This is a genomic window from Blautia sp. DFI.6.71, assembly GCF_020593585.1.
In the GTDB taxonomy this organism is placed as follows: domain Bacteria; phylum Bacillota; class Clostridia; order Lachnospirales; family Lachnospiraceae; genus Blautia_A; species Blautia_A wexlerae.
In genome coordinates, this window is record NZ_JAJDMJ010000030.1 from 1 (window position 1) to 45,972 (window position 45,972).

The 45,972-nt window shown below is 39.0% G+C and carries 49 protein-coding genes, 1 tRNA gene and 5 pseudogenes; 16 read left to right on the forward strand and 39 right to left on the reverse strand.

Features of this window, described 5'->3' with window-relative positions; translation table 11 throughout:
• On the forward strand, positions 1 to 243 hold a 243-nt coding region (locus LJE12_RS12555), incomplete at its 5' end, for a hypothetical protein (RefSeq protein WP_227292208.1).
• 306 nt (positions 244 to 549) lie between these two features.
• Here the strand turns inward: LJE12_RS12555 and LJE12_RS12560 are convergent.
• The 3 genes and pseudogenes from LJE12_RS12560 to LJE12_RS12570 form a co-directional block, all read right to left on the reverse strand.
• Positions 550 to 840 (reverse strand): annotated as a pseudogene (locus LJE12_RS12560) (BRO-N domain-containing protein); the annotation flags it as partial.
• A 1,552-nt stretch (positions 841 to 2,392) separates the two neighbouring features.
• On the reverse strand, positions 2,393 to 3,895 hold the full coding sequence (locus LJE12_RS12565; RefSeq protein WP_227292211.1) for a hypothetical protein: 1,503 nt from the start codon (positions 3,893 to 3,895) through the stop codon (positions 2,393 to 2,395).
• Between the two features lie 5 nt (positions 3,896 to 3,900).
• Positions 3,901 to 4,284, reverse strand: a complete 384-nt coding sequence (locus LJE12_RS12570) for a hypothetical protein (protein ID WP_118338751.1) — start codon at positions 4,282 to 4,284, stop codon at positions 3,901 to 3,903.
• A 137-nt stretch (positions 4,285 to 4,421) separates the two neighbouring features.
• Here LJE12_RS12570 and LJE12_RS20700 point away from each other — a divergent pair, with 137 nt between their 5' ends.
• Entirely contained in the window at positions 4,422 to 4,640 is a 219-nt protein-coding gene (locus LJE12_RS20700; protein WP_081678825.1) for a helix-turn-helix domain-containing protein, read from the forward strand.
• 137 nt (positions 4,641 to 4,777) lie between these two features.
• A complete protein-coding gene (locus LJE12_RS12580; protein WP_118338750.1) occupies positions 4,778 to 5,347 on the forward strand; it encodes a recombinase family protein in 570 nt (189 codons plus the stop codon).
• Here LJE12_RS12580 and LJE12_RS12585 read toward each other — a convergent pair.
• The 6 genes from LJE12_RS12585 to LJE12_RS12610 all read right to left on the reverse strand — a co-directional run bounded on the left by LJE12_RS12585 (position 5,340) and on the right by LJE12_RS12610 (position 6,928).
• Positions 5,340 to 5,501 (reverse strand): hypothetical protein, encoded by a 162-nt coding sequence (locus LJE12_RS12585; RefSeq protein ID WP_186292061.1) that lies wholly within the window; start codon positions 5,499 to 5,501, stop codon positions 5,340 to 5,342. The two genes, LJE12_RS12580 and LJE12_RS12585, sit on opposite strands and share 8 nt — an antisense overlap.
• Positions 5,498 to 5,752: a hypothetical protein gene (locus LJE12_RS12590; RefSeq protein ID WP_227292213.1), complete on the reverse strand. Its 255-nt coding sequence runs from the start codon at positions 5,750 to 5,752 to the stop codon at positions 5,498 to 5,500. The genes LJE12_RS12585 and LJE12_RS12590 overlap by 4 nt, the downstream gene beginning before the upstream one ends.
• Positions 5,753 to 5,761: 9 nt before the next feature.
• Entirely contained in the window at positions 5,762 to 5,968 is a 207-nt protein-coding gene (locus LJE12_RS12595) for a hypothetical protein (protein WP_118574873.1), read from the reverse strand.
• Positions 5,965 to 6,174, reverse strand: a complete 210-nt coding sequence (locus LJE12_RS12600) for a hypothetical protein (protein ID WP_227292214.1) — start codon at positions 6,172 to 6,174, stop codon at positions 5,965 to 5,967. The genes LJE12_RS12595 and LJE12_RS12600 overlap by 4 nt, the downstream gene beginning before the upstream one ends.
• A gap of 179 nt (positions 6,175 to 6,353) precedes the next feature.
• On the reverse strand, positions 6,354 to 6,605 hold the full coding sequence (locus tag LJE12_RS12605) for a hypothetical protein (protein WP_173721048.1): 252 nt from the start codon (positions 6,603 to 6,605) through the stop codon (positions 6,354 to 6,356).
• A gap of 44 nt (positions 6,606 to 6,649) precedes the next feature.
• Positions 6,650 to 6,928, reverse strand: a complete 279-nt coding sequence (locus LJE12_RS12610) for a hypothetical protein (RefSeq protein ID WP_118338745.1) — start codon at positions 6,926 to 6,928, stop codon at positions 6,650 to 6,652.
• 293 nt (positions 6,929 to 7,221) lie between these two features.
• Between LJE12_RS12610 and LJE12_RS12615 the strand changes: the two genes are divergently transcribed.
• The 8 genes from LJE12_RS12615 to LJE12_RS12650 all read left to right on the forward strand — a co-directional run bounded on the left by LJE12_RS12615 (position 7,222) and on the right by LJE12_RS12650 (position 13,258).
• Entirely contained in the window at positions 7,222 to 7,461 is a 240-nt protein-coding gene (locus LJE12_RS12615) for a helix-turn-helix domain-containing protein (RefSeq protein WP_118338744.1), read from the forward strand.
• 126 nt (positions 7,462 to 7,587) lie between these two features.
• A complete protein-coding gene (locus LJE12_RS12620) occupies positions 7,588 to 8,235 on the forward strand; it encodes a SprT-like domain-containing protein (protein ID WP_118338743.1) in 648 nt (215 codons plus the stop codon).
• 1 nt (position 8,236) lies between these two features.
• The gene (locus LJE12_RS12625; RefSeq protein WP_227292216.1) at positions 8,237 to 8,404 is read left to right on the forward strand and encodes a hypothetical protein; all 168 of its coding nucleotides are present in this window, start codon (positions 8,237 to 8,239) and stop codon (positions 8,402 to 8,404) included.
• Between the two features lie 559 nt (positions 8,405 to 8,963).
• Positions 8,964 to 9,863 carry a hypothetical protein gene (locus LJE12_RS12630; RefSeq protein WP_147417473.1) on the forward strand — a complete coding sequence of 300 codons (900 nt, stop codon included), beginning with the start codon at positions 8,964 to 8,966 and terminating at the stop codon, positions 9,861 to 9,863.
• A gap of 118 nt (positions 9,864 to 9,981) precedes the next feature.
• Complete coding sequence (locus LJE12_RS12635; protein ID WP_118338741.1) at positions 9,982 to 10,161, forward strand: hypothetical protein; 180 nt, start codon at positions 9,982 to 9,984, stop codon at positions 10,159 to 10,161.
• Positions 10,158 to 10,784, forward strand: a complete 627-nt coding sequence (locus LJE12_RS12640) for a hypothetical protein (RefSeq protein WP_227292219.1) — start codon at positions 10,158 to 10,160, stop codon at positions 10,782 to 10,784. The genes LJE12_RS12635 and LJE12_RS12640 overlap by 4 nt, the downstream gene beginning before the upstream one ends.
• Positions 10,785 to 10,889: 105 nt before the next feature.
• The gene (locus LJE12_RS12645) at positions 10,890 to 11,972 is read left to right on the forward strand and encodes a radical SAM protein (protein ID WP_227292221.1); all 1,083 of its coding nucleotides are present in this window, start codon (positions 10,890 to 10,892) and stop codon (positions 11,970 to 11,972) included.
• A gap of 143 nt (positions 11,973 to 12,115) precedes the next feature.
• Complete coding sequence (locus LJE12_RS12650) at positions 12,116 to 13,258, forward strand: site-specific integrase (RefSeq protein WP_227292222.1); 1,143 nt, start codon at positions 12,116 to 12,118, stop codon at positions 13,256 to 13,258.
• Positions 13,259 to 13,351: 93 nt separating this feature from the next.
• Here LJE12_RS12650 and LJE12_RS12655 read toward each other — a convergent pair.
• The 9 genes from LJE12_RS12655 to LJE12_RS12695 form a co-directional block, all read right to left on the reverse strand.
• Positions 13,352 to 13,423, reverse strand: a tRNA-Thr gene (locus LJE12_RS12655).
• A gap of 113 nt (positions 13,424 to 13,536) precedes the next feature.
• Positions 13,537 to 14,139: an RNA polymerase sporulation sigma factor SigH gene (sigH, locus tag LJE12_RS12660; protein WP_049947391.1), complete on the reverse strand. Its 603-nt coding sequence runs from the start codon at positions 14,137 to 14,139 to the stop codon at positions 13,537 to 13,539.
• 115 nt (positions 14,140 to 14,254) lie between these two features.
• The gene (gene rlmB, locus LJE12_RS12665; RefSeq protein ID WP_008705522.1) at positions 14,255 to 14,992 is read right to left on the reverse strand and encodes a 23S rRNA (guanosine(2251)-2'-O)-methyltransferase RlmB; all 738 of its coding nucleotides are present in this window, start codon (positions 14,990 to 14,992) and stop codon (positions 14,255 to 14,257) included.
• Positions 14,989 to 15,468, reverse strand: a complete 480-nt coding sequence (locus LJE12_RS12670; protein WP_022380425.1) for a Mini-ribonuclease 3 — start codon at positions 15,466 to 15,468, stop codon at positions 14,989 to 14,991. The genes rlmB and LJE12_RS12670 overlap by 4 nt, the downstream gene beginning before the upstream one ends.
• Positions 15,453 to 16,862 (reverse strand): cysteine--tRNA ligase, encoded by a 1,410-nt coding sequence (cysS, locus tag LJE12_RS12675; RefSeq protein WP_118633840.1) that lies wholly within the window; start codon positions 16,860 to 16,862, stop codon positions 15,453 to 15,455. The genes LJE12_RS12670 and cysS overlap by 16 nt, the downstream gene beginning before the upstream one ends.
• Before the next feature lie 27 nt (positions 16,863 to 16,889).
• Entirely contained in the window at positions 16,890 to 17,372 is a 483-nt protein-coding gene (ispF, locus tag LJE12_RS12680) for a 2-C-methyl-D-erythritol 2,4-cyclodiphosphate synthase (RefSeq protein WP_025581017.1), read from the reverse strand.
• A gap of 2 nt (positions 17,373 to 17,374) precedes the next feature.
• A complete protein-coding gene (locus LJE12_RS12685; RefSeq protein ID WP_118338737.1) occupies positions 17,375 to 18,649 on the reverse strand; it encodes a sn-glycerol-1-phosphate dehydrogenase in 1,275 nt (424 codons plus the stop codon).
• 181 nt (positions 18,650 to 18,830) lie between these two features.
• Positions 18,831 to 20,324, reverse strand: coding sequence for a serine hydrolase (locus tag LJE12_RS12690; RefSeq protein WP_226852708.1), 1,494 nt, complete (start codon positions 20,322 to 20,324; stop codon positions 18,831 to 18,833).
• Between the two features lie 125 nt (positions 20,325 to 20,449).
• A complete protein-coding gene (locus LJE12_RS12695; protein WP_118633841.1) occupies positions 20,450 to 22,807 on the reverse strand; it encodes an ATP-dependent DNA helicase in 2,358 nt (785 codons plus the stop codon).
• Positions 22,808 to 23,176: 369 nt separating this feature from the next.
• On the opposite strand from LJE12_RS12695, the gene LJE12_RS20705 reads away from it, so the two are divergent.
• Entirely contained in the window at positions 23,177 to 23,476 is a 300-nt protein-coding gene (locus LJE12_RS20705) for a phage integrase N-terminal SAM-like domain-containing protein (RefSeq protein ID WP_243102759.1), read from the forward strand.
• 55 nt (positions 23,477 to 23,531) lie between these two features.
• Positions 23,532 to 24,014, forward strand: coding sequence for a tyrosine-type recombinase/integrase (locus LJE12_RS20710; RefSeq protein WP_330599758.1), 483 nt, complete (start codon positions 23,532 to 23,534; stop codon positions 24,012 to 24,014).
• 25 nt (positions 24,015 to 24,039) lie between these two features.
• On the opposite strand, the pseudogene LJE12_RS12710 reads toward LJE12_RS20710, so the two are convergent.
• A pseudogene (locus LJE12_RS12710) lies at positions 24,040 to 24,498 on the reverse strand (IS110 family transposase); the annotation flags it as partial.
• Between the two features lie 395 nt (positions 24,499 to 24,893).
• Between LJE12_RS12710 and LJE12_RS12715 the strand changes: the two are divergent.
• Positions 24,894 to 25,394, forward strand: a pseudogene (locus LJE12_RS12715) (transposase); the annotation flags it as partial.
• An 83-nt stretch (positions 25,395 to 25,477) separates the two neighbouring features.
• Here LJE12_RS12715 and LJE12_RS12720 read toward each other — a convergent pair.
• The 18 genes from LJE12_RS12720 to LJE12_RS12805 form a co-directional block, all read right to left on the reverse strand.
• A complete protein-coding gene (locus LJE12_RS12720; RefSeq protein WP_118633842.1) occupies positions 25,478 to 28,423 on the reverse strand; it encodes a DUF4135 domain-containing protein in 2,946 nt (981 codons plus the stop codon).
• A 357-nt stretch (positions 28,424 to 28,780) separates the two neighbouring features.
• A complete protein-coding gene (locus LJE12_RS12725; RefSeq protein WP_118633843.1) occupies positions 28,781 to 29,263 on the reverse strand; it encodes a hypothetical protein in 483 nt (160 codons plus the stop codon).
• Between the two features lie 51 nt (positions 29,264 to 29,314).
• Complete coding sequence (locus LJE12_RS12730; RefSeq protein WP_173703528.1) at positions 29,315 to 30,166, reverse strand: tetratricopeptide repeat protein; 852 nt, start codon at positions 30,164 to 30,166, stop codon at positions 29,315 to 29,317.
• Between the two features lie 29 nt (positions 30,167 to 30,195).
• On the reverse strand, positions 30,196 to 31,683 hold the full coding sequence (locus tag LJE12_RS12735) for a tetratricopeptide repeat protein (RefSeq protein ID WP_118633845.1): 1,488 nt from the start codon (positions 31,681 to 31,683) through the stop codon (positions 30,196 to 30,198).
• A gap of 11 nt (positions 31,684 to 31,694) precedes the next feature.
• Positions 31,695 to 32,204 carry a hypothetical protein gene (locus tag LJE12_RS12740; protein WP_118633846.1) on the reverse strand — a complete coding sequence of 170 codons (510 nt, stop codon included), beginning with the start codon at positions 32,202 to 32,204 and terminating at the stop codon, positions 31,695 to 31,697.
• 15 nt (positions 32,205 to 32,219) lie between these two features.
• Positions 32,220 to 32,414: a hypothetical protein gene (locus LJE12_RS12745; protein WP_147413777.1), complete on the reverse strand. Its 195-nt coding sequence runs from the start codon at positions 32,412 to 32,414 to the stop codon at positions 32,220 to 32,222.
• On the reverse strand, positions 32,411 to 33,181 hold the full coding sequence (locus LJE12_RS12750; protein ID WP_147413778.1) for a hypothetical protein: 771 nt from the start codon (positions 33,179 to 33,181) through the stop codon (positions 32,411 to 32,413). The genes LJE12_RS12745 and LJE12_RS12750 overlap by 4 nt, the downstream gene beginning before the upstream one ends.
• A gap of 20 nt (positions 33,182 to 33,201) precedes the next feature.
• Complete coding sequence (locus tag LJE12_RS12755) at positions 33,202 to 33,774, reverse strand: hypothetical protein (RefSeq protein ID WP_118633849.1); 573 nt, start codon at positions 33,772 to 33,774, stop codon at positions 33,202 to 33,204.
• A 16-nt stretch (positions 33,775 to 33,790) separates the two neighbouring features.
• Positions 33,791 to 34,063 (reverse strand): hypothetical protein, encoded by a 273-nt coding sequence (locus LJE12_RS12760; RefSeq protein WP_118633850.1) that lies wholly within the window; start codon positions 34,061 to 34,063, stop codon positions 33,791 to 33,793.
• 17 nt (positions 34,064 to 34,080) lie between these two features.
• On the reverse strand, positions 34,081 to 37,578 hold the full coding sequence (locus LJE12_RS12765) for an FtsK/SpoIIIE domain-containing protein (RefSeq protein WP_118633851.1): 3,498 nt from the start codon (positions 37,576 to 37,578) through the stop codon (positions 34,081 to 34,083).
• Between the two features lie 12 nt (positions 37,579 to 37,590).
• Positions 37,591 to 37,821, reverse strand: a complete 231-nt coding sequence (locus LJE12_RS12770) for a hypothetical protein (protein WP_147413779.1) — start codon at positions 37,819 to 37,821, stop codon at positions 37,591 to 37,593.
• Between the two features lie 66 nt (positions 37,822 to 37,887).
• Positions 37,888 to 38,307 carry a hypothetical protein gene (locus LJE12_RS12775; RefSeq protein ID WP_118633853.1) on the reverse strand — a complete coding sequence of 140 codons (420 nt, stop codon included), beginning with the start codon at positions 38,305 to 38,307 and terminating at the stop codon, positions 37,888 to 37,890.
• A gap of 16 nt (positions 38,308 to 38,323) precedes the next feature.
• Positions 38,324 to 39,457, reverse strand: coding sequence for a ThiF family adenylyltransferase (locus tag LJE12_RS12780; RefSeq protein ID WP_118633854.1), 1,134 nt, complete (start codon positions 39,455 to 39,457; stop codon positions 38,324 to 38,326).
• A complete protein-coding gene (locus LJE12_RS12785; protein WP_118633855.1) occupies positions 39,454 to 40,455 on the reverse strand; it encodes a Mov34/MPN/PAD-1 family protein in 1,002 nt (333 codons plus the stop codon). The genes LJE12_RS12780 and LJE12_RS12785 overlap by 4 nt, the downstream gene beginning before the upstream one ends.
• Positions 40,456 to 40,492: 37 nt before the next feature.
• Complete coding sequence (locus tag LJE12_RS12790; RefSeq protein WP_118633856.1) at positions 40,493 to 40,957, reverse strand: hypothetical protein; 465 nt, start codon at positions 40,955 to 40,957, stop codon at positions 40,493 to 40,495.
• 11 nt (positions 40,958 to 40,968) lie between these two features.
• Complete coding sequence (locus tag LJE12_RS12795; protein WP_118633857.1) at positions 40,969 to 41,166, reverse strand: hypothetical protein; 198 nt, start codon at positions 41,164 to 41,166, stop codon at positions 40,969 to 40,971.
• Positions 41,167 to 41,182: 16 nt separating this feature from the next.
• Positions 41,183 to 41,506 (reverse strand): helix-turn-helix transcriptional regulator, encoded by a 324-nt coding sequence (locus LJE12_RS12800; protein ID WP_227227015.1) that lies wholly within the window; start codon positions 41,504 to 41,506, stop codon positions 41,183 to 41,185.
• A 115-nt stretch (positions 41,507 to 41,621) separates the two neighbouring features.
• A complete protein-coding gene (locus LJE12_RS12805; protein WP_118633858.1) occupies positions 41,622 to 42,779 on the reverse strand; it encodes a tyrosine-type recombinase/integrase in 1,158 nt (385 codons plus the stop codon).
• Between the two features lie 458 nt (positions 42,780 to 43,237).
• Here LJE12_RS12805 and LJE12_RS12810 point away from each other — a divergent pair, with 458 nt between their 5' ends.
• On the forward strand, positions 43,238 to 43,618 hold the full coding sequence (locus LJE12_RS12810; RefSeq protein ID WP_118633859.1) for a helix-turn-helix domain-containing protein: 381 nt from the start codon (positions 43,238 to 43,240) through the stop codon (positions 43,616 to 43,618).
• Between the two features lie 294 nt (positions 43,619 to 43,912).
• On the opposite strand, the gene LJE12_RS12815 is transcribed toward LJE12_RS12810, so the two are convergent.
• Positions 43,913 to 44,086 (reverse strand): hypothetical protein, encoded by a 174-nt coding sequence (locus LJE12_RS12815; protein WP_173681662.1) that lies wholly within the window; start codon positions 44,084 to 44,086, stop codon positions 43,913 to 43,915.
• Positions 44,087 to 44,135: 49 nt separating this feature from the next.
• Positions 44,136 to 44,822: pseudogene (locus tag LJE12_RS12820) on the reverse strand (IS91 family transposase); the annotation flags it as partial.
• A gap of 22 nt (positions 44,823 to 44,844) precedes the next feature.
• On the opposite strand from LJE12_RS12820, the pseudogene LJE12_RS12825 reads away from it, so the two are divergent.
• Positions 44,845 to 45,528 (forward strand): annotated as a pseudogene (locus LJE12_RS12825) (IS91 family transposase); the annotation flags it as partial.
• Positions 45,529 to 45,972 lie beyond the last annotated feature (444 nt).

The following is a 45,972-nucleotide window of genomic DNA, read 5'->3' on the forward strand; positions in this document are numbered from 1 at the left end:
CTGACGATACAAAAATTTATTATTTTTTATTGTCCTCTTGACGGGGAGCATACCAGCGCGAATACTGGGGGCTTCTTCTTATTTTTTATGGCAGACAAGAAAAGAAATAGCAAGATTCTCCATATAGACTTCACCTCCTCCCGTTGCCGGGTATCGGTTGGACAACACTGTAAGTATAACATATCTCTTGTCATTCTTGAAGTACAAACAGTTCTTAGAAGTATATCAAAACTTCTGTTCTGATTACTTTTGAGTTACTGAAGTTCAAAAAATCCTTTATTTTTAAGCAATAAAAAAAGCTGATGACGGGAATTGAACCCGTACTCATTACCCCTAGAATGCCGTAAAATCAAGGCTTTTCAGACTTTTAGTTTGAGTAACTTTGAGTAACACTTACTCAAAACCACTATATTTAATAAGAAAGGAAATTCAGTGCATCCGCTACTTCCAGTTATAATATAAGCTCATTCTATGAGTGGATTTATATTATCATTGGAAATTCCGGGAGGGTAAAATTTTCCCTCTCCCTTTTTATGCCCCTGTCTTTCATACTTCTGCTGTAACCCAGTGCTTAAACTCTTTTGCTGATGGAAGTTTGCTACTAAGGATGAGAGAGTAGAGACCGGATTCGTTGATGATAGTCATCTGCTGTGTTCCGGAAGGTGTTGCCATTTTAGCAACACCTCTATCTTCATTCTCAATCTTCTTTGAAATTGCACTTCTAGGATCAGAATAACCTAGAGCTTCTGCTACATCTTTACCTACAAACCACACTTCGTTATCAATTTCTACTGTTCTGACAGTGCCAAATTGTGGGTGAGTGAACACTGTTGGGGCAATTTGTGAGTCTGCTTCTGAAAGATGAGGTAGTATTTTGATACCCCATCATTATGTACATTTTTCCAAGGATGTCGATAGTTTCTACTCCCTCAACGTATTCCCTCCGCATACTAAAGGCATGTCCACTTGTGACACATCCTCATTCGCCATGAAGGGTGAATGGGAAATGCACAACTTTTCTCACTCAAAAACTTTATAAAATACTGCTGACTTTATTCGAATATATCTCTCAGAAATCAATCTCTGTTTCCAGAGGAACACTTTCCCAGCTATGTCCGAAAAATAAATTCTCTGGCTGTGTACTCAATCAGACCTACTATTTCACTTGTAACGTCACCTTTATATAGTAGGATTTTTTCTGCTTTGCTATTGTAATCATTCCTTTCTTTAACTTATGCGAGCCATGAGGGTCTTATAGTTTTCTCTCACTCGCTTCGCTCATTCGTTCAACTTCGAATAATATTTTTTCTACTTAATAAAAAAAGGTACAAATATTTTTTATATATAAAGATATATGTACAATTTTTATTTTGGTGGAAACTTTTCACCAACAAAAACAATCAACGTCTGAACGCAAAATTTTTTCAGAAGCAGCTGCTTTAGGCGAGGCGCTTAACCGCCGAGTGTAGAAAGTAGCGCTGAAAAAACTTTCATGTGTTCAGACCTCAGGCTTCGCCTTCCGGTCTACCGACTTAAAATACTGGTGTTTATGATGGATTGAATCTTTTTCTGGTTGACAGATTCTTAGATATATGAGAACATATCTTCATAAAATATATCTCTAGCAAGGAAACATCCCTACACTCGTTTTTGAGATGTCGTTAGTGTATCCGACAATGTTAAGCATTGCAAAACTAGCAATAGCCAAGGATGTATACTTACTAGGGACAATAAACCTATCAACTGAGCCATTTTTTGAAAACAAGGCATAAACCAAGGGGATAGTTTACTCTTTTTTATTTGTTTCGGAATCACTTGCATATTGATTTCATGATCTGCATATGCTATAATGCCAGTAGGCAAAAGGTATTAAAGTGTTTATAACAAAAAGAATGAAAGCCCTTGGAGCGGCAACTCCTTGGGCTTTCTTCTTATTTTATTACAGTGGATAAGAAACCACTAGGCTATTTGTTGTCCCTGTCGTGTCTGTCTAACCATTTGCAGATGAGATGGCAAGTCACACCTGCCGCAACAGTGACGATAAAGGTAATTAAAGTGTTTATAACGCTCACCTCCTCCCGTTGCCGGGTATCGGTTGGACAACACTGTAAGTATAACATATCTCTTGTCATTCTGGAAGTACAAACAGTTCTTAGAAGTTTATAAAATAATACTGGGTTTATTCGAGTATATCATCCTAAAATCATCTGCTCTGTTCCAGACAAGTATTTTATCACTGAACCTTGCAGACAGCTTCCTTGTTCTGTATACTCAAATAAACCCAGTATTTTAAGGGTAACTTTATCTTCTCAGCTTCCTTAAAAAAAGTTAAATTTCACACCTTAATTTTTGTGTACTTCGTTTTCTAATCTAACAACCCATTTTAACTCTTTCATAATTGAAAGGTCACTTTATAATATGTATTATTCCCCCAACTAAAGGTTACTTTCGAAAACAAAGATTCATCTTTAATGTTCCAGCTATAATAATCGTCGTCACCTTTTTCTTCACATTCACTTTCCTGACCTAACAATTCATCTACATCCCCTGCATAAAAGAACTCCCACCAGCCATAAAAGCGAACTCCACAAAGAATATTATTTTCATCAAAATGTAATTCTGCCGAATCAAAATAGCTTCCAAATATCTCATAGTCAAATTCTACAACATATTCTCCAAATTCATAACCATGTTCTTCACTGTCCTTTGCATCTTCTGGTTTAACTAATTCAAAGTTAGAATTAGTTTGAATAAATTGCAAACTTTTTCCCATATAAGAAAGTACTTCTGCAAAAGTTTCTGTTGCGTCATCACTCCAGTCTTCATCATCATAATGTGAAAATCTTTCTTTAAGCCGTTCTTTATCTTCTACAATTTGTTTTTTCCATGTTTCCTCTTGTTTTTCGTATAATTCGCTTAATCTTTCAGAAGAATCTTTATACGATTTTATTGATAAAAATATCTGCTCTGCTTGTGCATACTCTCCCTCAACTTCCAACTGTATTCCTTGCTGATATTTCTTTTCTTTAGTATATCGCAGAGCACATATACAACATAATATTGCACATAAAATAATACCTACACTACCAATTAATAGTTTCTTGTTCTTTTTCTTTCGTTTTTCTTCTAATATAATTTCTTGTTCACGAATTTCCTGTTGGTGTTTCTCCCACTCTTCTTCCTGTTTACGTTTTTCATTTTCTTTTTGACGTTTTCTTTCTGCTTCTACCAGTATTTTTTTTCTTTTCTCTTCTTCGATTTCTTTATTTTTTTCTGCAACTAATTCAGAAATTTTAGCTTCCGTTAGATATTGTCTTTGAGAACTTCTCGAATTACCACAAAAAGTACATGTTCTATTAACATTACTATTAGCTTTTCCGCAAGTACATTCCCAGAATCCTTCACTTTCTTCATAAAAGTAATGTACATACTCTAAATCAGACACATGAATTTCTAATTCTCGACGAATCTTTTCCCTTATATCTTCCGGCACTTTAATCTCTTTTTGTAAAAGTTTGCAAGTTGATTTGTTTAACGCATCCCATACTTCTCCGTCATCAAACACCACTTTTTCTAACTGTACGGAAAAATATCTAGCATCTGCTGGCAACGAAATAGGGATTCTATTGCCGTATAATTCGCCAGAACTTATTTTCATATCCTGATAGATAAATCGTTCCTTTTCCAGTGTAACAGCCTCACCTGCAATATTAGCCGCACGTAATCTTACAAATATTGCTACAATCGTTCCTTTTGAATAGTTGATAAATTTTATACGTCCTAACATATTTTTATCAACAGAATCTTGTAATAATGCAACTTCTTCTATATTTACCGGTGCATCTATAATTCCTATACTAGGTTTATAACATTGTATTTTCTTAAAATATTCCATACTCATCACCATTTATAGCCACAGTTATTACACTTGTAGCTTTTCCTTATATTACTACTAAAGATACCAAACATAGCACCGCCTACAGCTTTTGAACCTAAAGAAATCTTAGTTACATTCTCTGAGCCGCAAGTAGGACAATGAGGAACATTCCTTGCCGGTGTAGAATAATTTAATCCTGCAATATTATTTTCTTTTTTCTCAATAGGTGCATATGCAATAAACTTATGCACAGCCCCACAAAAACATTGAACATCTTCTTCAAAAAAATAAGTTCCCATTTTAGCTTCATATCGCAGAGTATTTTTTCGGAATTTCATTATCATATTACACTCTGAACATTCACCAAATATCCAGCCATCTTCTTCTTTGACATAATTCATATGCATAAAAATATCTCTCCTTTTTCTTTATACTTTGCACATTTTGTTCCTCCTTAGAAATAATTATAGTTATCTTTCTGACTATAGTCAACAATATAACTATCATTTATCCTTATTTTATCTTACTGAAAGGGGAACTAACGTTGATAGAATACAGTCCGTTCTGGAATACTCTTAAAAATTCAACTGAATCAACTTATACGCTGATTACTCAATATCATGTTTCCAGTGCTACTATTGACAAGTTACGCAAGAATAAACCTATGAACACTACAACGTTAAATGACCTCTGTCGTATCTTCGACTGCCAGATACAGGACATCTGCCAGTACACTCCCTCAAACAAAGACCAACACTTGTAAGTCTGCATTGCAGGCTTTTTTCTTCCCTTGTAGAGTTTCATAACTTAAAAGTATTGACACTTCTCTCGAAGTGACGTAAAATAGCAGTATACAGAGGTGTCATAACTTAGTGTCACTAACAAAAGGAGAAAATGAACATGATTTACGGATATTGTAGAGTATCAACCAAGGGGCAAGCTAAAGATGGTAATTCTCTTGATGCTCAGGAACAGGAAATTCTTTCAAGGTACAGTGATGCTCATATTTATAAGGAAGCATACACAGGAACTACTACTGATAGACCTGTATTCAATGAAGTTATCCGACAGATGCAGGAAAATGATATGCTTGTAGTAAGTAAACTGGACAGGCTTGCAAGGAACACAGAAGAAGGAATCAAGATAGTAAAGAATCTGTTCCTGAAAAAGTGTTCTGTCCATGTTCTCAACGTCGGCTTGCTGGAAGATACAGCTATGGGACAGTTCTTCATAACTACTCTCCTAGCAGTAGCAGAACTTGAAAGGAATCAGATTATTGAACGCTGTCAGACTGGAAAAGCCATTGCACGACAGAACCCGGATTTTACTGAGGGCAGACCGAAAAAGTATTCCCGGCAGCAGGTGCAACACGCTTTAGACCTGTTAGAATCTCATTCCTATAAACAAGTCGAACAAATGACAGGAATCAGCAAATCAACGCTTATCAGAGCCAAGAAAGCCCTCAAATGAGAGGGCTTTTCAACTCAGCAATCATACAAGCTGTACCCTGCGGTACATTCCTTGAAAATTCTTCTGCATCTTCATAATTTCCGAAGTGTCTTTCATTAACGATCTGAGACTCAAAAGCATCAATCTTTACGACAATCACTGTATAATATTTCATATGTAATCTTCCTCCCAGTTTATAGTTATAATTGTCTCATTATAAACAACAGTCATTTCATACTCATTGCACGTACAGTTCTCTGTTACGTCTAACTTCATATTGTTATCACCAAACTCAAGAACTACTGAATCTTCACCTTTATAGATGTTTTCTATCACAGTAGTAAAAGTACAGTTTAAACCTACACTTATAATCGTTACACTTACTCTTTTTTCAATAGACCATAATTCATACAGTTTTTCTAACATATGTATCTCCTATTCTTCGATAAATAAACAGTGCATCATCTGTAAGCAACTTCTGACCCCGGCTTTAAAAGCATTTGCTTCTACTACAGAAGAAAGTTCAAAAATTGTATCTTCTGTAGGATTCTGAATAGCTTTTTTCATGGCTTCTATCACCTCCGGTTCATGTCCAGAGTTGCACCAATTATCAAAGAGCAAATAAATAATAGCTTCTTTCATTTCATGATTCCTCCTGTATTATCAAGCTGATTCCATAGCTGTACTGCTGTCTTGAAACCTACATCAAATGCCTGACGTTCATTGTTCTCACAGTAAGCCCTGATTTCCTGCTGTTCCTCTGCTGTCAGCTTCTCAATAGCTTCTGGCAATCCTGCTGTACATCTGTTTCCTGTCCACAAGCTGAACAGTACTTGCAACACATCCATAGCCTCACCCCCTTAATATCCAATGGATTATCATTGCCAGCGGCGGCACTGTCAGAATCATAAACATTGATATTCCGTAAAGCACCTGTGCCAGCTTGTGTTTAATATATTTTCTCAGTTGTCGTTTGAACAGCTCTAGCCACTGTTCATAAGTCATTAATCTATTCATAGGCTATTCGTTACCCCTTTATCTCTGTAAGCCCTGTTATCACATCATCATAACGGCTGTCTGTATTCTGAGAATCAAATGTAATAATTACAGGTGTACCGTCTGCCAGTTCTGCATCATAGCCCCACTCTTCACCTTCAGAATCAACTACTGACTGAATATCAGAATAATAAATACCTGTATCAAGATAGGTTGTCTCTGCTATGGGAGCAGTTACAGCCAGTGCTGAAAGAATAGCTTTAATCATTGCATATTTAATCATGTTCTCACCTTTCAGCGGTTAACCTCCACCGCAAGGATGAATATTTATTTAACATATAATCTTCTGTACTGGCTGATTCTCTGATACTCTGCAAGGCTTCCTAAGTCTGCCTCAAGTCTCTTTGTGTCAACTGTTCTTCTTTCACAGGTGGAAAGTTTGATTGTAAAATCATTGCCTGTCTCTGTCAGCTTTTCATTAGCATCCATATAGCCGATGATTTCATATTCAAGACTTTTAACCTCTGCATCAATCTGTTCTTTCATGGCTTTCATGCTTCTGTAATCTGCTACGACTCTCTCTAATTCTTTCATTGTTCTACACATATCTTTGTCCTCCTGATTTGTTGCAACCCTTCAAGCATCTTCCTGACTATTGTTACTGTACTGTTCACTCACAGGTATATGGCTTGAAGTTTGTGGACGCTTTCGGCTGTTCTGGTTGCTTCTGTGTTGTTTCATTTGATGACTTTATTGTACACTATTGTGTACTTATAGTCAATTGTCAATTGTACACAAAAGTATACTTATTGTTTTTGATATTTTACACAAAAGTGTACAATATTCTCAATTGACATTCAGAACACTATCGTGTACTATATAAATATGGAGGTGATTACATGGCAGAGCGTGAAAAACAATATAAAGGAATCATTAGTTATGAAAAATTATGGAATCTTATGCAAACAAAAAATATAAAAAAAAGAGACTTGAGAGAGACTTATAAAATTTCTCCTACTATTATTAGTAGACTTAGCAACAACGCAAACGTAGCTGTAGACACTATCATGTATCTTTGTGAAATCTTAAACTGTCAGCCCAGTGATATTATGGAATACATCCCGCCGGAATCAGTTTAAACTTAAGTACACATTAGTATACAATCGTCACAATAAAACAAGTATACTTTTGTGTACTTTTATTCTTGTTTATAAGTACACTTTAGTGTACAATATGAGTATCAAATAAAGAAAGAAGGTACTCATATGAAGAAACTTACAAACTATCAGAGAACAGCACAGTACTTAAACAAAGTATTCAAACTTATCAATGAAGAATACTTCAACAATGAACTGGAAGTACCAACAATAACTATACAGAGTACTGTAGGTGCTTACGGTCATGTATCAGTCAACAAAGTATGGCACAATGATACAGTAGCAACACACGAACTTAATCTATCTGCTGATTATCTCAACAGACCGATTGAAAATATAGTTGCTACACTGATACATGAAGGTTGTCACTTGTACGCATTACAGAATAATATCAAAGATACATCTAACAGAGGTATCTACCACAACAAGAGATTTAAAGCATTAGCCGAAGAAAGAGGTTTACAGATTAGCAGGCACGAAACTTATGGCTGGACAATCACAGAGCCTACAGAAAAGACCTTAGACTTCTGCATTATAAATCAGTTGGAAGATATACAGATTGTCAGGCAGACAGCTTACAGCATAGGAATCTCTGGCGGCAAAGCTGGCTCAGGTTCAGCACCTATAGCAAGACCAAAGAAGCCCAGCAGTACAAGAAAATACATTTGCCCTTGTTGCGGAAACTCTTTCAGAGCCACAAAAACATTAAGGGTACTCTGTATGGATTGCAATGTTCAGTTTGAGGAGGTACGGTAGTATGTTTTTAACAGCAGTTATTCTTATATTATTTTTCAGTCTGTCAGATTTAGCAAAATGGATGAATCAGAACGGGGCTACAGATAAACAGAAACTCTTTGTCTTTGGCGGTATATTTGTTCTTATAGTAGTAATCATTAATCTACTTGCCATTGCAGGCGCATCATAAGAGAGGTGGACAACCTCTCTTTTTTTTGTATCAAACTAGGGGTACTTATGCCCTGAGAGGGTTTATAAATCTGGAAAAACTGTGTATGCTGGTCTGTTTCGATACCGAGTCCAAAAATAAGTCGATAAAACTATATTATATTTCTGTGCTTTTCTACTCCAAATTTATTTTTTCTTTTATACTCTACGGTTCCAGATTCTCGGTTCCGTCTGCATAAGTTAGATACATTAAACTTATGTGAATTCTTTATCTGTACTATTTTTATCATTTTCGAACATTTTAATTTTTTTAAATTTTTTCAAATTTTTGTTGACTTTCGTATTTCAAAGTGTTACAATGTGAAATAATAAAATATTTCTAAGCAAAATCCAGTCCATTTCGGACAAGATTATCCAAACTACAGTTGAATATAAAAACTCCAAGGCAGGGATATTTCTGTCTCTTCCTTGTTCTATATATATTATAATCATTATAACAGAAGGGATGTGGTCACAATGATTGTCTATAGCAGTCTCCCAAACACTATCACGCAGTACTAAAGAAAGTAGGTTTATAGAAAATGAATGTAAACAAAAGAAACAATTATCAACTCACTGGGAGCATTCACACGCTGTCACTTATCAGTCTGCCAGTAACAGACATAGACGAAAGTATAGCCCCCTGTTTTGACACTCTGTCCAGCAGAGAAAACTTATCCTACAGCAAAATAAACGCCAACAAGCTAGTAGGTGACTTATTCTCCTATGATGAGTTTAAAACAGCTTTTGACACGATTCTGGGCGGCGCAGGCATAGAGTCATACAGTCTTAGCCGCTTCGATATGAGATTCGATTCGTTTGACCCGGAACATTACAGGGATTATGCCAAACTTAACAGATACCTCATCTCTGCCCTTGCAGTAACCTATAATGTCCAAAACTGCTACGACAGCAGGAATCTGTTCTCTCAGAAGCAACTCTCTGTAGCAATCAAGAATAAACGCTTCGAGTGTGAAAACTACGACAAGGAAGCAGAAAGCGGCGGCAGAGACCCGGCATATGCAAGGTTGGAGCTGAGAAGCAAGTGCCTGACAAGTAATGACATTGAAAAGCAGTTTCATGGTTGGTACATACGTCTGGACAAAGCACTAAAGAACCTTGATAAAGTGCATCAAAGATACAATGATGAGCTGGAAAAGATATACAAGGAAGAAAAAGACGCTTTTCCAGTGAAGTTCAGAAGTCTTACTGATTTCCTTATACAGTATCAGAACTGCATCTTCTGTAAAGCCCAGATGATTGACCTGCTGTCAAGGTTTGATGAAGTAAAGAATCCTGAAACCAGAGCCAAGAATCACAAGAAAAGATACGGCATTGAGTATTTCAGCAAGATGGATGTAGAGTACGCTGTTGCAGAGATTAAAAGAGCAGCAGAAAAATTCTTTGAGGGTACAGAAATGAACCTTTTTGAAAAAAGTTGAACCTCCACTTTTAATAAATATAGCTTCAAAAACTAATGATTAAGATGTCGTCCTGATGTCTTAATATGTTAGACATTATACTTACTATACTAATACTAAGAAAGGAATGATTCTTATTATGAAAAAGAATGATTTTATCTACAGTGGTAGTGCATTGTACAGAATCTCTAAGATAGAGAACAACCTAGTCAAGGTAGTACCTACTTCCAGAAAGATGACCTGTTCTCTTGCTTCCAGAACCTATCATCAGTCACAGCTTGAAGATTTAGGCTACAAAATAAGAGGTGATCTGCTATGATGAAGAAGCCTACTACCAAAAAACTCCCGGAGAAGCAGGTTGCGAGAACAGTTACAGCTAAAGGCAAGCCGTTTATGAAACTCTTCTCTGATGAAAAATTCTACCAATATCCAAGATACACCAACGTCTTTGTTTCTCAGTACGGAAACGTCATTTCTACTACAGGAACAGTTCCGCATCTGTTAACACCTCAGCTTGAATCCAACAACTACTTATCCGTATTTCCCTGCAAAAAAGGAAAGAAGAAAAAATTTTACATTCACAGACTGGTAGCAGAGGTTTGGTGCCAGAAACCAGACTTTGAAATTCTAAACTGTCCTCTCGAAGTTCATCACAAATTAAAAGTACTCAGAAACTCAACGATAGACGTTAACTTTGCTATGAACTTAGAGTATTTGTACAAGCCACATCACAAGGCTATAGAATACATAAAGAGCTATCAAGTGCAAAGACCAACAGGAAAATGGTTTTATCTCTCAGATGTTCACGCAATAGCAGAATACTATAATACTTCTACTTATTCAATCTATCAACTTCTCACTCGTTCCCCTAAAGAAATCAAAGGTAACTACGAAATTTATGAATCAGACAATATCAAAATCAAAGTAAGAAAGGAACAATAACTATGACATTTTATACAATAACAGACCGAGTCGAAGAATATATGCAGTGGCTTAATGATACCAAAGAGTTTCCGCTTGATTATTCCAAATGTTAAGGAGGTTCCTATGGATTATGAATTACATTTAGCAGGCTTAGAAATAGAAATCACAAGAGACTGCAATCTTAACTGCCCTCACTGTATGCGCTATGAGCCAAATGAGCCAATGGATGCCTACAGGGGTACAGTTATAGCCCCTGAGGTTATAGATGCCTTATTTGACCGCTACAGACACATAGAACTCCTATTATTGACAGGCGGCGAGCCTATGTTACATCCAGAGATGATTACTTATATAGTCGATAAGATTATAGAAAAGCAAGTCTACGTGGAACAGATACAGGTTATCACTAACGGTACAATAGCAAGTAAGGAAGCTGTCACAGCATTAAATAAGGCATACGAGTATATTACTGAGAACTGTGTTGACTGGGAGTACCCGGTTCATATAGGAATCAGCACAGACTACCATGATAACCAAAGTTCAATACAGACTGTATACAACTTCTACAAACAACAATGTAAGTTTGATGTCAGATTACATCAAGTCGATTTATCTGATGCAAAGCAATTAGCGCTTACATACTCTGGCAGGGCTAAAGCTTTAACCAATATAAATGAATATCTTGACCCTATCAATCATAAAATCTGTACATCCGCAAACGGAAAAGTTCTGTGTATGCTAGGCTTGACTCTCACTGGAAATTTTGTTCTGGCTACTCAGCATTCATTCCAAGATGCAGACAATCCAGAAAATATCCTCTGTCCTGTAGACGGAAATCTCTTACTTGCTATCATGCAATGGAACTATAAACATCCTCTGAACTGTGAAGAAGTTAAAGTAAAAGCATGGACGCAACATACTCTTGATACAGGAAATTATTTTGGCAAAAAAGCCACAGCTCACGATTATGAAATCTGCAAACAATCCCTTGAATACTACAATGACACAGAAATATACAGAAAAGAAGTCCATGAACAGTTTCCTGCGCTGTACCCGGATGATATAGAAAATATCTCTAATATGTCAGAAGAACAATCTTATCTCTGCTGTCAAATTCAAGCTACACTTCTACAGAGGACACGTTCCTCTACACCTATTGATACATCTTGTTGGTGTACCTGTCCTAAGAAAGAATCACAAAATTAAAACTACAGGCAAGGGCTGTTTTCAGTCCTTGCCCTTACAAAGGAGAAATTAATATAGATACTACAATTTCATTTATTTCATTTCAATATCTGCTGAAAAATGGTATAATAGATACAGCGGATGTGCTGGAAAAAGCACAAGAAATGAAAAAACAAGAATTAATAAATATGAACCCGTGGAAAATGTATCAGGGAAAAGATTCCTGCTGGTACGTGTATCTCCCGTCTGAAAATGACCCTCAGAAGAGAGGAAAAAGAGTCAAGAGAAAAGATAAGAAAGATTTAGAGAATTTCTTAGCTGATTACTGGAAAGAAAAATCTTTCAATCCTACTGTCGAAGAAGTTTTTAATGAATGGAATGACCGAAGATGTAATTTAGGCAATATAGCCCAGTCAACCCATGAAAGAAATCAGCAAACATTCAACAGACACTACACCGACTTTGGAAAAAGAAAGATTAAATCTTTGGAGCCGCGCGATATTCAAGACTTTCTTGAAAGCGAAATCGGACAAAAAGAGCTGACTTCCAAGGCATTCTCAAATCTGAAATCTATTACTGTCGGATTTCTAAAGTATGCCAAAAGAGAACAGTATATTTCTTTCAATGTCAAAGAGACACTGGATGATCTGGATGTACGAGACAGCACCTTCAAAAAGACTGTCAAGGAAGATTATGAAGAAGTATTTGACGAACTGGAACTTCCGAAGTTTACAAAATATCTTGCTGAGAATGCTGATATTGTGAACCTGGGAATCATGCTCATGTTAGTAACCGGTATTCGTGTCGGTGAGCTGGCTGCGTTAAAATGGGATGACTATGACGGAAACGGCTTGAAGATTCGCAGAACAGAAACCAGATACCAAGTGAAAAAAGGACAGTACGTTTACACAATCAAGGACTTTCCGAAAACGGCAGCAGGAGCAAGATATGTTATCATTCCTGAGGATTGTTTGTGGATAATGAAGAAACTCAAAGCTATGAATCCCTTTACAGAATTTATCTTTATGAAAAAAGACAAGCGTCTGACTACTGTATCATTCAGAAACAGGCAATATAGAATCTGCAAGAAAATTGGATGCTATCCAAAATCACCTCACAAGCTGAGAAAAACTTACGCTTCTCTTCTCTCCGATTACAACGTAGACCCTAAAATGACAATCGAACAGATGGGACATACAAATATTTCCTGTACACAAGGACATTATTTCAGGAATAGGAAGAGTCTCAGTACAAAAACTGCAATTCTGAGCAGTATCCCGGAACTGCAAATTGCACAAAAAAAATAATCAGAACCTATGTCCTGATTATCTTGAGTAACTTTTTGAGTAACTTTGATTTACTGGCACCTCACAAACCCAGTAAATAAGCTATTCTTAGCAAGCTGATGACGGGAATTGAACCCGTGACCCCTTCCTTACCAAGGAAGTGCTCTACCTCTGAGCCACATCAGCATTGTGTCGGATTTACCGCTCACATTTAAATATACTACCAGAACTTGTTTGTATTGTCAATCCCTATTTTTAACTTTTTGATTTTTATTTTTGAGTTTTATACAGATATCTTTCTATTTTTGATATTGCTCCAACTGCTCTCTGATCTTGATTCGGATACGCTGTAATGCATTATCTATGGATTTGGGTGTTTTTCCCATGATCCGGGCAATCTCTCCGTATCCGTTTCCTGCCAGATAATATTCAAGAACCTGGTTCTCCATTGGACTTAACGTTGCTGTTATCTCCTGCTCCAGATCCTGGACATTCTCCTGGTCAATAATGATAGACTCCGGGTTCTCTCCCCAGTTATCTCCAAGATGTTCTTCATTTTCCCCATCCTGTTCGCTGAGGGAAATATAGGAATTCAGTGGCTGGTGCTTCTGCCTGTTGGAACTCTGGATGGCGTTGTAGATCTGTCTGTCCACACATATACTGGCAAAGGTCTGGAATGCAGCATCCCTGTCCGGCTGGTAATCGCGGACTGCCTTAAACAGTCCGATCATGCCTTCCTGTATCAGGTCATCGTTCTCCCCGCCTATCAGGAACATGGTCCTTGCTTTCTTGCGGACCATGTTCTTGTATTTTTCCATCAGATAGTCGAGGATTTCTGATTCCCCGTTTTTGAAACGGGAAATTAATTCTTCATCTTTAATTCCGTCATACTGTTTCATCAATTTAACCCTTCCGTTTTTCTGAAAATCTCTATCATTCGCCCAGAGGGCTTCTTATAGCATAACAATATTGTGGAATAATTTTCTGCTGCAAAAATTCAAGCAGTCTGAGATAAACTTACTTCTTCTGCAGTCTCTGACGTACAATCTCATATCCAAGTACTCCGGCTGCCACAGATGCATTGAGGGAATCAATGTCACCCTTCATAGGAATAGATGCCACGAAATCACACTTCTCACGGATCAGTCTGCTTACACCTTCACCTTCATTGCCGATCACTACGCCGATCGGACCTGTCAGGTTAAGATTGTACATGGTTTCACCGCCCATATCTGCACATACAAACCACATGCCCTGTTCTTTCAGTTCATCGATGGTATGTCCCAGATTGGTAACTTTTGCAACAGGTGTATAGTTTAATGCACCTGCTGAAGTCTTGGCAACTGTGGAAGTCAGGCCAACTGCTCTTCTCTTGGGAATAATCACCCCATGTGCACCTGCAAGGTTTGCTGTACGGATGATTGCACCAAGATTATGAGGATCCTCAATATTATCCAGGATAAAGATAAAGGGATCTTCTCCTTTTTCCCTTGCCTTCGCAAGAATATCTTCTACACTTGCATATTCATAGGCTGCCACCTGAGCGATTACGCCCTGATGTGCGCCTGTCTCGCTTAACTGATCCAGACGTTCTTTTGCCACATAGTTAATAATCGTATCTTTTTTTCTTGCCTCTCTGGCAATAGTGCGGACCGGTCCGTCCTGGCATCCGTCCAGGATAAAAAGCTTATCTACACATTTGCCGGAACGAAACGCTTCCAGAACCGCATTGCGTCCTTCTATCTGTTCACTCATATCTTATCCTCTCCAATCCCTGCACGGACCAGTTCTATGATCCTGCTGAAATCATCTTTTAAATATAAATAGCCCATCAGAGCTTCAAATCCTGTTGCCCTGCGGTAGTCTGCCATGGTTGCATGTTTAGCCATTGTAGGAGAATGAGCATTCCTTCCTCTTCTGTAAACGCTGTGTTCCTCCTCTGTAAGCATGGGCTCGATTACTTCCATCATGGAAGACTGAGTTCCTGCCTTAACCAGACTGCTGGCTTTTCTGTGAAGCTGATTTACCGGACAGTTGCCTTTTTTTACAAGGATCGTGCGGATCACCAGTTCATAGACGCCATCTCCGATATACGCCAATGTCAGCGGAGAATAGGTTCGCAAGTCTTTATCTTCCAAATGAAACAACTGATGAAGCATGCCTTTCAAACTACTCAAATTCTCTTCATTAAGTCCGTTTGTTTCACTCATATCATTTAAGCTCGTTTCCATTTTACTCCCTCGCGGGTATCCTTAAGGATGATTCCCTTAGCCAGAAGCTCATCTCTGATCTCATCTGCTCTTGCGAAATTCTTTGCTTTTCTTGCTTCCTGACGCTCTGCGATCAGGTCTTCGATTTCTTTATCAAGGATTTCTTCTGTTTTCACAGCCTTCAGACCAAGTACATCGCATAATTTCACCATTGTGTCAAGAAGTGCTCCTGCAAATTCTGCGGAACTTGCCTCTGATACATTTGTATTTGCAAATTTAACCAGTTCAAAAATTGCTGCCAGTGCATCTGCTGTGTTGAAATCATCATCCATAGCTTCTTCAAATTTCTTTACGAATTCCTGTGCCTGTGCAAGCAGTTCTTTCTCTGCATCTGTTGCAGTTTCTGTCTGTGCTGCTGCTTTTCTGTCCTTTAAGTTTGCTGCTGCATCTGTGATACGCTCTAATGCATTCTTTGCAGCTTCCATCAGATCTGCGCTGAAATTCAGCGGACTTCTGTAATGTGCGTTCAGCATGAAGAAACGAAGCACCTGCAGGTCATACTGTTCACTGATTTCACGAACAGTACGGAAGTTTCCAAGAGACTTGGACATTTTTCTGTTATCAATATTTAAGAATGCATTGTGCATCCAGTATTTTGCAAAGATTTTGTCGTTGCAGCATTCACTCTGTGCGATTTCGTTCTCATGATGAGGGAAGATCAGATCTTCTCCGCCTGCATGGATATCAATCTCATCGCCAAGGTATTTTTTCGCCATAACAGAACACTCAATATGCCATCCCGGACGTCCGTCACACCATGGTGAAGGCCAGGATGGTTCTCCCTCTTTCTTCGGTTTCCAGAGAACAAAATCCAGTGGATCTTCTTTCTGGTCTTCACCGGATACCTGCAGAGAACGGAAGCCGGACTGCAGATCATCCAGGTTCTTGTGCGAAAGTTTGCCATATTCTTTGAACTTCTTAACTCTGAAATAAACAGTACCGTCTGCTGCCGGATAAGCATATCCCTTATCAACCAGAGTCTGGATCATACTGATCATTCCGTTGATTTCCTGTGTTGCCTGTGGATTGGTTGTGGCAGGTTTTACATTCATGCCATCCATATCTTTCTTACACTCTGCAATATAACGCTCGGAAATTTCCTGTGCGCTTACGCCCTCTTCGATTGCTTTCTTGATGATCTTGTCATCTACGTCTGTAAAATTGGAAACATAGTTTACTTCATATCCTTTGTATTCCATATATCGGCGTACGGTATCGAAGATGATCATCGGACGTGCATTTCCGATATGGATCAGGTTGTATACAGTCGGACCGCAGACATACATACGAACTTTTCCCTCTTCAAGAGGTACGAATTCTTCTTTTCTACGTGTCAGTGTGTTAAAAAGTTTCATGTTTTATTCCTCCAGTTTTCTCTATCATTAACTCTCTTTTCTTTCATTAAGAAGACAGATCGCCTGAGATGCAATTCCTTCTTCTCTTCCCGTAAATCCCAGTTTTTCCTCTGTAGTGGCCTTAATGTTCAGCTGAGACTCATTGATTCCCATTGCTTTTGCCATATTGGCTCTCATCTGTGGAATATGAGGTGCCATCTTTGGTTTCTGTGCAATGATCGTTGCATCTATATTTCCGATCTCATAATGGTGCTCTCTCAAAAGCTTCGTCACATGTTCCAGCAGCAGAATACTGGAAATTCCTTTATATACAGGGTCTGTATCCGGAAAATGTTTTCCGATATCGCCCAGTGCAGCAGCTCCCAGAAGTGCATCCATAACTGCATGGATCAGTACATCTGCATCTGAATGTCCCAGGAGACCTTTTTCCCAGTCTATCTTCACACCACCCAGAATCAGATCTCTATCTTCGGTCAGTCTGTGTACATCATATCCCATTCCAACACGCATAATCATTCTCCTCTTATATCCAGCATCTTGCTGATTCTCAATAAGCTTAACCGTCTCCTTGTATAAGGAGCAAGTCTGAGGCTTGGCAAAACAGCCGATTCATCGAGTCCGATATCATAAACGGTTTTCGCGCATCCGGCTTTCTCCAGCAAATGGAACATAGTCTGTTCACTGGGAAGCTCATCAATAATCTCCTCTATCCCGTTCAGGCATTTTTCCAGATGCTGGGGTGAAATAGTTTCTAACAATTCCGGCTCATTTTCTTTTCTTATTTCTTCCAGAAGTCCTTTTTTTCCAAAAGTTTCTTTCAGAAGCTCTTCGTCCTCATTCTCATAGGGTTTTGCGTGACATCTTCCCTGTGTGATGGCTGCAGCGATACGCTTGTATTCTTCCAGTACAAGAAGTGCTGCTACAGAAACCTTCTCTCCGTGGAGTGCATCCAGCGGACCATTGATCACTTCCATATCCCACAGATGTGTGACCTGGTGCTCTGCACAGGACGCAGGCCTTGAATTACCAATCATCTGCATTGCAAGTCCGGAAAGAATCAATGCATACATAAGCTGTTCGCATTCATCTTCCTCTCCCTCTGTAATATCCTGAATCGAAGATTTCACAGTTTTTAACGCTTTCTCTTCCAGCTTTACAGTTTCGCGGCAAAAATACTCTCCGGTGACCAGGTTCGCGATCTTCCAGTCTGCAAGACAGATGTATTTCGCCATCAGGTCTGAAATCCCGGCTGCAGTCAGGCGCTGTGGTGCTTTTGAAAAAATATCTGTATCTGCATATACACAGATCGGAGCTACTGAAGGCACAGTCTTCTTTACTCCATCCAGGGTCATTGCTGCTACTGTTGTTACAAATCCATCTCCACTTGCTGCGGTAGGCACTGAAATGAAAGGTACTTTGTAATTATGTGCAATATAACGGCTGATATCATGGATCGTGCCTGCTCCTACTGCAAGGATCAGGTCAATGTCCTCTTCCATGTTGTTCTCCACAATTTTTATTGCATGCCGGTCTGCCTGAAGTCCCTCTGCATCCAGAACAAGTACCTGACACCTGTCATAGATATCCTCCATAAGTTCTTCTGTTGCTGCATAGGTATTGGTATCGCAGATGACCAGCGGGGATATGTACTCTCTGAGCATTCCCTCTGACATCTCTTCTTCAAGCTTCTCTACAGCTCCGGCTTCTATCAAAATCTCTTTCACTGCAATCTGGTGTTCCCTGCCGCAGCTGCAAGGTCGGGCAAAATCGTCCGCATCAACTCGCATTTAAATTCTTCCTCCTGACTTTCCTGAATCAAGCGGATAAAATCATCCGTTTGACTATCTGCTCATAATTGAATAGTTATTTCACAGCCTGATTCGGTTAAACTTTTTTCTATAGGCATAGTTCGTTGGTATTATACATGATTTTCCTGTAAAAATCAATCATTCCGCGCAGGTCTGGCGGCTACAGGTTCAAATAATTATATACAATCTTTGAAATATTCTGTATGTTCGTCACCGCCGTACTCTCCGGGCAGTTTTCAGACATCACACATAGGATATAAGTTGTCTTTTCGCCATAGACAATTGCGATATCGTGCTGATCCTGGTCTGTCTCGCCGGTCTTGTTGGCAGATTTTATTCCATCCGGAAGTCCCTGGGGGATTTTCCAGGTGTTTTCCTGATTTGACAGAAGATTTAACATTTCTTCTGACACCTCTTTGCTGACACATTCCCCCTTGTAGATTTTTTCAAGCAGAGTGCCGCAATCTTTTACAGAAGTCATGTTTCTGCCACCCAGACTCTCCTGTGCGGATGCTGCAGGATGAAGGGTGTGCTGCACACTTGTCTCTGTATAGCCCTCTTTTTCCAGATATTTGTTAATATCCTCCGCACCTTTTTTGAAATCAAGGGAATCTGTCTGAAGCTTCACCAGTTCATTGCAGGATTCATTGTCACTGACTGTGATCATATTCCACAGCAGGTCATTTAATTTTACATCTACAGTTTTTGTATCTGCAGTATTTAATTTCTTTGCCTCATCTGCCTTTACCTGCTCCATGTCCTCATAGGTCTTTGCCATTACAAAGGCTTTGATCAGACTTGCAGAATAAAGGGAAGTATCATTGATCAGGATTTCCTTTTCTTCATTAAGGTCTTTCACATAAACACTCCAGGTTCCCTGATATCCGGACAGCATCTTCTCAAGCTGAGGCTTCAGATTATCCATCCCAAGATCATCCATATTCACGATCTTTCCCGTATCATCCACAATAAAACCATCATCCGTCACTGTGCTTTCCTGAAGCAGGGTGCCATTTGTACCGCCAAAATAATAGCTTCCGTCAAAATTCATTTCATAACAGTCCATCTCAAGTGAATGGATACCTGGCTCGGTTACCAGTCTGCCATTTTCATCAAAATAATAATATCCATTCAGAGTAATCCCGTCTATTGCCAGATTGTCAATATACCTTACCTGCGGTGCTGCTGACAGACGCCCCAGATTGTTCACAAAGTAATATCCGTCAAATTTCTCTGCCTCCTGGGCATTCTGCGTATCAGCTTCCTCATCTGTCTTATCCCCAAACACTGCAACACCTTTCAGATGCTCCATATGAGGACTGCAGGCTTTGAATTTCCCATCTGTATCATGGTAATAATATCCGTCAAATACAGTTCCGTCTATCTCATAATCCTGAAAATAATGGATCTCCGCCTGGGTACTTCCGGCGCCATTCACATCCAGACAGTAAAATCCGTCACTCTTCATCATATATTTCCCGCTTCCGTCTCCCATGGGCTGAATCTGTGCCTGCCCGGTGACAGATGCAAGACTCTGCTGTGCAGCCATAACAGGAACCGGCAAAACCAGTGCCATGGAAATGGCTCCGGCCAGACTTCCGGCTATGATATAACTTTTAATATGATATTTCGCTGTTTGTCTATTTTTTCTCATGCAAAACTCCTTTTACGGTTTCTTTTCACATCCCATTCACAGTAAGCAAAGTATATATTGTTTTATTCAGGATAGCAAGATTTTTATCTTTTTTCCAGCAAAGACCAGAATCTCAGTATCAGTGTTCAGTTCTTTTCTCTTATCCTGTTCCAGAAGCTTCCCAGCTGTTCTTCCACAGTATTTAAAGTACAGTTTCCCCTGTCAGACCACTCAGCAGGAAACAGATTCCTGTAATCTTTCCCTGCAAATCTCTCGTCCAGCAGAAGTATGATCCCTGTGTCCTCCTGGGTTCTGATCACACGCCCGGCTGACTGCAGCACCTTATTCATCCCCGGATATCTGTATGCATAATCAAATCCATTCACACCCTTTTTATCATAATACTGCCTGAGGATCTCCCTTTCTGTTCCAATCTGAGGAAGACCAGTCCCTATGATGATTGCTCCGATCAGCTTCTCTCCCATCAGATCAATCCCCTCTGAAAAAATCCCGCCCATTACGCAAAATCCTACCAGCGTTCCCTCTGATGCAGAAAATTCCTCCAGAAATTCCTCTTTCTCCCTCTCATTCATTCCCGATGTCTGCGAAATACAGCGAACCCATTCCGCTGAAAACTCATTCTCATACACCTCCAGAACATCCTCCATAAATTTATAAGAAGGAAAGAATACCATATAATTTCCTTTTCTTGTCCATACAGTTCTGGCAATGTAAGATGCGATCCTGTGATATTCCTCATATCCTCTTCTGGTATACCTGCTGCTCACATCCCGTCCTGTGAGAATGCACCTGTTCTCCTGCCTGAAAGGAGAAGTCACATAAATCCCATAGTCATCCTTTCTGGTGCTTAAAAGTGCACGGTAATAATCCATGGGAAGCAGAGTCGCAGAAAAGAACACCGCACTTTTTCCCTTTTCCAGACATCTGTGAATATTTGCTGCAGGATTTACACAGAAAAGCCGCAAAATCACCTTTCCCCCTTCTCCCATTTCTGTATAAACCACATAATTTTCATCCAGAAGTTCATCAATGTTCAGGAAATCTCTCACACAGAAGTAAAATTCCAGCAGCTGCTCCGGAAGTTCCTTTCCATGAAGTTCCTCTAGGAGCTTATCCATCTCCCCCATCACCTGAAGCATTCCCAGAGAAACTGCTCCGGGATTTGGCAGGATTTCGTACTCTGTACACTCCTTTTCCAGAGTTCGAAGCTGTCTGTTCACTTTTTCCAGTGCTCGCACCAGACCTTTGCTGTAATCCCCGGCCAGTCTCTTCGCCTCCAGTACATCCGCTCTATCCACATGGGCACTGTACATTTCCCTTCCTCTGTCCACCAGATTGTGAGCTTCATCGATCAGAAAAATGTATTCTCCGGAAGTACCCTCCCCGAAAAATCTTTTCAGATAAACATTGGGATCAAATACATAATTATAATCACAGATCACAGCGTCCACCCAGACTGCCAGATCCAGGCACATTTCAAAGGGACACACCTGCCATTTCTTCGCATATTCCAGCAGAGTATCCCTATCATAGCTGTCCTGCGTGGTCCACAGTTCAAAAACAGCATCATTCACTCTGTCCAGATGTCCTCTCGCCCACAGACAGTTCTCAGGATTGCATTCTGTTTTATCGCAGAAGCACAGCTTTTCCTTCGCGGTAATGGTTATCACTTTAAATTTCAGTCCATGCTCCTTTAATATGGAGAAAGCTTCTTCAGCCACAGTCCTGGTAATGGTCTTTGCTGTAAGATAGAAAATATTTTCCCCTAATCCTGCACCAACTGCTCTCACTGCCGGAAAGATCGTGGACATGGTCTTTCCTACTCCTGTAGGTGCCTGGACAAAAATCTGTCTTTCTGTGGATATAGTGTGATATACACCGGATACGATTTTTCGCTGTCCCTCACGATATTCAAAAGGGAACTCCAGATCACTCATGGACGCATTCCGTTCTTTTTTCCATGCAAGCTGGTATGCGATCCATTTATGATATCTGTCCAGAAGCTCCTGGTACCACAGACTGAGCTCTTCCAGCGTATATTCTTCTCTGAAAAACTTAAGCTCCTCTGTGTCCAGATTCCCATATGTCATCTGCACTCCGATCTTCTCCGGTTTTTGCTCCTGTGCGTAGATCCAGGCATAACACATTGCCTGTGCACGGTGAACCTCCACAGGCTTTTCCAACTGACTGACATCTGCATAGACACCCTTGATCTCATCGATCCAGCACTGTCCATCCTCTGTGAAGATTCCGTCAGCTCTGCCCTCTACCTGGATACTTACATCTTCATATTCTGTTTTATATTTAAGAGAAACCTCCGCTCTGTAATGGCTTCCCATCCTGCCCTGTATTTTTCTGTGCAATCTGCTGCCCTTCTGCATTGCTTCTCTGTCAGAAGATCCTCCCCGGTTGTCAAGATCCCCGCTTCTTAATATAAATTCCACCAGATTTCTGACGGAAATACGAACCACCGGCTTATCCATATCAAAACACCTCACGCAACAATAGCTATCAAATAATTATCCAACATCGTCCGTTCATTGTACCAAGTCGCTGGCGCGACGGCTAGTGCAAGGTACATAATTCCTCTACTTTTTTCTCGAAAATTTCAGTTTTCTCAAAATAAAAATAGCAGTTTTTTCATTTATGATATATTGTTAAGTTACCACACCAAACAACTTCATAACTGCCAAAACTGCTATGCTTATGTTATCATGGATTTTAAAACTCAACAACTACATATTTTATTTTTTTATTCGTCCTCCACCTTCTTTGTAATGAAACTTATGTATTATTACCTTTCATTTCATTACAAAGGAGATTATTATGGACTATTTTCAACTTTTATTCAGATGCTTCATGCAAAGAAGCTCTCTCAAAACACAATTCGTGTTTATGTTTCTTATATTAAACCTTACCTCACATATCTGGAAAAACTTCAACTCTCTCCAGATCAGGCTTCTTATCAGACAATGCGTGAGTTTCTTGACCAGATTCAATCTGAACGTGGATTATCAGACCGCACCATCAACATGATTATTTCTTATCTGCAGTTTTTTCAGACTTACGTGCTTCATAAAGACTGGGATAAGACTCAGATACCATTCCGGGTTTTTCCTACATATTTACCTTATGCCCCCTTCTCCGGATGATGTCAAACGTTTTCTTCTTGCCTCCGAGAAACCCAAAGTCAGGCTTGCGATATCCATGTTGTATGCTACCGGTATGCGCTTGGACGAACTCTGTCATCTTCGTTGTGCCGATATTATTCATTCCTCTATGAAGATTTACATTCGCCACTCAAAAAATCACAGCGATCGTTATGTCCCGCTGACTGAAAGTATCTGGCAGATGATTCTTGATTACTGGTATACTTTCCCAGCACCGGAGCGTCCCAGAGAGTGGCTATTTACCCAGCAGACACGCCTTGACCATCCTATGGATAAGCAGTGGATTCAACGAGAAGTCTTACTTTTGAGAAGATCCCTTGGTATGGACTCTCGTATCTCTGCACATTCTTTCCGGCATGCTTATGCAACCCGGTGCTATGAAAATGGTATGGATCTTCTGACCTTGAAAGCTTATCTTGGCCACAGCTCCATCAATTCCACCTGTATTTACGTTCGTCTGGCAGCCTCCTACAAGGAAGGCTTTGTAAATCCATTTGACCAGTTAGAAGGAGGAATGTAGTGTGAAAGAAAGTAGCGGTCAGCCATAACGCATTCTGATATCGATTCTTTTCACTGGAACGGCAGGAAACAAGTTTGTAACGATACCGAGAGTATTCGCGTAAAATACGAATCGGTTTACAAGGAATATAGCTGCCTTTCACAAGTCCGAGACGAAATAAGTCACCAATCCATTTAGAATCTTTCGTATCGTCTTTGTTGCCTTTTACCGCCTTTACCCATTTGAGGTTGGCAATGGTAACATTGATTTCATCTTCAAGAAAATTAAAAACAGGAATCCAGTATTTTCCGGTGGATTCCATGCAGATATCCCGACAGTCATTGTCGAGAAGCCAGTGCTTGAATTCAAGGATAGAATTGTTAAAGGTAGAAAAGCGCATCTTTTGATAAGAAGGTTCGATTCCCCCAGTGGTTTTAATAATTGTGGCAACGAGAAAAGATTTGTGAACATCGACACCACAACAGGTTTGGTAAGTAAGTTTCATAACTCAGACTCCTTTCGTAAAAGATAAGAAGCCATTGACTGAACTGCCACACAATTAAACTAAGGCGCTTAAACAATTCTTAGTGTACGGACTCGTAGTACCACTTATTTGTGCTTGAAAAGGCAGAACTTACACTGATTAACATGCTGTCTAAAACGAAGAAAGTTATTACAACTTCTCCTCCCGTGCTTTGTAGTGTAGCTTCTTACATGCTATTTTACACCAAAGAGTGGAAGTTGGAATACTTTCATTACTATTTATGCCGCCGTTTGGCGGCGGAATGGAGATTAACATGGTAAGGATCAAGAAGAAACTATAACTTGACAGGATTCATGGATTGTTTGTGCTGGAAGACAGGAACGACAAAAGGAGGGCATGCCAATCGGCATGTTTGGAAGTTTGATTTAAGCATTGATGATAGTGGTCTTGGCAAAATAGAGAAAATATCCTATGATGCCTACAATGAAAGTACAGTACTTGTTGAAGCAGTGGAACGATTCAGGGTACGAACTGGTCATTACCCGGAACGCCTACTGGCAGATCAGATATATCGAACCAGAGACAACAGAAAATTCTGTAAGTTTCATGGAATACGATTATCCGGTCCAAAGCTTGGGAGACCAAGCCTTACAAAACAATCAGTTAAAGAGAAAAGGTAGGAATACCAGGATAACACCGATCGAATTGGGGTAGAGCGTTCATTCAGTTTGAGTAAACGCTGCTACGGAATGGACTTGATAAGAACCAAGCTCTATGACACAACACTTACATCGATTGCGTTATCTGTATTTGTGACGAATTTATTTAAGATTCAGTCACGAATACTTTTTGCTCTTATTTATCTTTTGGCGCTGATTGGGTTACAACCTGCTGATTTTGAACCGGAAACGGTTTAATCAGCAGACACTAAATTATACTTGACATGGAAATAAAATTTACACCTTCATAAAATCATTTATCTTTACAAATAATGATTATTTTACAGTAATACCGACGGGTACTTGCCCATATATCGTAACACAGAATAACCTATTCCAGACATTCCTTTAAATAACGATATTTCATTAACACCTTCAAGTCCATTGAACACATATCCCTGTTCATTGATTGAAAAAATTATTTTTTTTAACAATTCATCTGACCATTCTTCATTTTTATGACACGAAGCCAAATAGTCTATCCAACCTGCTGTTCCACAACATAATGAGTCATTTCCAATTAATATATCCTTTTTCAAATACTGAACTGCATTCATCTTCCATATCTCTTTTTTTTGAAATGATATTAATTCTTCTGATAATTCTGATACAACTAAAGCAGTTCCCAGAATACCTGAGCAATAACCATACATAAATTTTTTTTGAGATTTATCTCCGCCTTTCTTTAACAATAATTTTCTATAATCCGGCAAATTCATTTCACTATTATCATAACAGTTGTATTCATAATCCATGCATTTTTGAATTTGTGAAGTAACTTTTAATCGCATACCCTCATTTATATATGGTAATGCTTTCGATAATGCCAAAGCATATCCACTTTGTCCATGAGCCAGTCCAGTTAATGGTTGATGATAAAACTCTTCTTGAAACCATAATCCACAAATATCACATCTTTTAAATAAATCCGTTACAATATATTCGATCAAATTTCTCGCATACAAATCTATGTCTACATTAAATTTCTTATAGCAATCACATATAATATAAAGCAACCCTGCAATTCCATTATAATAGTCTGACTCTTCACTTCTTGTAATATTTTTTTCAGGAATACTTTTAATTATTTTAAAAATCATTTCAACAAATGAATTTCTGTTAGAAATAAGAGCAAAATTTCTCAGTTCCATTAACAAACTTGCAACACCATTAGTAAACGACAGATTGAACCATTTCATTTCATTTGTATTTAAATAAAAGTCATTTGCCATCTTCAATACACGATTTTCTAAGGCTTTTTTCCGTTGTTCAAAACCATAAAAATGATAATACATTTCCAAAAAAATCTGAACACCGTAACGTCCACTATATAGCGCATCCTTCATAATATCCATTGAATAGCGACCAGTCCGAGAATCTTTAACAGGTGCAAAATATAATTCTAATTCCTCATTCAACGTACAGTTACTAACTGCACTTTGAATACTAGCAAGCAAATTATTACAGTATTCAAATAATGAAGATTTATTGTTTATTGACATCCATTTTCGCTTAATATCGAAATAACTAATTTGCCAATTATATGAATTCTTTTTTTGGACATTATGAACATTAATAACATCCAACAAATATCTTATCTGAATATCTATTAGTTGATCATCCAAAAGTTCAATTGTTTCACTTACATAATTATAGGGGGATATATAAAAATAATTTTTTAAAACGATTTTTCCATCAGGACCCATTAAATCTGTCGAATTCCCATTTACAGAGAATATAGGAATATGGAATTTTTTTATTTCATCATATTCAACTTGGCCCACCGGCCACATTTCTCTTGTAACCTCCTCATTACCAATCAATAGGTACGGTGTGAAAATTCTACTTGTAACACAACTAAATATATTGTTATTCTTCAAATAAATAGGATTAGAAAAATATCTTAATAAATTATAATACACTCGAGTATTTCTAAGGATATACCTGAAGTTAATCGACTTAACATCTTCTATTAATTCTAAATACTCAGCTTTATGTTCCAAAATCGTTTTTAAAACGTCTTTATATCCCTTTATAAACAATTCTGGTAATTCGCCAAATTCTACAATTCTACCCTCAAAATCCTTTGGTAAATTAATTCCATTATTATGAACTGCAGAGAATCCACCTATATCAATCGCATTTTCTGGCGAATTACCAATCCATTTAGGTAATAAAAGAGTTCTCATAAATTGCGTCCTCATATATACATCTAATTGTAGACTATTATGATCATTGGCATAGATTTGTTTTACACTTGGTAAAATAAGAGTTTCAACATCTATTAATATCGGTGTTGCACCTGAACATATTACATTTTCATAATGGAAATCAGAACCACCTAGCAGAGAAACCACACCTAAAAGATTTCCGCATCTATAAATATATTTTTCTATTTCCTCCTTACAAAGATTCAAATCCGCTTCAATCCATTCTACAAACCCATAATCATTTCCTACAAGCACATTCGCTGCCCTTACTTCTATTTGATTATCAATATCAGAAATCCAATTTGCCACTTTCATCCAAAAAAAATCAACGCTCATATTTCTTGGCTTATATACTATTTTTTTTGACTGAAATGACACTATAACAACACACTTCCCACAAAAATGGCGATCAGACACATCGCATTTAATGTCTGTTATTGTGTCATCTACATTTATTCCAAACTTTCTATATATATCCTCTTTGTGTAATTCTAATTTTTGAACACATTCCTCTATTAAATCAATAAATTCAACGAGAATATTACTGATTTGATCCAACAATACCGGGTATTCTAATAACAACTCTCGATAGCCACTATCAAGCATCCACTCAACAAAAGAAGTATCTTTTAATTTTATAGACTCGTAATATTGTTTAGCTATCTTGATGCTTTTTTCTAAAAGAATATCTAATGAAGGTTTCATGTTTTTCCACAGAAGACTCGCATTTATTCTAATTTTTCTTTTTTCCACTAATAATTCAAACCATTTCTGAATCGGAAAATAAACATTTGTGTCCTCATTACAGTCACAATCATTTTTCAATCTAGTGAAGTTTAAAAACATATTATATTTATGTTGAAATTCTGATTTTTCAATTATTGATTTTTCTGGATTCAACAATTTAACCTTCTCTTTTGAAGAAATGCCTTGCAAGAGGCAATATAAATCAAAATTATCTACGCTTGATCTTACATTAATTTGATTTTTTAATAATTCTAAATATTTAAGTCCCATTTTTCTCCTATATAAATAAATCTGATGTGCGTCATCCGAAGACAACGCCCATCAGATTCTTCGACCTTCGTTCAATTAATTAACAACAACAAGAATCACTTACATTTGAAGCGTATGAACTAGCAGAATCGTTATTCATTGCATTAATATAAAGATCTTCATCATTAAGCATTTCTTCCTTTTCGAATTCAGCAAACATTCTTTTTCTCCTTTCTTCTTATTTATTATTATAAGAGAATTTAAAAATAAAAACTCTCCTAAAATAATACTCTTTAACCTACCATCTCATCTTATCAGCTATATATGCCATATCAACTAAACAGCATATAATTTCATTTCTATATTCAATACGATTTTTTAGGAAACGATTTCATCAAAGATATCGATGATGCAAGCATAGTAATTCTGTTCTTCTTCCAGCTTAGATTTGCTTCTGCCGATAGAGGTAAGGCCCTGACCAATCATAGAGCCCACTTTGTAGCTCATAGACTTGCCCTTACGATCCGCACGGTATGCTTCAGCCTGACCTGCTTTCTTCATCTGTTTGCTGGTACCGAAATCCATGGCACTAACAAACGCATAACTGCCCTGATGACTTACACGCACACAAATCTTGAAGTAGTCATACTGATGCTCAGGATGATAGAGCACGATACAATCCTCGATGGTCTTGTTGAACATACCACCAGACTTAACCTGGTCAGTATAGAATGCAACGGGAATACCCATTCCCTGAGCGCAATCCTTAATCGCTTCCTGCACGGTCTGCAGAGTGATCTGGTTACCGTCTCTGTAACGAACAACAGGTCTGAACTCCCTTAATTCATCAGCTTTAATCATGTTTTTTCTCTCCTTTGTTTTGAATTTTATATTCAGTAACGCTGGTGGCGTTTACTGCGGGATGTAGTAGTTACCGAAAATGTTCTTGCGGTAACGTTTGATAAGTTCTGCGGACATTTCATGTCCATTATCTGCGGCAATCCTAAAATACTTGTATGCCATGTCATAGTCCTGATTAACAACATTCCCCATTTCGTAAAACCAAGCAACGAGCATATGACAATCAAGATCTCCTTTTTCTACGCCTTTGCAAGCCCAAAAATATGCTTCTTCGAGCATTCCGTAACCAGGATGTAAGTTGAATTCTTCAAACGGGTCGGCAAGGCATACTGCAAGTCGATACATACAGAATGTATTTTCTGGTTCATGGTTCAAAACTTCACGATACCAATGCGCTGCCTGCATTGGATTCCTGTAAACATCAATACCATCATCATAGATAACGGCAAGGCATTCCATTCCGAGCGGATCACCGAGTTTTGCAGCTTTCTGCGCCCATTCTAAAGCAATACGGTTGTCTTGAACTCCATAACTGCCATACAAGTACACAGAAGCCATTTTGCCCATAGCTACAGAATTGCCCATATCGGCACCCTGCTTTATGTAATTGATTGCAAGTCGTTCGTTGGTTGGAACCTTTTCGCCCTGCAAGTACAAGGTCGCCAATGTACCTGTAGCTTCAGCACAGCCAGCATCAATAGCTCTCTTAAGCATTTCAATACCCATTTCAACATCTTCTGGAATGCCAATACCATTGATATAGAATTCGCCCAAAACTGCAATAGCAGCTGCATCGCCCTGAAGCTCTTTGTTCTTCAACAAACTGTACGCTGAATCCCAATCACGATTGTCCAAGTAATTCAAGACTTGTGTAACCAGTTCGTCGTACTTACTCATTCCCATTGTTTTCACCTCCATTTATAGATTCTGTATCAGATGATTTTCCACCCAAACAATCCTTTTTTAATGTGCTTCAATTCCTCAATAGCATCAGCATTGCCTTTTGCTGCAGCAATCGTAAAATGCTTGTGAGCTTCTTCCAGGTTTTTTGGTATTCCAAGTCCATCTTTGTTCATTTTCCCGTAGCACAACTCAATCTCAGCAATCTGGAAATCCAGAGTGGCTTTTTCTTGTGCGAGAGAAAGATAACGATGTGCCATTTTGTAATTTGCTGTCGGACCTGGAATCATATATAATTTACCTAAAGACAGGTAAACCATATCAATATCATGGTCAGCGGCAATCTGATAGTAATTGATTGCTTTTGCTACATCGACTTGAACGGGTGTATAGCCATTCTCGTATTTTCTGCCAAGAGTAACAGCTGCCCACTCCTCACCGTTTTCTACAGCCCTCTCAAACCAGTAAATCATTTGAGAGTTCCTATCTTCCATAGACAATCCAGGAATATATTCGTCATCCAGAAGTTCTGCAAGCGGTTTCATTGCATACGATTGCCCGGCTTGTGCTGCATGAGAGAGATATTTATAGGCTTGCTGAATATCTTTTTCAAAACCGTCCATACCTAAAGCAAACTTCATACCATATTGATATTCAGCGAAGGTGTTTCCGTTTTCGATTGCTCTCAGATACCACTTAGATGCAAGTTCCTTATTGACAGCGACTCCAAGACCACGGACATAGGCTTGTCCCAAGGCTTCCTGAAGCTCCCCATCACCAAAATTGGCACGTCGTTCGGCTTCTTCAAACAGCATTTTCATGTCCGCTGGTGATGCTACACCACATCCTTCAGATGTAATGAGAAGTGAAAGGGCATCACTCAATTCTTTGGCACGAAACAGGAACTGATACGCCATCTTCGGGCTTTCTGGTAAGCCATAATCGCCCCACTTATAGAGAAGTCCCATTCGATAACAGCCTTTAGCATCACCATGTTCAGCCCCACGCTGATACCATTTAATAGCTTCCTTGATATTTTCTACGTTTTTTTCCATATCAAACATATATAGCAAGCCGATTTCTGTAGCGGCTCTACCAGAACCCTTTTTCCAAGCATCTTCTAAAAGAGCGATAGCATAAGATATGTTTTTGGTAACACCCCAGCCGTGACCGTGCATACGACCAATCTGGCATAGTGCTTGATGATCATTAGGGCTTTTTCTCAGAACTTCATTGTAAATTTCCATTGCCTTTTCATTGCTTTCTTCATAGCCAAAGCCAAAGAAGTGGCAATCACCCAAAGCTCGCAAACAGTCAATGCTACCGTTTTGTGCGCCTTTCTCCCAAAGTCCAAGAACTTTATTTGAGTTAGGAGGGTAGTAGACTCCATCGTAATAAACTTTACCAAGCAGATATGTAGCTTCTAAATTTCCTGCCATAGCATCGCTTTCAAGTTGTCTAATAGCAATTTTAGAATCGTCTGCAAGCATATCCTGAATATTGTCAGTATAGATAGACATCTAAATACCCCCTATCTTCGCTGTCGTTTCAACGACTCAATTTCATTTTTCAAACGCTGTACTTCTTCTTCGTGAGTAGATTTTTTGCTGAAGCCCATAAAAACCATAATTCCAGCAATCGCTGTTCCGATAAGAAATACTGGATGAATTGCTATACTGCAAATCAACATAATAACTACTACAATTATCGGTGTTTTAGGCACAGAACCTCTCACATGACCTTCCGCAACCATTAGATCGTATTCCAAGTCTGCTATGCTCTTTATTGTCGCAGTAGAAATTCTGTGTTCTGGCTGAGCAACTGGAACCTGAGGTTCTTCAGACATTTGGCTCTGACGATTTCCTCCGTTTTCAAGCGGAGAAACAGGCGCAACATGAGACACATAATTTCTTTGTGGCGCAGAACTGCTTACAATATTGGAAGATTCAATAGTTCCATCATCTCGGATGATAGTTCCACTACTAGAAATAACCTGATCATCGTTGATAATAGTTCCATCTTCACCTATTCGAATAGCCATTGGTATTCTCCCTCCTTATTGTTCTCTTGCTAATCCGGGAAGAAAGTAGAATACTTCTTTCTGTTCACTGATTGCCAGGGACAATGCTTTGATATACTCCTCTCTGGTACATGGGTAGTCCATCTGGTGGGGAATATATCCAAATAGTTCTTTGTATTTTTTGTTTAGCGGCTGGCATAGCTTGCCGAATTTATATATATCCATCATCATGCTCCTTCCACACTCTGCCTAAGAGCTATAGATAGTTCTGGAAACCATCTTTCGACAAAGTTTGTCGAAATTCGATAATTACCAGTTTCGATTGCAAAAACATTTGCGAAACTATCCTTTTCTCTCATTCCAGCGTTTGTTCCATTTTCATTTCTGCGATTCCAATAACCATCTTTATGGCGATAATACGCCACATCTTCGTCATTGAAACGGTTGACTACAGTAGGATGGTTCATGGTTAATGCAGAAATTATATCTGTAATGTTACGGTCAAACGCAGCACCAGTAGAAAAAGCATCATCAAGCATATCATTGAGAAGCCTTCTTCCTTCAAGCGTATCAACATTGTAGCGTGAAGCTACATCAGAAAATGCTTGTCTAAATACGTTTCCGGTTGAAGGCCGCCCTAAAATATCGTCAATGAAATGACCAAGTTCATGTTGAATTACATCTGCATATTCGGCGTCAGTCATTTCATCGTGCATAGCGATATATTTTTTCTCCTGAGAATAGTGACAAGGCTCCTTGCTTCTCATTCCATACTCGTTGAGTATGTAGTTACCAAATTGATCTTGTTGGTACTTAGTATCTCGTACATAGTTAAGTTGATCAAAATGCTGATTTATGGCAGCTACGATATAGTCTGGTGCATTTGCATAAGCAGTATGCACAATGGAACGACGTCTTTGTGGGAGCTTTGAAATAAAGGCATCGGATAAATCTGACATCAAAGCTACTTCTAAAGCACCATTTTCCGCTCGTTCCAAACTGTTTGTTGCTGATGCGTTTAACGTTTTTTTTTAGCTTCTTCTGGTTCATAGCCTGCATCAAGCAAAATATCAGTTCCTAAATACTGTTCCAAGATACTGATACAGCTTGCAAGAGAAGCAACCCCTCTGTTTACATCACCAGCTTCAGATGAAAAGAATGAAGAAAACAACTGCAAAAAATCCGCCTTTTGCTGATTATAATTGTTTACAACTTGGCGCATTTGCTCAAGTTCTTCCTTATCATAGTTGCGTGGTACAGAAGAATAGCATCGATCTGTATAAACTCGATGCAATGTGCCATTGCATCCCGCTTCACGACAGTGCGTGGTGTCTCCCATGATTTTCAATCTGATTCGTCCGCCACAAGTATCACAAGCGAAGGAGTCTGTACGACCTTCCTCGGTTTCTTTTCTTTGACGCTCCTCAATCTGACGCATTTTTCGCTTGACTCCATCAGCAAGCTGCTCATCAATCTCTTGAAATGCTTGCCTCAAATCTCCCTGAAGGGGTTGGATGCGTTCTTGAAAACGAACTAAGCTGTTTTTTATTTCATGCAGGGCTTCGACATTTGTATTTACTCCATCGCCCATGTTTTGACCTCTTTACTTAAATCTGATGGGAGAGATAGTCTTCCAATATTCTCTTAAGAACTTGTAATCTCGTAGTGCATTCAGACAATGTTGCGTAATTAGAAGATAGAGCAGCAACGGCTTGGTCAATGACTGCACCAAGATTTTGATACTGCTTGTCGTCCCATTCCTCACCGACTGCTATATAGTCGCTTTTAAGAGACTGTGCTACACTCTGCTGAACCTGAATAAACTTTGTGATGTTGTTGATCATACGCTCCATTGCTTCAGGGGAAGATTTACCTGCCATAATAACAACTCCTTTTCTTAAATAATGTCATACGGCTTGAATTGATAAGCCGGGTTGACCCCATCATAATACAGGGCAATGTTGGATTTTAAGTTTTCTACTCGTGCCTCCGATATGATACGATCAGCATCTTTATCGCTAAGTGCAAATAGAATTCTGTTTTGGAATTTAGGAATACATTCGTAAATGATTTCCTTGATTGAGATAAAGTCCGGACAACTCATTACCACATTAAAGCCACAGGTGTAACCCGATTCAATTAGGGTCATTAGCTTCTTGTGGTACGATACGTTGGATGAAGTAGTAGTTTTTGCAGGTGACAAATCTGCTAAGAAACTATCCATAACCCCACCCAAATCGTTTTTATGAGGCTTATTGATAAATCCGAACAAGTCATCTCCACTCTCAGAGAAGGATGGCTCTGGAGTATTAGCAGTCACCACGAAATCATCTACAGATTTGTTATTGAGCATAAGAACGATTGGCTCTATCCATTGGAAGTCGTTGATAACGATGTGAATAGCAGCATATTGTGCTTTTCGCCCGCCCATACTCATACGCTGTTGTTTTCTCTTTTCATAGATGGAGTACAACTCGTCAATTAGAGGTAGAACATCAAAAACATCTTTTGCCAACTTAATGTCAGCGGCACCTCGATTAACAACGCTTCCAACCTTTTCTGCAAAAGGTTCTCCCATCATAGAAAGACCGTCAAACAAATAGATAGACTGCTCTGTTGCGAGTGCTAATTTGTGCGGCTCAGATTTAATGGCATTGTTCATGTAAACTGCCATTATCTGATCACTCATACGATGTTCGCTACCGACAACAAGTAATGTGCTTCGCTTCATGCGATTAACATTGAGCGTAACAGGCTGTCCAATGCGAATAGGATCTCCCAAGTAAATCGGCACACTTGAAAGTGCTTCGAGAGAGTCAAACTTTGAAAATCCAGGACACTCAGATAACTTAGGAATGGTTTCACCCACAAAGACTTTGGTAGAACTTGCTGGTTCAACAAAGCCATATCTTGCTTCGATAGTTTCGAGCATCTGACTTTGGGTATCCGTATCGCAAAATGCTACTTTGAAACCGACGGGCTTTTCCATAACATAGTTCTCGTTATAAACAGCAGTTCCTTTAGTGTCACCCATTTTGTCAAATGCTGCTTTGGCATTTGTGCCACCGAACAGAAGATTGCATTCTGATTCGGAACACTTCAAACCGATACGAACGTGCATCTCACTTAATGTTGATGGCGATACGGTAAAGCCATTACGAAGTCGACTCATCGTTTGAGTAGCCAGTATAAAATGAATGCCACAAACACGATACAGCGAGATAATATCAGCCAGTCTTGTTGCACAAGTATTGGCAACTCGACGGTTGTGTGCTTCGCTGAAAAGCACTTGGAACTCATCTGCAACGACCAAGATTCGTGGCATCTTTTTGCCGGTATATTTGCGGTAGCTTGTAATGTCTTTGACAGGGTATCCTTTCTGGGTCTCCTCGGTAAACATATCCAATCGTTTCTGCATCATGCCTATTAATTCATCCAAAACACTCTGTCCAAATTCTTGCATAGCATCCAATGCAAGAACTTTAATGTGCGGTATTTTATGGTTAGCGTATACCTGAAATTCAGTACCACTCTTGAAATCCAACAGATACAAATTCAACTCATCAGGGCTGTAAGTCGTAAGCGCACTCATGATAATTGTGTGCAATAATGTAGACTTACCAGAACCAAGCGAACCAGTAACAAGTGCATGATGAGATGTACCTTTGGAAACAGGATCACCAAATTCAAGGTACTGTACGGTTCCATTTTCATCCTTACCGATTGGCACGGAGAATAGTGCGCTGGAGTCTCCTGTAAACCAAATATCTTCAGGGATGATCTTAGTAATCGGCAGAATTGAACTGGTTACTTCTGCATATTTGGAGCCATACAATTCACTAAAATCAGCCATTGTCTTTTGACTTGGTGCTGTGTTGAAAGCCCAACTTGTGCCATCGTCCGAATGCCATCCATCTGAACCAGCCTGCAAACAGATACAATTTTCTCGGATCTTTGCAAGTAAATCAACGTAGGTAGTGCTGCTTGAATTTCTGATAGCACCTTCATCAAAGTGAATAAATGTTTGAACACCGCAACTACTACCGTTTTTTACGATGTTGTAAAGCTGTTCAAGCATTTGCTCATCGAATCCTTTCGGGAAATTCAATAAGCAAAGACATTTAAGTGATTCCGGTCGTTCGACAGAAATGCGGTTGTAAGCAAAAATGTCAGGGCTATCAGCAAGCTTGGTCTGGCTGAATTCGTCAATAAAACTGGAAAGCTCCTCAATTTGTGTTCTAAGCTGTTGTTGCGTTGTAAACACCTTGTTATACATCACAGCAGGATTACTGCGCATAAACTCCAAATATGGAGCAAAGCCCTGAGAACGGCCTTCCGGATCGAACAGAATAAATTTCTGGTGAGATGCAGGCTGATTACTCAGGAGCGAATAAATCAGTGAATTGACTGCATTTCGTACACGCATAGACTCGCCTTCATCAAACAGCAAGAAATTTGCTTTATCACTTAAATCAAGAATTGCAGGCAAGCATAAATTCTGATTTTCAATAAAACCGGAATAAAGCCGATTTATCAACGAAACAACGTATGTGTTATATGCGACGTCTCCAAGAGGTGCGCCATAGGAACCGAAACAAATAAATTCAGAAAAGGCATTCGGTAATAGCTCCTGGTTATGCAGACTGTCAGAAAGAACTCTTAGGTTTTCAATATCTGCTCTCGGTAGAAGTCTCTCTATTGTCGTTTCATAGGAAATGATAGTAGAAGCAAGTTCTTCGTTATGTCTTTGCTCCAGAGCTGCCAACAAGTCAGCTGTTTCTGTTGCGGCGTTGTCAATTTCTGTTTCATTCTTTGCATCTAACTGCGTTTTGGTCTCGGTCAGATTCTGTTGAATGGCAGTATAGGCTTTGTCTCGGATTGCTTTTCCCTCTACGATTAACTCTGCCAGTCGTTCATATAATTGTTTACGCTTGCTCGAGAAAAGCATAGTAAATTCCTGTAAAAGTTGCGCTTTTACAGTCAATGAACATTCTGAAGCGATTTTCTTTGCTTCCTGTGCAATCGCTTCCATACGAGATAAAAAAGCGTCTGCGGTCTGATATGTAATATTTGGAACAACAACCATTGAAAGAGCATCACGTCTTTTAGCGTAGCTTTGATCCACTTGGCTCAGCTGAACATCAAGTAGGTTCAAGCCATTTGCCATTTCGTTGAGTCGTTCCAACGCAACACCTGCATTATGAGATGCAGTGTCTTTTTGTTCAGCAGTAGTGCGTTCCCAAAATCCTTTGCTATCCGTAAAGGATTGTTCCAATTCAGCAACTACTGCATTATATTCAAAGTCGAGAGATTCTATTTGATTGGCAAATAGAATCAACTGTTCTCTAACCGCTGAGACTTTAGTATATAAGTAGTTCATTCCTGATTGCTGCAAATTTCATCCCTCCTAATAGCGAATGATTAAGTCACATTCAGCTAATTTTTTTATTGCAGCATTTAGCTGCTCTGCTTGAACGTTTATCCTGGCACCTGCAATGGATACGGGTCTCAAGATATTGGTTCCAAACTGTTCTATTTTACTGTCTGTAAAATTGCCACGCTGTTCTTGCCATACATCGGCTACGTCAGCGATGGCTTCATTAAAATCATCAATAATATTTTGTAGTTGAGCCATCATTCTTCACCTACCATCTGAAAATCTTAAAAACAGAATTTGCTGCAATCAAAACAATGATTATCAACACTACCGGCGAAAAAAAATGGCGATCAGGTAGTATATCAACGCTGTTTTCAGAAAAGCTACGCATATCGCTTGAATTGCATAAAGGATGTCTGCGGCATTGAAACGATTATTCTCACGCTCGTCAAAAAGTTTCCGATTGAACTTTGAACACCCATGAATGCAAGAGCAAAACAAGATGAACGGAGCAAATATCGCAAATATTGCATAGTAAGCACCGATTAGGGTTATGCCTGTTGCAGTCAGCGTAGTATTGCCAAAGAGCCACGGTGCAAAAAAACAAGCTGCAGCAACACCGACTAAAACTGCTGAACTGATAGTGATAACAGAGTATAGTGTCTTGCCACATACCCACGGTTCTTTTACCGGCAAATCATAATACCCGGAATTGATGCTATACATTTCAGAACGATTATCGTTCATCGCCGCACACTCCTTTCTATTCAAATTCGCAAGGCGGACAGGAAGCACAATGTCCTACCTGTAATGAGGTTGTCACCTGTAGTGGATAACTGAATATCTCAGCCATTTCGCCGCCAATCTTTGGGTTGTTTGTATTGCACACTAATGTGTACTGAGTAAGTGTCGACAAAAGACGAGGTGTATATTCGTCGTTATCAAGGTTAAAAATATCTAAGAGCAACTTGATCCCGATGGTAGTTACAAAGTTAATATCTACGGAAATACCCGGTTCAAAATTTACTTTGCTCAGATCTTCTTCATTGGTGTATAGTCTGCGATTTGTTGATGTACGTTGTGACATCAAGTTCCCATCCCCCAAAGCACATTTGTAACACGGCATATTCTTTCTCGGCAGATAGTAAAAAATCTCACCAGCAAAGGCTCTTTCCCAAAAGCCGATACTCAGGAAAGGAATTCCATACATTACAGATATGGAATTAGCATATACATCGGCAGAACGATTATCGGCACATCCAATCAATACAGTCTGTTCTTTTAGACAGAAGGTATCAAAAACCGGACGATCAAGCATCTCTACAGTCGATACAATCGGTTCGACTTCAGCTGATGGATTGATTTCAAGGATTCTTCGTTTTAAGGCATCTACCTTATATTCACCAACTTCAGAGATTGAACACTGATGTCGGCATAAATTGTGGTACTCCAAGATGTCATTATCCACCAGAACAAATTTACCGATACCGGTACGAGCGAGTTCCAATGCCACCAGACTTCCGACAGAGCCACATCCTAAGATAAACGCACATTTATTGTGCAGCATATCCGATTCTAAGATGCCTGTGTTTCGAGAGAAGATGTTCTGAAATAGGTTGTATTTCTGAAAAGCATATTCTTCGCCATTAAATTGGAATAGAAGCTTTTCAGCATCCCACCATCCGATTAAGGTGTTGGACTGTATTTCATTTGGTTTTGTTGCAAAGATTTCGCCCAAGCGGATTGTTGCATACTGTTTACTTTCCTCATCAGAGAAAACATTAAATACTTTGGATTTTGCAAAGTGCTTTCCCCAGAGTTCTCCGATATACTTCTTTTCAAACAGAGCATCTGGGAAGAACACTATTTTCTTCGGTTTAACTCCTATAAAATTCAATGATCCGCACCTTCTTTCGATAGGAATTCTAAATAGGCATCCTTAAAAAGACCGGGATGATATTTGTAGCAACATTCATTGAAAGAAAAGAGAATCTCATTGTCCTGTGAACCAAAGGACAACTCAAAACGAGGATGCGTTTTTGCAGAAGGTTCATTTTCTTTCAAAACTAAAGAGCCTGTGGGACTAATGCTCATTTGGCATTCGACGCCAAGCTGTGTTAGAAATTTAAGGTCATCATCTAGCTTTTCCAGAATATACATAACGGCATCGCCTTCATCTTCTTTAGGAAGTTTTATCGAAGGGCTTTTGATGTCACTATATGTTCTCTGCCGAAGGAACCAATAAATAACTTCATGGAACGAAAATTCTTTGAGTTCTATTTTCTGTGTAGGCTTTCGGGAGATTATTTCGCCACCTTTTGTTCGCTTGGTAGTAAGCCACTTGTGTTTCAACGAATTTGGAACTACCTGCTGTGTTGACGATACTTCCATTTGTTGTTGCAAGTATGCACTGTTTCTAAGTGTAAGCATCTCTTGCGGGATATAAGAATCGCCAACCACATATTTAATCTTTTCGTATTTAAGTGGTAACGTTACTGTATACACAGTTAATCTAAACTGCGGATCTATATTGACTAAAGTAGAGATTGCACCCTGTTCGTTCAATTCGGCATACTTAGTATTTGTTCCATCATCGGTTCCAGAAAAGGAGTCATATGAACCAGGGTGTCGATGCCATAATCCAATTAAATCTAACTGCAGAGAATATAATCTTGAAACCTTGTTGATAAGATGATTTATATAGTCTTGATCATATTCAAAGTAAGCAGGTTGGAAAACTGAGTTTGGACCAGGATCAATGCTCTCGATAACATACCAGACATCGCCTTTTCTGTATCCCAAGAACACGCCGCCGGTTTCTGTCCGAATTTTTTCTTGAGTTTCGACCAAAATAGAAGTAAATGCACGCTCTGAAAAAACTACACACTTTGGCATCACAGCACCTCCTTTCTTCATACCTTCTCAGGGATTATCAATAAGTATGTTCGAATACTTCATCACCGATTTCACCGGCAAGCCAGCCTTCTACCGCAAAAATCCACTTAGCTGCCCAGCCGAGAGCTTTTGCTGCGGAGGTGGTTCGATTACCAGAGTCAATATCTTCTTTTCTTGCTGTACACATATAAAGGTCGCCGTTTGCATCTCTCAGAACATGAGGGAGAGAACCAGCTGCTTTATACAGTTCGTTCAAATCAGGTTTTACAGAGTAAACACGCAAAGAACCACCATATGTGTTGTTGTGCGGATGGTTATGATCGTACACGACCATTAAAGTCCATGTTCCACCATCTGCACCTCTTGGATTGAGATTACCAACCCAGCAAATTCTGCCGTCAGCCAATCTGTCCAAGACAAAATTAGGGAAATATAAATTCATAGCCTGCTTTTCATCGTTAAAAAGCTGAGGGTTTCTTTCATACCAATAGAATCCAGCCATCGTTGTCCTCCTTATGCCAATTTCCCTTCAGGTGCTTTCAGCGTTCTATTGAGCTGTGCCTGGGAGTCATTAGGCTCAACAATCTGACCAGAAGGGGTTACATTAACAGATTCACCTCTTTTGAGTCGTTCAGCAATTTCTCTGCGCTTTGCAGCAGCAGCATCTTCTTCAGCGGCGAAACGTCCTGCGGGAACAGTGATAAACTTCATAATATATACCTTCTTTCTAAATAATCTTTTCTTTTTTAGCTGTAGAACCTTCTATCATCAGTGCCGAGTGAAGCAGTTCTAAGTCCCGGAACTCGGTTCTTTGAGAAAAATAGAATACACAATTACTGTTGGCAGTAAAAAACATCAAAATTGCTAACATCGTTGTCCACGTCAACGGCGTTGTTTTGCGTTCGATTGCAGAAATCGTTTGCCTGCTCAACCCAATTTTTTCACCAAGTTCAGTTTGTGAGATACCATATTTCTTTCTTAATGCAGGTAATCTGTCCACCATGTGTGCAATTAAGATTTCCTGCTCAGTAGATGTAATAATTTCAGACACTCAAATCCTCCAATCTTCGTATTTTATGGTTAGGAACAAAGGTTTTTTCGTAGAATATATCCTTCATTGAAAACAAGCAAAAAAGCGCCGTAAAACAGCGCTTTCCATAATTCTGCTATGATACTTGACCATAAATTTGACCCTTAATATTATTCCAATAATCCATCTGCAATCTTTTCTGCTGCATTGATGGATGCACATACTTATTAAGAGTAATGCTTACATTCGAGTGTCCTAATATTTCACTTAATGACTTTATATCAAACCCAAGCGCAACACAGTTTGTAGCAAACGTGTGACGTAAGGTGTGATAGTTGGTCTTTTGGATTCCAGCCATAGTTAGAACTTGGTCAAAGTAATATTGGAATGTCCTCGGCTCAAGGGGCTTGTTTATTGAACCAGTCAAAATATAGGCATCGGGTGGATCTTCCTGTGCCAAAGTACAAATAATCGGTACAAGAAAACTTGGTATAGGTATTACTCGAATGGAAGATTTGCTTTTGGGAGACCCGACATGAATTTTTGTCTTTGTTTTCCCGGAGGAATGGGCAATTCGTTGAACTGTGCGTCGTACATACAAAATAGCATTCTTAGTGTCGATATCTGTCCACTGTAATGCACAAACCTCACCAATTCTGAGTCCACAGTACAAACTAAGCATAATTCCTAAATTTCGCCGAGAAATATGTGTAGATAAAAATAGATCCAGTGCATCTTCTTCATGTTGCTCCAATGTTTGAATTGGTGTTGCTTCCTTACCCGATCTTGTAAGGCAAATTGAAAAATAAGCAACCATATTATTTGATGCGGCATATTTAATCGTGGCGTTGAGAATATAAAGCATGGTTTGGAGGGAACTTGTGGAAAGCATACCTCCATTTTTCTTGTTCCCATTCTTTTGCTGAGCATCAAGAAATGTATAGAACAAATCTGCGTTCAGCTCACGCAATTTTCTATGCCCCAACTCTGGAAGAATATGCTTTTCGATAAGGTTTTGATATTTGATTATAGAGGATGGTTTCAAATTGATTTTTTTGGCATTGAACCAGCTATTGATTATTTCACCAAACAATTTGTTTTTGGCATCCACATAAACAACACCAATGCTACTTTTGTATTTTGCTTCATCTAGCTTCTGTTTAGTTTCTGCATAGGTTTTTCCATACACAGAAGCATATCTGGCTTTTTGTTTTTTTGAGTCGTACCCCTTGATGTAACGACCTTCCCATCTACCATCTTTGCGTTTACGGATATTTTCTCCTCTGCGTGACATAATTTTCACTCCTTTCGTCTCGACCACAAAATTGACCCCGAATGGAATAAAAATGCGCTTTTGTAAATCATGGTAATGCCCAAATTACTGTCAAATCGAATGTTTATTTGACTTATTTTCTTACATAATTCGAGCAGACTTGACAAGTTACTTTGCATTTGATAAAATGAATAACAATAAAGTCCATCGGTTTTACTTCTGTGATGGATATATTCTACGAAAGAGAGCATCTTCCCGAAAATGAGAGGGAGACCGCTTTCTTTTTTGTTTTACATCCTGGTCGAAGCTTTTACGAGCTTGACCGGGATTTTTGCTTTATACACCTTGCCTTGCATTCTATCATTTAATGCAATCTGCCTATAAAATTTTAACACATTGCATCAATAAGTGCAACTTGCATTTATGATTGGTTGTTGCATAAATGGTCACACTCTATAATAAAACAGAACGTAAAAAGCATGGAGGTGATTGAATTGCAACCGGAATTAGATTATGAAAAAGTTGGTCAACGCATAAAAGCTGCGAGAATGGAAAAGAACTTAAATCAAGCTGATTTGGGTGCGTTAGTTGGTTGCTCCAACAATCATATCAGCCATGTGGAAATAGGGCAGACAAAAGTTTCGCTTCCTCTATTATTAAAGATAGCCACTTCCTTGGATAAGGATTTTGACTATTTTCTGCTTGATACGCCATATACAAGTCGAGAAAGACTTATCAATACAGAATTAGCTGAAAAGTTGAATCAATGTAATACAACGACTTTGATTACGATAAGCAAAATAATAGACGCTTTAATAGAGCAGCAGAATATACAGAACTCTGAACAGCAAGAATACTGATGAACCGCAAATCATTTTTGACTGCCAGATTATTTTGGCGGTCATTCTTTTTAGTAAAGCTTGCTATATATGAATGGTAGATATGCAAAATGTAAATATTTGAATTGGGCGGCGAGGTGTTCAGTTCTCTCGACAGCAGCATTATGTAATAACGAGAAGATAAGTCTGGGTATGATGATAAAACATTGTACCCAGGCTTATTTTTTTGGCTATATATGAAAGACCGCCTGACGGCGTTCTCTTGAATAGTAAATGCCCGCGTGGAGGCGGGCATTAGAAATAGACGATACTGGTTTAGAAGAGATAAAACCCTTCTTCGCCAAAATCGTCATCTAGTTCATCGTCATTTAAGAAATAATCCATATCCAAAAGAGCCTCCTCACTCATGGAGAGGATGTCCCTGGAGATCATTCCTTCTGGTGGATTTTCTATGTATTTTTTTCGCAGCGTCTCGATATCTGGTTTCATTTGATCAATCCTCCTTTTTAGGAAGATTATAACATAAAAATCATGATATTTAAGAAGAGGATCTCTTTCCATGAGAACGGGACATCGCTTTCTCGTACATTTCTTCGAGGGAGACATGCTGGTGGTTATAGTAAAGTGCTATAAGATCCATTTGGTGTTTACATTTTGGACATTGTAAGGGATCATAGCCAAAGGAGGACAGTATAGCAGTGCGCCATTGATTAAAACTCCGATAGATACGGTGTTTATGCGGACTGATTGCGCGGCGTAGAGAACTGTCTAATTTCCGGTGGCGTGCATAAATGCCGCCGTAGCGGATCATTTTAAAATGTTTTTCCGGTATATGCCGGATCAGGCGTTTAATGAAGTCGATCGCAGGAATGGTTTCAGTAACGTATTTATCATCTTCATGACGATTGTAATGGAAAGTGACCATAGAACCATCATATTTATCAATCCTGGAAGTAGCAATAACAGGTCTTCCGAGATACCGCCCGATGTATTTTGTGACGGTTTCGGGATCACATTTGTTTGGCTTAGCATAAACATAGAAACCATGTTTGTGTTCTTTATAACAGGAAGCTTTTATCTTTTTAAAAGATGGACCGATGATGGATTCCATTTCATCGAGGAGTGCAGTGCGGAAAGCATTACGCAAAAATGTGTAGCTGAAGTGGCTGATGTGACGCCAGAAGGAATCATCACTAAAACCGCCTTCAGAGATAAGGCAGTGCATACTATGTAGAGCTTTACATAGTATGCACTGTATCATTTCAGGCGGCGGTCTTACCAAAGCAAAACAGCTTCAAATATCAAAAGGTAACTTTTTTATTCCTGTTGAAGTTCTCAGAGATAAGTTTAAGGGGAAATATCTTCATTTTCTGGATAATTACTATCAGAACAAAGAGCTTACATTTTCTTCTTCCTGCAAAGAACTCCGTAATTCATACAAATGAAAAGATTTCAAAAACAAACTTTATGAAAAAGACTGGTGTCCTTTCATAAAAGAAACTTTCAACGGCTTTGGCAATGCAATTGAGTATCTCGGGCGCTATACACATAAGATTGCCATTTCAAACAGCAGAATTCTTTCCGTGACAGAGTCTGAAACTACTTTCTCAGCACGTGGCATAAAACCCAATGCCCCCAAACGTGAGATTACGATTTCGAACACCGAATTTATCCGGTGTTTTCTGATGCATGTACTCCCATCAGGATTTCAGAAAATCCGTTACTATGGATTTTTGAATAACCGGATGAAAACGAAGAACCTGAAACTGATCTTCAGACTTCAAGGTTATCAAAAATTCAAAAGGCGGTACACGGATCTATCTATTGCTGAACTGTTAAAAGCGGTCTGGAACTTTGACATTCGCATTTGTCCAGAATGCGGTTGTATCAGTATGAAACAAGCCGGAAGGACTTATGCAAAACCAAGCTAATCAATACTTTCCTTTATATTGTTTTTTCAAGACCTCCCATTGGAAGGTCTGTGAAGCATGCCCGAAAATATTTACCCTGATAAATTTTGTGCTTTTTTCTTACTGTTTAGCCTCCAAACCTCCACTTTGATGAAAGTCGGAAGAATACTATCCCCATATCATTTCTGGCTAAACGTCCGCGAATTGGTACAATGGGAAATCATCAGATTTGAGTAGTTAATTAGACTACTCTTTTCTTTTGACAAATCAGATGCTTTCCTTAAGTATTATAACACAGAATTCATCATCATGTAAAAACTCCTGAAGTGAACCTCACATGACTGAAGTCACGTACTTCCAGACGCTTTAGGCGTCCGACTGAATATCGGCGGATATGCCTGTAACTTAGGTGCGCAGTTATGCGCATTTCCCATGCCAGATATGGCAGGTTCCCACATTACAGGT

What these genes read in the sequence shown, in the direction of transcription:
- LJE12_RS12720 (WP_118633842.1), bottom strand. Translation starts at nt 28,423, where the DNA reads ATGGGACTTAAATATTTAGAATTATTAAAAAATCAAATTAATGTAAGA.
- LJE12_RS12785 (WP_118633855.1), bottom strand. Translation starts at nt 40,455, where the DNA reads ATGCCAAAGTGTGTAGTTTTTTCAGAGCGTGCATTTACTTCTATTTTG.
- LJE12_RS20710 (WP_330599758.1), top strand. Translation starts at nt 23,532, where the DNA reads ATGTTGTATGCTACCGGTATGCGCTTGGACGAACTCTGTCATCTTCGT.
- LJE12_RS12585 (WP_186292061.1), bottom strand. Translation starts at nt 5,501, where the DNA reads ATGAAATATTATACAGTGATTGTCGTAAAGATTGATGCTTTTGAGTCT.
- LJE12_RS12650 (WP_227292222.1), top strand. Translation starts at nt 12,116, where the DNA reads ATGAAAAAACAAGAATTAATAAATATGAACCCGTGGAAAATGTATCAG.
- ispF (WP_025581017.1), bottom strand. Translation starts at nt 17,372, where the DNA reads ATGCGTGTTGGAATGGGATATGATGTACACAGACTGACCGAAGATAGA.
- LJE12_RS12775 (WP_118633853.1), bottom strand. Translation starts at nt 38,307, where the DNA reads ATGAACGATAATCGTTCTGAAATGTATAGCATCAATTCCGGGTATTAT.
- LJE12_RS12730 (WP_173703528.1), bottom strand. Translation starts at nt 30,166, where the DNA reads ATGGGAATGAGTAAGTACGACGAACTGGTTACACAAGTCTTGAATTAC.
- LJE12_RS12735 (WP_118633845.1), bottom strand. Translation starts at nt 31,683, where the DNA reads ATGTCTATCTATACTGACAATATTCAGGATATGCTTGCAGACGATTCT.
- LJE12_RS12615 (WP_118338744.1), top strand. Translation starts at nt 7,222, where the DNA reads ATGGCAGAGCGTGAAAAACAATATAAAGGAATCATTAGTTATGAAAAA.
- LJE12_RS12815 (WP_173681662.1), bottom strand. Translation starts at nt 44,086, where the DNA reads ATGAAACCAGATATCGAGACGCTGCGAAAAAAATACATAGAAAATCCA.
- LJE12_RS20705 (WP_243102759.1), top strand. Translation starts at nt 23,177, where the DNA reads ATGCTTCATGCAAAGAAGCTCTCTCAAAACACAATTCGTGTTTATGTT.
- LJE12_RS12760 (WP_118633850.1), bottom strand. Translation starts at nt 34,063, where the DNA reads ATGGCAGGTAAATCTTCCCCTGAAGCAATGGAGCGTATGATCAACAAC.
- LJE12_RS12795 (WP_118633857.1), bottom strand. Translation starts at nt 41,166, where the DNA reads ATGAAGTTTATCACTGTTCCCGCAGGACGTTTCGCCGCTGAAGAAGAT.
- LJE12_RS12790 (WP_118633856.1), bottom strand. Translation starts at nt 40,957, where the DNA reads ATGGCTGGATTCTATTGGTATGAAAGAAACCCTCAGCTTTTTAACGAT.
- LJE12_RS12685 (WP_118338737.1), bottom strand. Translation starts at nt 18,649, where the DNA reads ATGCGAGTTGATGCGGACGATTTTGCCCGACCTTGCAGCTGCGGCAGG.
- LJE12_RS12810 (WP_118633859.1), top strand. Translation starts at nt 43,238, where the DNA reads ATGGAGGTGATTGAATTGCAACCGGAATTAGATTATGAAAAAGTTGGT.
- LJE12_RS12570 (WP_118338751.1), bottom strand. Translation starts at nt 4,284, where the DNA reads ATGCATATGAATTATGTCAAAGAAGAAGATGGCTGGATATTTGGTGAA.
- LJE12_RS12805 (WP_118633858.1), bottom strand. Translation starts at nt 42,779, where the DNA reads ATGTCACGCAGAGGAGAAAATATCCGTAAACGCAAAGATGGTAGATGG.
- LJE12_RS12610 (WP_118338745.1), bottom strand. Translation starts at nt 6,928, where the DNA reads ATGTGTAGAACAATGAAAGAATTAGAGAGAGTCGTAGCAGATTACAGA.
- LJE12_RS12670 (WP_022380425.1), bottom strand. Translation starts at nt 15,468, where the DNA reads ATGGAAACGAGCTTAAATGATATGAGTGAAACAAACGGACTTAATGAA.
- LJE12_RS12620 (WP_118338743.1), top strand. Translation starts at nt 7,588, where the DNA reads ATGAAGAAACTTACAAACTATCAGAGAACAGCACAGTACTTAAACAAA.
- LJE12_RS12605 (WP_173721048.1), bottom strand. Translation starts at nt 6,605, where the DNA reads ATGATTAAATATGCAATGATTAAAGCTATTCTTTCAGCACTGGCTGTA.
- LJE12_RS12645 (WP_227292221.1), top strand. Translation starts at nt 10,890, where the DNA reads ATGGATTATGAATTACATTTAGCAGGCTTAGAAATAGAAATCACAAGA.
- LJE12_RS12755 (WP_118633849.1), bottom strand. Translation starts at nt 33,774, where the DNA reads ATGGGCGATGGAGTAAATACAAATGTCGAAGCCCTGCATGAAATAAAA.
- cysS (WP_118633840.1), bottom strand. Translation starts at nt 16,862, where the DNA reads ATGAAACTTTTTAACACACTGACACGTAGAAAAGAAGAATTCGTACCT.
- LJE12_RS12580 (WP_118338750.1), top strand. Translation starts at nt 4,778, where the DNA reads ATGATTTACGGATATTGTAGAGTATCAACCAAGGGGCAAGCTAAAGAT.
- LJE12_RS12595 (WP_118574873.1), bottom strand. Translation starts at nt 5,968, where the DNA reads ATGAAAGAAGCTATTATTTATTTGCTCTTTGATAATTGGTGCAACTCT.
- LJE12_RS12630 (WP_147417473.1), top strand. Translation starts at nt 8,964, where the DNA reads ATGAATGTAAACAAAAGAAACAATTATCAACTCACTGGGAGCATTCAC.
- LJE12_RS12635 (WP_118338741.1), top strand. Translation starts at nt 9,982, where the DNA reads ATGAAAAAGAATGATTTTATCTACAGTGGTAGTGCATTGTACAGAATC.
- LJE12_RS12745 (WP_147413777.1), bottom strand. Translation starts at nt 32,414, where the DNA reads ATGATGATGGATATATATAAATTCGGCAAGCTATGCCAGCCGCTAAAC.
- LJE12_RS12770 (WP_147413779.1), bottom strand. Translation starts at nt 37,821, where the DNA reads ATGATGGCTCAACTACAAAATATTATTGATGATTTTAATGAAGCCATC.
- LJE12_RS12640 (WP_227292219.1), top strand. Translation starts at nt 10,158, where the DNA reads ATGATGAAGAAGCCTACTACCAAAAAACTCCCGGAGAAGCAGGTTGCG.
- LJE12_RS12725 (WP_118633843.1), bottom strand. Translation starts at nt 29,263, where the DNA reads ATGATTAAAGCTGATGAATTAAGGGAGTTCAGACCTGTTGTTCGTTAC.
- LJE12_RS12690 (WP_226852708.1), bottom strand. Translation starts at nt 20,324, where the DNA reads ATGAGAAAAAATAGACAAACAGCGAAATATCATATTAAAAGTTATATC.
- LJE12_RS12740 (WP_118633846.1), bottom strand. Translation starts at nt 32,204, where the DNA reads ATGGCTATTCGAATAGGTGAAGATGGAACTATTATCAACGATGATCAG.
- LJE12_RS12590 (WP_227292213.1), bottom strand. Translation starts at nt 5,752, where the DNA reads ATGTTAGAAAAACTGTATGAATTATGGTCTATTGAAAAAAGAGTAAGT.
- LJE12_RS12695 (WP_118633841.1), bottom strand. Translation starts at nt 22,807, where the DNA reads ATGGATAAGCCGGTGGTTCGTATTTCCGTCAGAAATCTGGTGGAATTT.
- LJE12_RS12565 (WP_227292211.1), bottom strand. Translation starts at nt 3,895, where the DNA reads ATGGAATATTTTAAGAAAATACAATGTTATAAACCTAGTATAGGAATT.
- rlmB (WP_008705522.1), bottom strand. Translation starts at nt 14,992, where the DNA reads ATGAGTGAACAGATAGAAGGACGCAATGCGGTTCTGGAAGCGTTTCGT.
- LJE12_RS12600 (WP_227292214.1), bottom strand. Translation starts at nt 6,174, where the DNA reads ATGGATGTGTTGCAAGTACTGTTCAGCTTGTGGACAGGAAACAGATGT.
- LJE12_RS12625 (WP_227292216.1), top strand. Translation starts at nt 8,237, where the DNA reads ATGTTTTTAACAGCAGTTATTCTTATATTATTTTTCAGTCTGTCAGAT.